49 protein-coding genes (1 of these 49 only partly in view) are annotated in these 57671 nt (G+C 33.4%); 23 read left to right on the top strand and 26 right to left on the bottom strand.

What is annotated here, in order from left to right; all coding sequences use genetic code 11:
• Positions 1–112: 112 nt before the first annotated feature.
• The 4 genes from uxaC to OA93_RS19880 all read right to left on the bottom strand — a co-directional run bounded on the left by uxaC (position 113) and on the right by OA93_RS19880 (position 4692).
• Positions 113–1519 (bottom strand): glucuronate isomerase, encoded by a 1407-nt coding sequence (gene uxaC, locus OA93_RS19865; RefSeq protein ID WP_039115650.1) that lies wholly within the window; start codon positions 1517–1519, stop codon positions 113–115.
• A 21-nt stretch (positions 1520–1540) separates the two neighbouring features.
• Positions 1541–2323, bottom strand: a complete 783-nt coding sequence (locus OA93_RS19870) for a gluconate 5-dehydrogenase (RefSeq protein ID WP_039115651.1) — start codon at positions 2321–2323, stop codon at positions 1541–1543.
• A 6-nt stretch (positions 2324–2329) separates the two neighbouring features.
• Positions 2330–3166, bottom strand: coding sequence for a 5-dehydro-4-deoxy-D-glucuronate isomerase (kduI, locus tag OA93_RS19875; protein ID WP_039115652.1), 837 nt, complete (start codon positions 3164–3166; stop codon positions 2330–2332).
• Positions 3167–3246: 80 nt separating this feature from the next.
• The gene (locus tag OA93_RS19880) at positions 3247–4692 is read right to left on the bottom strand and encodes an MFS transporter (RefSeq protein WP_039115654.1); all 1446 of its coding nucleotides are present in this window, start codon (positions 4690–4692) and stop codon (positions 3247–3249) included.
• Positions 4693–5040: 348 nt separating this feature from the next.
• Here OA93_RS19880 and OA93_RS19885 point away from each other — a divergent pair, with 348 nt between their 5' ends.
• From OA93_RS19885 to OA93_RS19900, 4 genes are all read left to right on the top strand, one after another.
• On the top strand, positions 5041–5985 hold the full coding sequence (locus OA93_RS19885; RefSeq protein ID WP_039115656.1) for an alpha/beta hydrolase: 945 nt from the start codon (positions 5041–5043) through the stop codon (positions 5983–5985).
• A gap of 161 nt (positions 5986–6146) precedes the next feature.
• Positions 6147–6596: a YhcH/YjgK/YiaL family protein gene (locus OA93_RS19890; RefSeq protein ID WP_039115658.1), complete on the top strand. Its 450-nt coding sequence runs from the start codon at positions 6147–6149 to the stop codon at positions 6594–6596.
• 106 nt (positions 6597–6702) lie between these two features.
• Positions 6703–7515: an SDR family oxidoreductase gene (locus OA93_RS19895; protein ID WP_039115660.1), complete on the top strand. Its 813-nt coding sequence runs from the start codon at positions 6703–6705 to the stop codon at positions 7513–7515.
• 176 nt (positions 7516–7691) lie between these two features.
• On the top strand, positions 7692–8252 hold the full coding sequence (locus OA93_RS19900) for a DUF2911 domain-containing protein (protein ID WP_039115661.1): 561 nt from the start codon (positions 7692–7694) through the stop codon (positions 8250–8252).
• 175 nt (positions 8253–8427) lie between these two features.
• On the opposite strand, the gene OA93_RS19905 is transcribed toward OA93_RS19900, so the two are convergent.
• From OA93_RS19905 to OA93_RS19955, 11 genes are all read right to left on the bottom strand, one after another.
• Positions 8428–10095: a RagB/SusD family nutrient uptake outer membrane protein gene (locus OA93_RS19905; RefSeq protein ID WP_039115663.1), complete on the bottom strand. Its 1668-nt coding sequence runs from the start codon at positions 10093–10095 to the stop codon at positions 8428–8430.
• 91 nt (positions 10096–10186) lie between these two features.
• Complete coding sequence (locus tag OA93_RS19910) at positions 10187–13357, bottom strand: TonB-dependent receptor (protein ID WP_052259536.1); 3171 nt, start codon at positions 13355–13357, stop codon at positions 10187–10189.
• A 936-nt stretch (positions 13358–14293) separates the two neighbouring features.
• Positions 14294–15946, bottom strand: coding sequence for a sodium:solute symporter family protein (locus OA93_RS19915; RefSeq protein WP_039115665.1), 1653 nt, complete (start codon positions 15944–15946; stop codon positions 14294–14296).
• A gap of 485 nt (positions 15947–16431) precedes the next feature.
• Positions 16432–17091, bottom strand: a complete 660-nt coding sequence (locus OA93_RS19920; RefSeq protein WP_039115667.1) for a hypothetical protein — start codon at positions 17089–17091, stop codon at positions 16432–16434.
• Between the two features lie 20 nt (positions 17092–17111).
• Entirely contained in the window at positions 17112–18116 is a 1005-nt protein-coding gene (locus OA93_RS19925; protein ID WP_039115669.1) for a sugar kinase, read from the bottom strand.
• Between the two features lie 21 nt (positions 18117–18137).
• Positions 18138–19016 carry an SMP-30/gluconolactonase/LRE family protein gene (locus OA93_RS19930; RefSeq protein WP_039115671.1) on the bottom strand — a complete coding sequence of 293 codons (879 nt, stop codon included), beginning with the start codon at positions 19014–19016 and terminating at the stop codon, positions 18138–18140.
• Complete coding sequence (locus tag OA93_RS19935; protein WP_039115673.1) at positions 19017–19805, bottom strand: SDR family oxidoreductase; 789 nt, start codon at positions 19803–19805, stop codon at positions 19017–19019. It lies immediately after the preceding gene.
• Positions 19806–19823: 18 nt separating this feature from the next.
• Positions 19824–20990, bottom strand: coding sequence for a mandelate racemase/muconate lactonizing enzyme family protein (locus tag OA93_RS19940; protein WP_039115675.1), 1167 nt, complete (start codon positions 20988–20990; stop codon positions 19824–19826).
• Positions 20991–21068: 78 nt separating this feature from the next.
• Positions 21069–23987 carry a glycoside hydrolase family 2 TIM barrel-domain containing protein gene (locus OA93_RS19945; protein ID WP_039115677.1) on the bottom strand — a complete coding sequence of 973 codons (2919 nt, stop codon included), beginning with the start codon at positions 23985–23987 and terminating at the stop codon, positions 21069–21071.
• Between the two features lie 88 nt (positions 23988–24075).
• Entirely contained in the window at positions 24076–24768 is a 693-nt protein-coding gene (locus tag OA93_RS19950; RefSeq protein WP_039115680.1) for an RraA family protein, read from the bottom strand.
• Between the two features lie 48 nt (positions 24769–24816).
• Positions 24817–26427, bottom strand: coding sequence for a discoidin domain-containing protein (locus tag OA93_RS19955; RefSeq protein WP_082001854.1), 1611 nt, complete (start codon positions 26425–26427; stop codon positions 24817–24819).
• Between the two features lie 326 nt (positions 26428–26753).
• Between OA93_RS19955 and OA93_RS19960 the strand changes: the two genes are divergently transcribed.
• Positions 26754–27632, top strand: a complete 879-nt coding sequence (locus tag OA93_RS19960; protein ID WP_039115681.1) for an AraC family transcriptional regulator — start codon at positions 26754–26756, stop codon at positions 27630–27632.
• 458 nt (positions 27633–28090) lie between these two features.
• Here OA93_RS19960 and OA93_RS19970 read toward each other — a convergent pair whose 3' ends face one another.
• Positions 28091–28930: an AraC family transcriptional regulator gene (locus OA93_RS19970; RefSeq protein ID WP_039115685.1), complete on the bottom strand. Its 840-nt coding sequence runs from the start codon at positions 28928–28930 to the stop codon at positions 28091–28093.
• Between the two features lie 83 nt (positions 28931–29013).
• Between OA93_RS19970 and OA93_RS19975 the strand changes: the two genes are divergently transcribed.
• The 5 genes from OA93_RS19975 (at position 29014) to nadB (ending at position 34661) form a co-directional block, all read left to right on the top strand.
• Entirely contained in the window at positions 29014–30180 is a 1167-nt protein-coding gene (locus tag OA93_RS19975) for an MFS transporter (RefSeq protein ID WP_039115687.1), read from the top strand.
• The gene (locus tag OA93_RS19980; protein WP_039115690.1) at positions 30177–30932 is read left to right on the top strand and encodes a metallophosphoesterase family protein; all 756 of its coding nucleotides are present in this window, start codon (positions 30177–30179) and stop codon (positions 30930–30932) included. Before OA93_RS19975 ends, OA93_RS19980 begins: the two co-directional genes overlap by 4 nt.
• 185 nt (positions 30933–31117) lie before the next feature.
• A complete protein-coding gene (locus OA93_RS19985; protein WP_039115691.1) occupies positions 31118–31744 on the top strand; it encodes an MCP four helix bundle domain-containing protein in 627 nt (208 codons plus the stop codon).
• 442 nt (positions 31745–32186) lie between these two features.
• Entirely contained in the window at positions 32187–33119 is a 933-nt protein-coding gene (gene nadA / locus OA93_RS19990; protein ID WP_039115840.1) for a quinolinate synthase NadA, read from the top strand.
• Between the two features lie 18 nt (positions 33120–33137).
• Positions 33138–34661, top strand: a complete 1524-nt coding sequence (nadB, locus tag OA93_RS19995) for an L-aspartate oxidase (RefSeq protein WP_039115694.1) — start codon at positions 33138–33140, stop codon at positions 34659–34661.
• A 63-nt stretch (positions 34662–34724) separates the two neighbouring features.
• On the opposite strand, the gene OA93_RS20000 is transcribed toward nadB, so the two are convergent.
• From OA93_RS20000 to OA93_RS20020, 5 genes are all read right to left on the bottom strand, one after another.
• Positions 34725–35885 carry an NAD(P)/FAD-dependent oxidoreductase gene (locus OA93_RS20000; protein WP_039115697.1) on the bottom strand — a complete coding sequence of 387 codons (1161 nt, stop codon included), beginning with the start codon at positions 35883–35885 and terminating at the stop codon, positions 34725–34727.
• Between the two features lie 30 nt (positions 35886–35915).
• Positions 35916–36683, bottom strand: coding sequence for an AraC family transcriptional regulator (locus OA93_RS20005; RefSeq protein WP_240474772.1), 768 nt, complete (start codon positions 36681–36683; stop codon positions 35916–35918).
• Between the two features lie 251 nt (positions 36684–36934).
• Positions 36935–38215: an MFS transporter gene (locus tag OA93_RS20010; RefSeq protein ID WP_039115698.1), complete on the bottom strand. Its 1281-nt coding sequence runs from the start codon at positions 38213–38215 to the stop codon at positions 36935–36937.
• Positions 38216–38237: 22 nt separating this feature from the next.
• On the bottom strand, positions 38238–38465 hold the full coding sequence (locus OA93_RS20015; RefSeq protein WP_039115699.1) for a hypothetical protein: 228 nt from the start codon (positions 38463–38465) through the stop codon (positions 38238–38240).
• 9 nt (positions 38466–38474) lie between these two features.
• Positions 38475–39071, bottom strand: a complete 597-nt coding sequence (locus tag OA93_RS20020) for a TetR/AcrR family transcriptional regulator (RefSeq protein WP_039115701.1) — start codon at positions 39069–39071, stop codon at positions 38475–38477.
• A gap of 436 nt (positions 39072–39507) precedes the next feature.
• Here OA93_RS20020 and OA93_RS20025 point away from each other — a divergent pair, with 436 nt between their 5' ends.
• The 7 genes from OA93_RS20025 to OA93_RS20055 all read left to right on the top strand — a co-directional run bounded on the left by OA93_RS20025 (position 39508) and on the right by OA93_RS20055 (position 46141).
• A complete protein-coding gene (locus OA93_RS20025) occupies positions 39508–40239 on the top strand; it encodes a YggS family pyridoxal phosphate-dependent enzyme (RefSeq protein ID WP_039115703.1) in 732 nt (243 codons plus the stop codon).
• Positions 40240–40270: 31 nt separating this feature from the next.
• Positions 40271–40984: an ATP-binding protein gene (locus OA93_RS20030; RefSeq protein ID WP_039115704.1), complete on the top strand. Its 714-nt coding sequence runs from the start codon at positions 40271–40273 to the stop codon at positions 40982–40984.
• A gap of 381 nt (positions 40985–41365) precedes the next feature.
• Entirely contained in the window at positions 41366–41665 is a 300-nt protein-coding gene (locus tag OA93_RS20035; RefSeq protein ID WP_039115705.1) for a metalloregulator ArsR/SmtB family transcription factor, read from the top strand.
• Between the two features lie 12 nt (positions 41666–41677).
• Complete coding sequence (locus OA93_RS20040) at positions 41678–42784, top strand: NADH:flavin oxidoreductase (protein ID WP_039115706.1); 1107 nt, start codon at positions 41678–41680, stop codon at positions 42782–42784.
• Positions 42785–43496: 712 nt separating this feature from the next.
• Complete coding sequence (locus tag OA93_RS20045) at positions 43497–44234, top strand: DsbA family oxidoreductase (protein WP_052259538.1); 738 nt, start codon at positions 43497–43499, stop codon at positions 44232–44234.
• Between the two features lie 165 nt (positions 44235–44399).
• The gene (locus OA93_RS20050; protein WP_039115707.1) at positions 44400–45680 is read left to right on the top strand and encodes an acetyl-CoA C-acetyltransferase; all 1281 of its coding nucleotides are present in this window, start codon (positions 44400–44402) and stop codon (positions 45678–45680) included.
• A 5-nt stretch (positions 45681–45685) separates the two neighbouring features.
• The gene (locus OA93_RS20055) at positions 45686–46141 is read left to right on the top strand and encodes a DoxX family protein (RefSeq protein ID WP_039115708.1); all 456 of its coding nucleotides are present in this window, start codon (positions 45686–45688) and stop codon (positions 46139–46141) included.
• 1 nt (position 46142) lies between these two features.
• Here the strand turns inward: OA93_RS20055 and OA93_RS20060 are convergent, their stop codons facing one another.
• On the bottom strand, positions 46143–47057 hold the full coding sequence (locus OA93_RS20060; RefSeq protein WP_039115710.1) for an EamA family transporter: 915 nt from the start codon (positions 47055–47057) through the stop codon (positions 46143–46145).
• A gap of 105 nt (positions 47058–47162) precedes the next feature.
• On the opposite strand from OA93_RS20060, the gene OA93_RS20065 reads away from it, so the two are divergent.
• The 4 genes from OA93_RS20065 to OA93_RS20080 all read left to right on the top strand — a co-directional run bounded on the left by OA93_RS20065 (position 47163) and on the right by OA93_RS20080 (position 50602).
• Positions 47163–48584, top strand: coding sequence for a PLP-dependent aminotransferase family protein (locus OA93_RS20065; RefSeq protein WP_039115712.1), 1422 nt, complete (start codon positions 47163–47165; stop codon positions 48582–48584).
• 536 nt (positions 48585–49120) lie between these two features.
• A complete protein-coding gene (locus OA93_RS20070; RefSeq protein ID WP_039115714.1) occupies positions 49121–49702 on the top strand; it encodes a TetR family transcriptional regulator in 582 nt (193 codons plus the stop codon).
• Positions 49703–49755: 53 nt separating this feature from the next.
• A complete protein-coding gene (locus OA93_RS20075; RefSeq protein WP_039115715.1) occupies positions 49756–50241 on the top strand; it encodes an acyl-CoA thioesterase in 486 nt (161 codons plus the stop codon).
• Complete coding sequence (locus OA93_RS20080) at positions 50234–50602, top strand: nuclear transport factor 2 family protein (RefSeq protein ID WP_039115717.1); 369 nt, start codon at positions 50234–50236, stop codon at positions 50600–50602. Before OA93_RS20075 ends, OA93_RS20080 begins: the two co-directional genes overlap by 8 nt.
• Before the next feature lie 337 nt (positions 50603–50939).
• On the opposite strand, the gene OA93_RS20085 is transcribed toward OA93_RS20080, so the two are convergent.
• The gene (locus OA93_RS20085) at positions 50940–53198 is read right to left on the bottom strand and encodes an acyl-CoA dehydrogenase (RefSeq protein ID WP_039115718.1); all 2259 of its coding nucleotides are present in this window, start codon (positions 53196–53198) and stop codon (positions 50940–50942) included.
• Between the two features lie 194 nt (positions 53199–53392).
• On the opposite strand from OA93_RS20085, the gene OA93_RS20090 reads away from it, so the two are divergent.
• Positions 53393–54145: a porin family protein gene (locus OA93_RS20090; RefSeq protein ID WP_039115845.1), complete on the top strand. Its 753-nt coding sequence runs from the start codon at positions 53393–53395 to the stop codon at positions 54143–54145.
• 162 nt (positions 54146–54307) lie between these two features.
• On the opposite strand, the gene OA93_RS20095 is transcribed toward OA93_RS20090, so the two are convergent.
• Positions 54308–55096 carry an SDR family oxidoreductase gene (locus OA93_RS20095; RefSeq protein WP_039115720.1) on the bottom strand — a complete coding sequence of 263 codons (789 nt, stop codon included), beginning with the start codon at positions 55094–55096 and terminating at the stop codon, positions 54308–54310.
• A 61-nt stretch (positions 55097–55157) separates the two neighbouring features.
• Entirely contained in the window at positions 55158–55730 is a 573-nt protein-coding gene (locus tag OA93_RS20100) for a Crp/Fnr family transcriptional regulator (RefSeq protein WP_039115722.1), read from the bottom strand.
• A gap of 165 nt (positions 55731–55895) precedes the next feature.
• Here OA93_RS20100 and OA93_RS20105 point away from each other — a divergent pair, with 165 nt between their 5' ends.
• Positions 55896–56204: a hypothetical protein gene (locus OA93_RS20105; protein WP_039115724.1), complete on the top strand. Its 309-nt coding sequence runs from the start codon at positions 55896–55898 to the stop codon at positions 56202–56204.
• Between the two features lie 302 nt (positions 56205–56506).
• Here OA93_RS20105 and OA93_RS20110 read toward each other — a convergent pair whose 3' ends face one another.
• On the bottom strand, positions 56507–57671 hold the 3' portion of the coding sequence (locus OA93_RS20110; RefSeq protein ID WP_039115726.1) for a BamA/TamA family outer membrane protein. 95 nt of this gene lie beyond the right edge of the window; 1165 of the gene's 1260 nt are visible here — the last part of the coding sequence; its start codon lies beyond the right edge, outside the window; the stop codon is at positions 56507–56509.

Below are 57671 nucleotides of genomic sequence, written 5' to 3' on the forward strand. Positions count from 1 at the left end.
TAAAGCTTTGCGGTTAATTTTTTCACAATCCAATTCTTTTCATTCTTTTAAACTCAAACCCTTAATTTTTCTTAATCTCTTAATGGTTCAAATCTTTGCGGTTAATTAACCTTTAAAATTTAAAATATTCTTTTGCGTTATTATAAGATATATCCTGAACCATTTTTCCTATCCATTCCATGTCATTAGGAAGTTCTCCGCGTTTTATTTCGTCACCTAAAAGATTACAAAGAATACGTCGGAAATATTCATGTCTTGGGAACGATAAAAAGCTTCTGGAATCGGTTAGCATTCCCACAAAACAACTAATTAATCCCATGTTCGAAAGTGCGTTTAATTGTTTGGTCATTCCGTCTTTTTGATCCAAAAACCACCATCCTGATCCAAACTGAACTTTACCTCTAATACTACCGTCATTAAAATTTCCTATCATCGTTGCCATAACTTCATTATCGGCTGGATTCAGGTTGTAAATGATTGTTTTTGTCAATTTATCTTTGCTATCTAATGCATTTAAAAATGAAGATAGTTTTTGTGCTTGCGGATAATCCCCAATAGAATCCCAACCAGTATCTGGTCCTAAAATCCTGTGCATTCTCGCATTATTATTTCGCAATGCGCCTAAGTGAAATTGCTGTACCCAACCAAATTCATGATAGGTTTCAGACAAGAATAACAATACAGCACTTTGGAATTTTAAGGCTTCATCAGGCGTAATTGTTTGATTTTCTCTTTTCTTTTTGAAGATGGAATTAATCTCACTTTCAGTGAAGTTTTCAAAGTAAATCTGGTCTAATCCATGATCACTAAGTTTGCAACCATTTTTAGCAAAATATTCAATTCTGTTTTTTAAAGCGCTGCATAAATCAATATAAGAACTAATTGTAATCCCTGCAACTTCTCCCAGAGTATCAATGTATTGATTGTAACCATCATTAGAAATTAAGATGGCTTTATCTGGTCTAAAAGCCGTACTCATCTTAGTCCCAATTGGGTTCTTGGCTAGTTTTATATGGTATTCTAAATTATCAATTGGATCTTCGGTCGTACAAACCACTTCGGCATTTACTTTTTTAAGCAAATTTTGTGTGCTGTACGCTTCCGAATTTATTTTCTCTGAAGTTTCGATGTAGATACGCTCAGCCGATTTTTCATTCAATAAATCATAAATATCAAAATAACGAGCCAATTCTAAGTGTGTCCAATGATACAAAGGATTACGCATCGTGTACGGAACTGTTTTTGCCCAGTTTATGAACTTATCTTTATCAGAACCATTTCCTGTTATAAATTGCTCATTAATACCCAATGTACGCATAGCGCGCCATTTGTAGTGATCGCCATTTATCCAAACCTGAGTAGTATTTTCAAAGATTTTATCTTCAGCAATAAATTGCGGATTCAGGTGATTATGGTAATCTATTATCGGTTGATTTTTGGAGTAATTATGATATAATTCTTCCGCAAATTTATTTTCGAGTAAAAAATTATCGTTTATGAATGTCTGATTTGCGCTCATACTTTTTATATAATTGAGTGGTTATTCGTTTGATGGTTTACCGATTGTGGCAAGGATTCCACCATCAACATATATGATTTGACCGTTTACAAATCGGCTAGCTTCAGAAGCTAAAAAAACTGCTGTTCCGGCTAAATCTTCTGGATCTCCCCATCGTCCCGCAGGAGTACGACTTATAATAAATTCATTAAATGGATTTCCGTCTACGCGAATAGGTTCTGTTTGCGAAGTAGCAAAATAACCCGGCCCTATTCCGTTAACCTGAATATTATGTTTAGCCCATTCGGTAGCTAAGTTTTTGGTAAGCATTTTCAAACCTCCTTTTGCAGCAGCATAAGCAGAAACACTATTTCGACCTAACTCACTCATCATCGAGCAAATATTGATAATTTTACCTTCGTTGCGCTCAATCATTTTACGTCCCACTAATTGCGACATGATAAAAGCTCCAACTAAATCCACATCTATAACACGACGAAAATCTTCGATTGGCATACTCACCGCAGGTTCTCTCTTGATGATTCCTGCATTGTTTACCAAAATATGAATTGGTCCCTGATTCTTCTCAATTGCTTCTACTTGTTCGGCAGCAATTTTTTCGTCGGTAACATCAAAAATATATCCTGATGCTTTGTACCCTTTACTTTTGTAATATTCAAGCGCCTCTTCTAATTTGCTTGGTGTTGTACTACTAATTACTAACTCTGCTCCTGCTTGCGCTAAACCTTCAGCCATAGCCATACCCAGACCATGCGTACCTCCTGTTATTAAGGCTCTTTTATTACTTAAATCAAATAATTTCATGATTCTTTATTTTAGTTCGTTTGGTGCAACGATGTCCATATCTCCGTAATCTAAATTTTCTCCCGCCATTCCCCATATAAAAGAATAATTAGACGTTCCAGCTCCTGAATGAATAGACCATTCTGGAGATAAAACTGCCTGATGATTTTGCATGAAAATATGACGTGTATTTTGTGTTTCTCCAAGGAAATGACAAATGGTTTGTGGTACTTCTAGATCAAAATAGAAATATGCTTCCATCCTTCTATCATGCGTATGTGCTGGCATGGTATTCCAAACATTTCCAGGTAATAACTCTGTTAATCCCATTTGTAACTGGCAGGTTTGAACAATACTATTTACAATCAACTTATTTAAAACCCTGCGATTTGCAGTTTTTTCTTCTCCTAACTGAATTACTTCGGCATTTTCTTTACCTACTTTTTTATTTGGAAATTTGGCATGAGCCGGAGCTGAATTAATATAAAACAAAGCTTGCTCTCCATTGGCACTTGCAAACAAAACTTCTTTGCAACCCTGACCTACATATAAAGCTTCTTTTTTGTCTAATTCAAAAACTTCTCCATCGACAGTTACAGTTCCTTTTCCGCCAACATTTATAATTCCTAATTCTCTTCTGTCTAGAAAATTTTCAGATTTTAAATATGGAATCGTTTCTAATTTCAACACTTTTCCAACTGGCATAATTCCTCCTACAATGTATCTATCGTACATAGAATACGTAAGCTGAATTTGGTTTTCGATAAATAATTTCTCAATTAAAAACTGAGCTCTTAATTCGTCAGTACCATACTTTTTAAAATCTGTTGGATTTGTTGCGTATCTAAATTCAAAGTTTGTCATAATTTCTATTTAAAAATGTAATCGATTACAAAACTACACAATATATTCTAATTAGTTATAATCAAATCTCAATTTATTATTTATAAATCAGTGATAGGTGCATATTTTGGCACTAAAAGTTTCATTACCGACCAGCCTGTTAAGTAACAAACAGCACATATTGAAAAAATGATAAAATAACCCGCTTCAATTCCGTGAAAACCCATAAAAGACATATTGGTTTCTTTGCTATAATCAAACAACAAACCTGATCCTTTATTAATTAATGTTGATCCAACTCCTCCTGCCAATCCGCCAATACCTGTAATGGTTGCGATTGCTTTTTTAGGAAACATATCTCCTACTGTTGTAAATATATTAGCCGACCAAGATTGGTGAGCAGCACCAGAAATACCTATTATAATTACTGGCAACCAATAGCTTATATATCCTAATGGTTGTGCGATTAATGCTAATAAGGGAAAGAATGCAAAAATTAACATGGCTCTCATTCTGCCTTCGTATGGATTCATACCTTTCTTCTCGACAAAATAAGTCGGCAACCAACCACCAATAATAGAAAGTAATGTAATCATGTATAATACAAATAATGGTAAAGCTGCTTGGGTAGAATCCATTCCGTAAACTGAACTTAAATAAGCTGGTGTCCAGAATAAGAAAAACCACCAAACACCATCGGTCATGAACTTACCAAAAGCAAAAGCCCACGTTTGTTTGTATCTAAAACAATCTGCAAAAGTTACTTTGGTAGTGTTTTCGGGAACGTAACCTACAAGTTTACTATCGGCGATATCATCTTGCTGAATATATTCTAATTCAGCAGCAGATACCTTCGGATGTTTTTCTGGTTTATCATACATAAAAACCCAAAATCCCATCCAAACAAAACCTAGTGCACCTATAATAATAAATGCCATTTCCCAACCAAAAGATTTAGCTATAAAAGGAATAGATATTGGTGCTGCCAATGCGCCAACGGTAGCACCAGCATTAAATATACTTGTAGAGAATGCTCTGTCTTTTTTAGGAAAATATTCGGCTGTGGTTTTAATCGCTGCAGGAAAATTTCCTGCCTCTCCTATTGCCAAAATGAAACGGGCAAAAATAAACAGAGTAACACTCACATTTATTACCATTCCTGTATCGTTTATAGAACTGATTATTTCTTTAGAACCTTCAAATCCTACAAACCAATTACCTGTGATAATTCCAGAAGTTGCAATACCACAAAATGCATGTAAACAAGCACCTAAAGACCAAATTCCGATTGCCCAAAGAAATCCTTTTTTGGTATCTAACCAATCCACAAATCTTCCTGCAAACAATAAAGAAACAGCATAAAATATAGAAAATAAGGCAGTAATATTTCCATAATCATTGTTTGTCCAATGAAACTCAGGAGCGATATAATCACTCCATGTTAAAGAGAGCACTTGTCTGTCTAAATAATTGATGGTTGTGGCAAAAAATAACAATGCACATATACTCCAGCGATACTTTCCAGTGGATTTAGTGGTTTGGTTCATGGTTTTGGTTTATTATGGATAGTTAAAAAATTATTCTCTTTATTTATGCTTGTCAATTTCAAAATTAAGGCAGAAATAAATTTTAATGTAATCGATTGCACAAATATAGTTTTTAATACTAACTTAGCAAATAATTTAAATAATTTTTTAAAAAATCTATTTAAATAAACATATCACATAAAAAAACCAATACATAAGTAAGCATTAACCAATATATTTGTTAAATGGTCTTTTACCAAAAAAGATAGAATTAAAGGCCGAAAACTCAACCAAAATCTGCTAAATAAAAGCAAAATCAATAAAGAAAATATCGCATTGAAACGGCATAGTTTCGATAAAAAATACAAAATGAAAAAAAATAAGAATCTAAAAAATTGCCTAACAGTTATAATTCTAATTGTAACCTTAAAGATAGGTACTCCGATATACGCTCAGGATAAAGTTATTCCGCTTTGGGCAACTGCAATTCCAGACGCTATAAAGGCACCTAATTATCAAGAAAAAGAAGTTATAAAAGATGGAATAGTAACTGGTGTTAGTTTTGTTACAATACCTACATTGGCTATATATTTACCTCACGAAATCAAACCAAATGGAACATCGGTATTAATACTTCCGGGTGGTGGATATTCGCATTTGTCAATAGATAAAGAAGGTGTGAAAGTTGCTAAATGGCTTAACTCACTCGGGATTACAGCTTTTGTACTAAAATACAGACTACCAAGCGATTTAATTATGAAAGACAAAACAATTGGGCCGTTGCAAGATGCGCAAGAAGCAATGCGTTTTATCAGAAAAAATGCCAATCAATGGAATTTAGATTCTGATAAAATTGGTGTAATGGGGTTTTCTGCAGGAGGGCATTTGGCTTCGACTCTATCAACTCATTATAATGATATTGTGTATAAAACGGATAATACGGTTAGTGCCCGTCCAAGTTTTTCTCTTTTAATTTATCCTGTAATTTGCATGACCGATGTAGTGGCTCACAAAGGATCTCAGACTAATTTATTGGGCGTAAATCCTTCTCAGGAATTAATCGATAAATTCTCCAACGATAAGAAAGTTACTCCCGAAACACCTCATGCTTTTCTTGTTCACGCAACCGATGATACTGTTGTTCCGCCTGAAAATAGCATTAATTATTATCTGGCTCTTAAAAACAATAAAGTTTCTGCCGAATTACATTTATACGAAAAAGGCGGACACGGTTTTGGTTTAGGCGTAAAAGATACAAGCTTCTTCTGGACAAAAGATTGCGTGGAATGGTTAAAGACTAATGGGTATTTATGAAGGTATAGAAATAAGAAGTCACTATACAAAAACTAGTTTTTCAGTTTTATCTATAAAAATTAAAAAAAAGAAAAATACCTTTATTGACTTATAAGTTATGCCCAATAAGCGAGAAAAAATTACACAAAACAAGAATTAATTAAATAAAAAAAAATTAAACAATGATTATAGATTCATTAAATAACGCTGCAAAATATTATAGTTTACACCCTAACTTTAAAAAGGCTTTTAATTATGTAAACGAAAATGATATAAGTAAGCTTCCGGAGGGATCATTTGAAATAGCTAAAGGGGTAAAAGTAATAGTTATTCAAGGCGAAGGACTTTTAAAAGAGGAAAGTATCAAAGGATTTGAATGTCACGACAAAAATATCGACATACAAATTTCTATAAAAGGTCCTGAAACTTTTGCCTGGAAACCAAGAGAAAAATGCATTAGTCCGAATGGAGATTATAGCGATGAAAAAGATGTACGATTTTTTCATGACGCTCCAGATATGTTTTTTCAATTGCAAGAAAAACAGTTTGCTATCTTATTCCCAGAAGATGTTCATGCAGCAATGATTGGTGAAGGGATGCTAAAAAAAATCGTAATTAAGGTTGAAAAATAAAACATTCAGGCTGGACACAATATAAAGCAAAGAGAATTTGATTTGAAAAGAAACATGATAATCGATCATATCTCTTGATACAGAATAAAAATAGTACCTAATTTATATGGATTCAATATTTAATCTTAAAGGAAAAATTGCTTTAATAACGGGCGGTGCAGGCGTGTTGGGCAGTAACTTTGCTACTGTTTTGGCTAAGCAAGGCGTTATCACAGGAATCGTATCACAATCTATTGAAAAAGCGAATAAAATAGTAGATAGAATACAAAATAATGGCGGACAAGCTTTTGCTATACAAGCAAACGTATTAAAAAAGGAAGAACTCGAGAAAGCAAAAGATTACATCATAGCTCGATACGGGCGTTTGGATATTCTTATAAATGCAGCTGGCGGAAACATGCCCGGAGCAACCATAAGTCCAGACCAGGCAATATATGATATGAATGTTGATGATTTGCAAAAGGTAATAGATCTGAATATAATTGGGACAATGCTACCATCTCAGGTATTTTCTGAACTTTTTGCCAAGCAAAAGCAAGGTATCATCATTAATATTTCATCGGCATCGGCACAAAGACCACTAACAAGAGTTGTTGGATACTCGGCATCAAAAGCTGCAATTGATAATTTTACCCAATGGATGGCAGTAGAACTAGCTACTAAATATGGTGAAGGTATTCGTGTAAATGCAATATCTCCTGGCTTTTTTATTGGTGAACAAAACAAGGCTTTATTACTTAACCCTGATGGTAAATTAACACCAAGAGGCGAAAAGATTATCGAAAATACTCCTATGAGAAGATTTGGGACACCAGAAGATATAAATGGAGCTCTTTTATTTTTATGTAGTGACATGTCTAAGTTTGTAACGGGAACAATCCTTAAAGTAGATGGTGGTTTTGCTGCTACGAGTATTTAAAAAGAAATCATTTCAATAAAACGACTGACTTGATATCATCAATTCTAAAAAATATTCTCTGAAGAAACAGACATTAAGTTGCACTTAAAACATTGATATAAAAAAAGAAAAATGAATAATATGATTTCTCTTGGATATTCTCTTACTTTGTGTAAACTATTATAAATCATTAAACTATGAAAAAAATTAATTTACTAGCAATTATCTTATTGACCGCTTTTTCTGTTAATGCACAAGATGTTAAATTCGCACCATTGGATACAAGTCCGTTGGACATTTCCTATTACCCAAATAAAGCCGTTAAATCTAAAAAAACGGATAGCCCAACTGCTATTATTAAGGTTATTTATTCTAGACCTTCGGCAAAAGGGAGAGCTATTTTTGGACAATTAATTCCGTTTGGTGAAGTTTGGCGTGTTGGAGCTAACGAAAACACAGAAATAAAATTCTACAAACCAGTTACAATTGGTGGTAAAAACATTCCAGCTGGAACTTATAGTTTGTTTGCCATTCCTGAAAAAGACAAATGGACAATTATTATCAATAAAGAAATAGATCTTTGGGGAGCTTATGCCTATGACGAAACCAAAGATATTGCCAGAGTAACAGTTCCTGTTAAGGCGGTATCAACTCCTATTGAAGCTTTATCAATTACTTTTACTAATAATGGTTCCGTAGCAAATCTGGTAATTGGTTGGGATAAAACAACTGTTGAAGTTCCGATAACAATTAAATAATTTTTTACAATTAGAACTAAATATAAAAGAGATACTTAATTAAATTGAGTATCTCTTTTTTTATACTAAAACTGAAAATATTACTTTACAAAAAAGCACTGTCGGAGTATTTCGACAGTGCTTTAACCAAACCAATGTAATTAACGCTGCATCAGTTTAATACAGAATTAATATTTTAATACCCTTTTGCAGCCTGAGCAGCACTTAAATTTGGGTTTTTATCTACTGCCATTTGCGGATAAGGTAGCTTAGTGTATTTAGGTTGCCAAGCACGTTCTTGAACAATATTATTTGTTATGTCGTAGATACTTTTCATTACTTGATCTGCAATTTTCCAACGGCGAATATCATAAAATCGTTGTCCCTCTCCTGCTAACTCGATGCGTCTTTCGTTTCTTATCAACTCGCGCATTTTATCTTTTGTATTATATATCGTTTTATCTACCGCTGGCATACCTACACGGTCACGAATATCATTTATGGCATCATAAACAGAACTATCAGGACCGCTCAATTCATTTTTAGCTTCGGCATAAGTAAGTAAAACTTCGGCATAGCGCATAATCGGAAAATCTTGCGCACCATCAAACTCCGTAGCGAGATAAGCTGGATCTGTTAATTTTCTAAAATTATAACCCGTAACACTACTACCATCCCAATTGTATGTATATCCTACCGAAGCATTTCCCCAAGGAGAGGTAGGAAATAATATACTGGCATATAATCGTGTATCTCTATTTTTAAATTCTGTAAAGTAATCCTCATTAGGTTTACCATCATTATAATTTGATGCACGATCCTGAGATGAAGGCGCTACAAATGTATGTCCTGTTTTGTCCCAATAAGAATTTACTAACTCTATAGTTGGTGTAATTGAGCTCCATCCGCCTACATCTACTGGAGATAATAAGGTATTTAAACCACTACCCCATTCATAAGATGAATTGGTAATTGCTTGAGAAGTTAAAATAGTTTCCGAATTATCATCATTTATAGCCCAAAAGAGTTGGTTATAATTAGCTAGCCCTTTATAAAATTTCTGTTGATCTGTAGCAGTCGAAAAATCGACGAACATAGAAAAATCATCTTTCATTTTGGCAGCATCTCCTCCTCTAAATAATTCATAAACTCCTAAATTTTTAACCATTTGAGCACTTGTTACAGCATCTCCCCATTTATGATATTCTAATTCTACTTTGGCTTTTATAGCCCATGTAGCACCTTTTGTTATTCTTCCTTTTTCATTATTTATCCCTCCCGAATAATTCACTGGCAAATCTAGTTCGGCAGCTGATAATTCATTTAATATAAAAATAACAATGTCATTTTCGGGTGTTGGTACAATAGCGGTTTCCAATGGGTCAACATAATCGTTTGTAAGTAATGGTACATCTCCAAAATAACGTATTAAATCAAAATAAGCCATCGCTCGTAAAACTCTTGCTTCTGCAATGAAACGTTTTTTTAAGGTTCCATTCATTATAGTTTTGTCTACATTATCCAAAAAATAATTAAACCCACGAATACTTTTATATTTATTCGAATACGTATTACTGTTTAGTGAGGCAGACGTAATATTTCCTTCACTAATTGCTGTAGCATCACTTTCCCAAGGATATTGAGAATATGCATTATCTGCACCTCCATCATCATATACATTATTATAAGCGCTAGCCAAATAACCATAGCAACCATTTAACGCCAGACGAGCATCATTCTCGGAAGTCCAAAATGTACTTTTTGAATTTTTATCTTGTGGTACTCGTTCCAATGGTGGTTCTGTACATCCCGAAACGGTAGCTATAATAAGTGTTATTACTATTTTACTAAATATATTTTTCATCTATATCCTGTTTTTTTATGTCTTGAAATAATAACACGATTTAACATCGGTTAAAATCTGAATTATTTCTAAAGACTTTTTATTTTAATAATTAAAAAGAAGCGTTTATACCAAAAGAATATGTTTTCAATTGTGGATAAGAAGCTCGTTGTGAAGCTGTCTCTGGATCAAAATCTTTCATTCTTTTATCTCCTCTAATAGTAAATAGGTTATTCCCTGACAAATAAAATCTAAGTCCCTGCATCCCAACTTTTTCAAGTACTTCTTTAGGCAAATTATACCCAAAAGACATTGATTTAACTCTTAAATAGGAAGTATCAAATAACCAAAAAGATGATTTTTGGAGATTTTGAGTATTATCAGCCGAAAGTAACATTCTTGGGTAAGCAGCATTAGGATTTGGATTTTCAGTAGTCCAACGATCTAACGCATATTCTTTTACACCAGCACCATTAAAAAAAGCTTGTGAAGCTTCATATTCCAAATAAGCTTTAGATCCTTTTGCACCTTGAAAAATAATTCCAAAATCGAAGTTTTTATAATTTAGTGTCGAGTTAAGACCATACGTAAAATTCGGTGCCTCGTTTCCTAAAATTACACGATCATCACCATCAATTTTACCATCCCCATTTTGGTCTTTATACTTAATATCTCCAGCTTTAGTATTGGTAGTTTGTGTAGCATGAACTGCAACCTCATCTGCATTAGCAAATAGACCTTCTGCTTCTAACATATAGAATGAGCCTACTGGTGTCCCTACTCTATTAATGTAATAACTGTTTGGAGGCGTTTCGGAAACATCACCTAAATCTTTCACTTTATTCCAAATGCGGCTCATATTCCCTCCTATTGAATACGATAATCCGCCAAGACGGTTGTTATAAGAAAGTCCCAATTCTATCCCTTTATTAGTAACTTTTCCTAAATTAATTGGTGGAATTTCTTTTAATTTACCATCTTCTGAAACAACGCTTAATCCCGATTCGGTAGGAATATAAGGATTGGGCAATAAAATGCCATCTGTCAATTTATTATAAGCATCCAGTTGAATATTCAATTTATTATTCCATAAACCTATATCCAAACCTATATTGGTCATCGTTACTTTTTCCCATCCTAATGAAGGATTGTAAATTTGCCCCGGAGTAACACCATCTTGCTTCACACCATCCAAAATAATTTGTGTTCCTGAATTTAATACATCGTAATAATCATAATTACCTACGTTGCTTACACTCCCTAATTTTCCCCAAGAAGTACGTAGTTTTAGCTCTGAAATCCAATCAACCGATTTCATAAATTCTTCTTGCGAAATACGCCAGGCTCCAGATACGGAAGGAAATACTCCAAATCGATTTTCTACAGGAAATTTTGACGATCCATCATATCTAAGACTTGATTCTAACAAATATTTATTTTGATACGAATAATTAAAACGGCCAAAAAAGGATTGAAAAGCATTTTGAGTAGGAAGCCCTTTAGCCGTTGTATTAAGTGGGTCTGATGAACCTGCATCTATTGAACCTATATTATTGGTTACATATCCTTTTCTGGTTATTTCTAAATTCCTCGAAGAATTATCCTCATAAGACATTCCTCCTAAAATCTTAAAACTATGTCCTCCAATTTTTTTATCATAGCTTACTGTTAAGTCGGTTAAAAACACCCCGATTGTATTCCACTTTTCGGTATAAGAATTCTGAATAACTGCAGTTCCAGGGATTTCTTGTTTTGTATCGAAATTAATAAGTCCTGGTAATCTATTTACAAAAGAACTATTGAAATCATTATATAAACTATAAGATACTGAACCTGTAATATCCAACCCTTTAATTGGAGTATAAATTCCTTTTAAAACACTCGAAAATCTATCGGTATGATAATCTGATCTGCCACCTTCTTTGAAAATTCTGTACGGGTAATTAAGAGCAACTCTTCCTCCTGTAAAAGTTCCCCAAGTACCATCTGATTGTGTATCCACCGTTAATGGTATTAATCTATCGATTACGGTAAAATTGACATCTCCATTGTCATTCTTATATCCATCACGACTATAAGAGGTATTGGAGCTTATAGTAAATTTATCACTTACTTTAGACTCGATATTTGATCGAAATGAATACCTATTAATCTTTCTTCCGGGGAAAAGTGAGTTCTGCTCAAAGATAGATCCGCTTATGTAGTAACGCGTAGCACCACCACCAGAAACATTAATTTCGTGTTCCATAATTGGTGCCGACTTTTTAAGAAATAAACTATACCAATCGGTATTACCATAGTGATCCGGATCAGAATTGTTTTCTATTTTGTCTAACTCTACAGGGGTATAAAAAGCAGATTTCCCTGCATTTAATCGAGCTTCATTATACAATTGTGCGTATTGTAAAGCATTAACTCTTTTAGGTAGTTGCACAGCCGATTGGACACCAAAATAACTATTATAGTTAAACTGGGTTTTTCCCGCTTTCCCTTTTTTGGTTGTTACTAATATAACACCATAAGCTGCACGCGATCCATAAATAGCAGATGAGGAAGCATCTTTTAAAACCGAAATACTTTCGACATCATTAGAATTAATTCTGTTGAAATATCCTGCGGATGAAATGACTCCATCTATTACATATAGTGGCTCAGAAGCACCTAAATTTCCTTTACCTCGCAAACTAATTTTCCCCATATCATCCCCAATATCCCCAGAAGCAGAAGTAATGGTTAACCCTGGAACTGTACCTTGCAATGCATTTGTAAGTGAGGTTACTGGTCGATTGGTAATGTTTTTTGTATTTACAACACTAACAGCTCCCGATAAATTGACTTTCTTTTGCTTGCCATAACCAACTACAACAACTTCATCCAGCTTCTGCCCCACTTGTCTCATGATTATAGTAATTGAGCCTTTGGTAATCGTTACTTCTTGTTCCTCCATTCCAATATAGCTAATGACTAATTGTGTAACGTTTTCGGGTACATTAATAACAAAACTACCATCTGTATCAGACTGTGTTTTAATTTTTGTGCCTTTACCAATTATATTTGCTCCTGGTATAGGCATTCCGTTTTCATCGAGTATTTTTCCTTTAATTTCTTTTTCTGCTACTGATAAAAATGTTTTGGAAGAATGAACCTTTTTTGGTATTTCTACAGCCGAAACTTGTAATGCTATCGTAAACAATGAAATTGTTGTAAATTGGATAGTTCTCCTCGATAATTTACTAAGCCATATATTTCTTGGCTTGTTTTTGATTAATAATTTTGCACTCATTTGGTTTCTGGTTTTAATTGGTTTTATTTAGTTGATTGTGTTTGTTTTAACTCAATAATTCACATATCTATTTCCCTTTTTTAAGAAATTAAATTTTCTAACTACGCAAACGTTTTAGTATTACATTTTTTACGAATTTCTCACTTTTCACATGAATAAACCTTTACTTTTTTAATTGAAATAGAAACTATCTTACTCAAAAATGGGCTTTAAAATGTGGTTTATAGAATTATCTATATATTGACTTCTAAAAAGCCAACGAATAGTTTTTAATACTACTAAAAACTAAGATTGATGGAATGCGAATATGACTGGTTTTTATTGAGAGTAAATACTATAATTATTTACCTCATCTGAAAACTGAGAGCTTTTTAAGCACGCAGATTTTATCGATCTAGCAGATTTTTCATTGAAATTAAAGACTGTAATTGTTTACTAAATACTAAAACAGAAACTTTTTTAGCACATAGATTTAGTAGTTTTTTGTTTGAGGATGAATGCAATATTTATTTGCCTCAACCAAAAAACTGCGTGCTTTTTTAAACACGCAGTTTTATATATTTTTTATTGAGAGTAAATACTACATTATTTGCTAAATTCTAAAATGAGAAACTTTTTTAGCACATAGATTTAGTAGTTTTTTATTTGAGGATAAATACAATAATTATCTACCTCAACCAATAACTGAGTACTTTTTTAAGCACGTAGATTTGGCAGATTTTTTATTGAGAGTAAAGACTAATCATTTTTTCTTTAAGACTAACATAAATAATCCAAATAGGGAAAATAGTAATCCGCAACAAAGGTTTATTTTCATTTTATATTCGGGAAAACTTCCTGATATAAATGCATAGCCTATTAATAACACTCCGATAATTAGAAAGAAAACTCCAATTACAAAACGTAAATCATATAATTTATTCATAGTAGTTTTTATTAAAAGAAGATAATATTAAATATGAGTGTAACTAACAAAACAACTATTCCCATCCAAAGCGGATTTTTATACCAAATTTTGCTTTTGTCTGTTTGTTTTGGGGTAAGACTATACACTAATCCTACCAATTCTTCTTCAGGTTTAGGTTTAGTAAATAAGCTGACTACAATAGTAACGAAAACACACATCAAAAATGAAATCCACGCAATATTAAAGGCTTGGCTTGTACCTGAAAAATACTCATGAGTATTGGCAATCCAACCTCCTTTTCCTTCTGCTACAGTAAGACCATGCGTAATTGTGGCGGTAGCTGTACCAGCAAGTAATCCCCAGAATGCTCCATGTCCTGTGGTTTTTTTCCAAAACATTCCTAAAAAGAATGTAGCAAAAAGCGGTGCATTTACAAAGCTAAATACGAGTTGTAATAAATCCATTATGTTATTAAATCCTCTGGCAACATAGGCTGTCATAATCGAAATTAATATCCCTGCAACAGTCGCTATCTTACCTACATAATAATAATGTTTTTCGGAACCATTTTTCTTAATATGTGACTGATAAATATCAAATGTAAATACGGTATTAAATGCAGTAACATTTCCTGCCATTCCGCTCATAAAAGAAGCGATAAGTGCTGTAATCCCAACTCCTAAAATACCATTTGGATATAATTTTTGCAATAAAATAGGCAATACCATATTATAGTTAGTATCTCCATTAGCATTTATTGGGAGTTCGTATCCTGTGAATTTATTTTGCAAAGCAAGTATTATTATTCCGGGTAAAATAACAATTATAGGCATAAGTATTTTTGGTATCGCTGCAATAATTGGTGTTCTTTGTGCGTCGCTTAAATTCTTGCTGATCATGGCTCTTTGTACCACCAAGAAATCGGTACACCAATACCCAAATGCCAAAACAAATCCAAGTCCGAAAACCATACTAAAGGCATCCACTCCCATTGGATTATGGGAAGGGTCATCTAATCCTTTCCACATATGAAGCTTATAATCCTGAACATTGGCAACAATTCCTTCCCATCCTCCTACTTTATATAAACCAATAAAAACCAGAGGTGCGATTCCTAATACAATAAGAAAAAATTGCAATACTTCATTATAAACTGCACTGGTTAAACCTCCCATAAAGATATAAACAAATACTACGGCTGCAGCTACCCAAATTGACAAGTCGAAATTCCATCCTAAAATTACGTCCATTAACATGGCTAATGCATACAATGAAACTCCAGACGAAAAAACTGTCATTGCTGCAAAACTGAGAGCATTAAAAGTTCTTGTTTTTTCATCAAAGCGAAGTTTTAAATACTCTGGTACACTTCTGGCTTTGCTCCCATAATAAAATGGCATCATAAAAACACCTAGAAAAATCATAGCCAATGCTGCTCCCAACCAATAAAAATGAGCCGTATATAATCCGTACTTAGCTCCATTTGCAGCCATTCCTAATACTTCTTGTGCGCCAAGATTGGCAGAAATAAAAGCAAGACTGGTAATCCATAACGGGATATTACGATTACTCATTAAAAAATCATTCGCAGATTTTACTTGTCGCTTTAATAAAAAACCAATCCCAATTACAAAAACAAAATAAATAGTAATAATGAGATAATCAATAAATTCCAATTTCATAATAAATGTGCTTATAATAATTTTTAAAATACCTATGGTGAAAAAATTAAACCATTAAGACATTAATTTTCATTAAGGATAAAAGCTTAATTTTCTTTATCTCTTAATAGTAAAATAATATTTTATCTTAGAAGCTTTAAACCATTAAGACATTAAATTTCATTAAGAATAAAAGCTTAATTTTCTTTATCTCTTAATAGTAAAATAATATTTTATCTTAGAAGCTTTAAACCATTAAGACATTAAGTTTCATTAAGGATAAAGCTTAATTTTCTTCATCTCTTAATGGTAAAATAATATTTAATCTTAGAGTCTTTAAACCACTAAGACATTAACTTTCATTAAAAATAAAGCTTAATTTTCTTTATCCCTTAATTGTAAAATAATATTTAATCTTAAAGTCTTTAAACCATTAAGACATTAACTTTCATTAAGAATAAAGCTTAATTTTTCTTCATCTCTTAATGGTAAAATAATATTTAATCTTAATCTAAATCACTTATTAAATGAGCTAAATATTCACTCATCTCATCATATACTTTAAGCATTAACATCTCTTTTGGAAATAGCTTTCCTCCTAATCCTACCGATGAAACTCCTGCTTTATACCATTTTTCAATATCATATCTATCGGCTTCAACTCCTCCAGTTGCCATAAACAACATGTTGGGAAATACTGTTTTTAAAGCTTCGATATAGGAAGGTCCTCCCAATTGTTTTGCAGGAAATATTTTTACTAACGACAATCCCCAATTTTCGGCCAGACAAACCTCTGAAGGTGTTGCACAACCCGGAATCCATAATACTTTATCTTTTTTGCAAACGAGGTAGATTTCTTCTAAAATAACAGGAGATATCAAAAAATCGGCACCAGCTTCTATAAATAGTTTAGCTTGAATCTTATTTTTAATAGTACCTACACCTATTTTCATTTCGGATAATCTGGTATCTCTATATTGTTTTAATTCCTTAAAAACGATATAAGAATTCTCATTGCGATTAGTAAACTCAAATGTTTTTATACCATTTTCATAACAAATACGCATTACATTTTTACAAACTTCAACATCAACATGTGAAAATAAAGGAATGATTTTTTCTTGTAAAAGACATTCTTGAATTTGAAAAGCGTTACTAGTTGTCATATTATGATTTTATTCAAAAATTAACGAATAATTCTTCCGCTTCCTTTTTGCTTGATAATTAAGTCTACTTCTTCTTTCGAGGCAATATTCACATCTCCCAATATGCAATGTTTCATTACTCCACAAGCCGTTGCATATTCTATAACCTCTTGTAGTGACTGCTTCTCATTCAATCCGAATATTAATCCAGCCATAAAAGCATCACCTGTGCCTATGCGTTCGGCTATATCATCTATATTGTATACTGCCGAAGTAACAATTTTACCGTCATTCCATAAATATCCCACATATTCATTTGATGAAGCACTTTTTTGATACCGCATTGTCATAGCTATATATTTTACATTAGGTAATTTTTCTTTTAATAAGGAACAAGTACTTTCAACTAAATTATTTTCATCGGGAACAATATCAAAATACAACTTTGAAGCATCTACATCTGCCAAGATAACATCGCAATATTCCAGAAGTTTAGGCATTATCTCGCTACTGTGTTTTCCGTATTGCCATAATGTGGAACGAAAATTAAAATCGGCAGAAATCATTATTCCGTTTTCTTTGGCAACTACCAAAGCACTTAAGCAAACTTTTACCAAATTTTCATTTAATGCAGGTGTAATCCCGCTCCAATGAAACCAACTGGCTATTGCAAAAATTTCCTTCCAATTTATCTCACCGTCTTGTAGCATACTAAAAGCCGAATAGTCTCGATCATAGGTTACTCTTCCTGGACGGGCTCCTACACCACTTTCATAATAATAAACTCCTACACGACTCTTTTCTTTTTCTATCACAGTAGTAGGAACTCCATAACGATGCAATTGTGTAATGCCTAACTGAGCAATTGTGTTGGATGGCAAAGAAGTAATATAACGTACATTTTTACCAAATAAAGACAATGAAACGGCAATATTTGCCTCGGAACCTGCCCAATGCATTTCGAGATTTTCTGCTTGCATTATTTTTTTATTTCCGGGGGGAGTTAATCTTAATAAATACTCTCCAAATAAAACTATTTCCCTCATACTAATTCCTTTATATCTTATTTAGGATTTAAATCGATTCATTTCCATTCCCTTAATTCCAACATCTACTAAAAATAATGCACCACTATTAGGAAATTGTTTTAATTGTTCTTCGCTTAATCCCACACTTGCTGTAGTAATTAATAATTGTTTCATGTCCTTTCCTCCAAATGCGCAAGAGGTAACATGGGGAGCATCAAGTTCCACTTTCCCGACTAATTCACCAGAAAATGGATTGTATCTATTTACACATCCTCCTCCCCACATAGCTACCCATAACATTCCGTCATCATCTATAGTCATTCCATCTGGCATACTACCATTTTGAGAAACCTCAACCACTATATTTTCATTAGAAATAGTGCCATTGATTACATCAAAATCATAGCTTTTTATATTATAATCCAATGTGTCTATGTAATACATTATTTTATTATCCTTACTCCAGCAAATACCATTGGACACTTTTCGATTGGCAATCTTTTTTTTAAGATGCTTCCCATCATAAAAATATAAAGCTCCTGCTGCTCCCTTTGCTTGTTTATTCATTGTTCCAATCCAGAGTCTGCCAGCAGCATCACATTTTCCGTCATTGGATCGATTGGTAGGTATATCTGATTCCAATTTTATTAGTTCATTCAATTCTTCTGAATCAAAATCAAATATTGCGATAGAACTTTCTAGCCCTACAATAAGCCAACCGTCTTCTGCAGGCACAACTGTTCCTACTTTTTCTCTAAGATGCCGTTCTTCAACAGTTTTATAAATAGGATCAAGAATACCAACTTTCTGACCTTCGATATCTACATACAAAAACTTATCCCACAAGGAACTCCAAATCGCTCCTTCACCAAGTAGTAATCTTACATTATTCAATGCTGTTGCTTTCCATGTTTTCATCTAATTGTCTTGCATTAACGCGCTTCGCCCTCCATCTATTAAATAGGTTACTCCACTGGCAAAAGAGGCATATCCGCTTGCTAGAAATACACACCAAGCTCCAATTTCTTCTGGACTGCCTAATTTTTTTACAGGATGCAAATCAATGGTTCTTTGTTTCTCTTTATTAGCATCTGCAAAAGAGTCAAACCATTTTTGATTGCCGGGTGTATCAATAAATCCCGGGGCGATACCCACCGTTCTGATTGTTGGTCCCCATTCTATTGCTAAACTGCGTACTAAAGCTGTAAGTGCTGTTTTGGCAATATTATACGGGAAACACCCAGGAATACTGGAAAATGCATGATTAGAGGTCATAATAATGATAACTCCATCATTCTGTTCTAACCAAGGCTTGCATAATTTTGCCAATCGCCAATGTGAAGCAAGATTTAATTCATGGTTTTTTATCCAGGATTCTTCAGTACAATTTTCGGCTCCTTCAAATATATTTATACCTGCATTAGTAATTAAGACATCTATTCGACCAAACTTAGTAATAGTCTGTTGTACTAAATTTTCCAAATTAGCAACAACAGTTACATCTGCTTGTGTGTATAAAGCTGTTTGCTTATGATTGTTTACCGAATCAATAAACTTTTTGGCTCCATCCGAAGTAGCTTCATGTGTACCACAACCAGAAACATGTGCTCCTGCCTGGGCAAAGACTGTTGCTATAGCAGCGCCTATCCCAGATGTTACTCCGGTAATTAGCGCTACTTTGTCTTTTAAATCTATTTGTAATGACATATAAAAAGTTTTTAATTACTACACATAAAATCCGGGTCTAGGCACTAGTATTCCAGGATGTTTTTCCATCTCTTCTTCTACTAAATCTACTCCAAGTCCTGGTCTGTCGCTTAATTGTAAATGGCCATTATGAATCATATCTTTTATAGGATGTGTAATCACGGTATCTCTCCAAGGTACATCATTAAACATAAACTCCTGACGGAAAAAATTAGGAACCGAAGCGCATACATGAGCAGATGCCAATGTAGATAATGGTCCGTTAGGATTATGTGGTGCCAATAAAACATTGTATGCCTCCATCATGGTAGCCATTCTTTTCATCTCTGATGGTCCGCCACAACGGGTAATATCTGGCATCATGATATCGCAAATGTTTTTTTCTAATACTGGACGAATTCCATATCTAGTATAATGTCTTTCTCCCACACATATAGATACATTGGATGGAATACGTTCTCTCATTGCTCTTAGTGTATCTGCACTTTCTGGACCTGCTGGTTCTTCATACCACGTTATATCCAACTCTGATAAACGCTGCGCCATTTTTACAGCGACACTATAATTGAGCATGGCGTGAGTCTCAATCATAATGTCAAAATCAGGACCTACAGCATCCCGAACTGCCTTACTAACATTAAATGCTAAGTCTTGTTGGGCTCTTGTAAGTGTAAGATTTGAAGATAAATCTTCTCCATACAAATAATTAGTATGCGCAAATGGATCAAACTTTAAACCTGTGAATCCTGCTTCTTTAACTTTTTTAGCCTGAGTTGCATAATCCTCAGCATTATGCCCGCCTCCTGTAAACCAATAATTTGCATACAGTAAAATATCTTTTCTAAAAGCGCCTCCTAATAATTCATAACATGGAGTTCCTAATACCTTTCCTTTTAAATCAAGTAATGCCATATCTATCCCGCTTATAGCGCATAAACTAGCGCCATAAGGACCAATCCAGTTAAGATCACGGTATAATTTTGTCCATATAAAATCGGTTTTCATAGGATCTAGCCCAATGATTCTTTCGCCTATATGCTTAGCTGCATTATAAACAATAGGACTCCCTGGCCAGTTTGTTGCTTCTCCTACTCCCGTATGTCCCGTATCTGTATAAATTTTTAATAGTGTCCAGTTATACTTAACCCCTTCTACCATCCATACTTTTACATCTATTATTTTCATTTTATTTTTTGTATTTAACCTCTTATTCCTATTTAATATTTTTATCCATTAAAATAACAAGGTGATTCTAACTCTATTTTATTTAATTTCAAGTGTCATTTTCCCTTTTAAGGTTTTACCCTTTGTCTTAATACGACCACTACTATGTGGTGTTCCATAAAAAGGTTCTGATCCTGTATTGCTATAATCTGCAATTAGCCATTGTATGTGTTCATCTTGTAACCAGCTTCTGGAAGCTTGTGTTCCATCAGACAAGACTTTTATACTATTGCCTGTTTTATCTTGTAATACTGCCGATTTAATATGCCTTTTTGTCGAACGAAAATCATTGCTTCCTAAATCATTAGTGTCATCTTTCCAATCTCCATTAGGTACAACTCCTACTTCTTCTACTCCGTTAACATGTTTTGCATTTAGCATTGTAGTACCTTCGTTTCTGGCAATATCATTTTCTGGATAAATAGTAAATTCTCCTTTTCGCTTCCAGCTTAACTGTTCAAATTGTTTTGGCAATTGTACCAACATTCCGTATTGATAAGGGCTCAAATCGACATCTCCATACTCGACTTCATAAGTTGTTTCTAATTTTCCATTATTTGTAAATAAATAAGATTGTTTTCCCTTAACATCGGTATAGGTTGTTTTCATATCTATTACAATTCCTTCCTTAGTTTGTTTCACGGTAAGATCTGTTGCAAACAAAGTATATAGAGGATAATTTTTTATTGGATAAATATTATTCTGATATGTTTCTCCTGCTACATTGGGTTTTCCTCCATCTTCACTATTCATAGGTATCAAACAAAAAACGGGACCCTGTGTCATTATCGTCTGGTTGTTCTTTTTTACATTGGTAATAACACCTGTTATTTTATTAATAAGGTAACTTATTTCGCCTTGGTTTACAGTTATAGCCGATTCGTTTTCTGAGAAAGAAAGCGGTACTTTTTTATCTTCTAATTCTGTAATAGTTCCATTTTCATATTTCTCTTCATTTACTATGAATCCGCTTGAATCCTTAAACGAAATGTAAAACCCTTGCTCATTTTTATCTACAGGAATTCTTAAAATGCCTTCTCCACGCGCAGGAATAGCCGAAGAAATTAATTTAGAAATACCATTTGTTTTCACTTCTATTTTCAACTCTTTAAATGATGTAAAATCATAACGATTCTCCATTTTCAATTCTACATATCCTTTTGAAAGTGTTGCCCAATTTACATTGGTAATTCGTACAGGAGAATAGGCTTTCTTTACGCCATAATATTCTGGTTTTGTTCTACGCCAAGCGTCAAGAGGTCCCCAAGGTCCATATCCTACTATTCTGCCATCGGGCATATGAAAAATATCATCGATACCGCTCCATATTGCTCCACCTAAATTCCCTTTATGTTTATAGATTGAATCATAAAATTGCACAAGAGGTTCGCTATAAGCACTTCTTACTCCGGGATCTGTTACTAATTCTCTGCGATTATAAGTAGATAAATGGGCATATTCTCCAAACAAAGTAGGGCGAGAAATGGTATCGGTTACTTTAGGACCATTAATACCTGGGTAATGAATATTGGCTACATCTGCTTTACTACCTGCATTATTAAAAGTTCCCCAACATTGATCATGAAAACTAGTTGGTCTTGATTTATCCATTTGTTTTACAACTGCATTAACTTTTACCCAAAGCGGACTCCATCTGGATTCATTACCTAATGACCAAATAATAATAGAAGGATGATTGCGTCCTGCCAGTATATTATCCATATTGGCACGAACCATATAAAGAAGAAATTTTTCATCGGTATAACTCCATAATTTCCATATTGGCGAAGCATGATGTTCTATCCAGTTCAAAGAAGATTCACTTTCGACAAATAATCCTAACTCATCTGCAGCATTCAAAAATTCTTCTGATGGCGGATAATGCGACGTACGGATATAATTACAATTGGCTTGCTTAAACAATTCAGCATCTTTTCTTTCTAATGTGGTCGAGATACTTCGTCCTGTTAATGGATGAATCGAATGACGGTTTACGCCACGTAACTTTATTGGCTTACCATTTACAAAGAATTCATTTCCTTTAATAACAATTTGACGAAAGCCTACATTTTGCTCATTAGTTTGTTGTTTAATACCATTTACAAGTACAACTGTTTTTAATTTATACAAATAAGGATGTTCTGAATCCCAATGACGTGGCGTTTTAATCGCCAAGACCGTTTTTATATCGTTGTCACTATTTGGGCCAATTTTATTTGAAAATGTCGAAGTCTTATTAGAAACAACTTTTCCAACTGCGTCTAATAATGTAAACTCGAGCTTAGCATTTGCTGGAACAGTTAAATTACTTGTAACTGTATTTTCTATAATTAATGAAGCGTCTTTATAGGATGCATCAAAAGTTGTATTAATGGTAACTGCCGAAATATGAAGTGGTGCTACTGCAAACAGGGTTACTTTTCTTAGTAATCCACCTACAGTATGACAAGCATATTGAGAGGTACAAGCCATGCGATCACTAATAGTTAAAGCCTGAACTTCGACTACCAGAATATCTTCTTTATAGCTTAGTTCATTAGTAATATCTACTTCAAAAGGAACAAAACTTCCTTCATGCTCTCCTACTGTTTTCCCATTTATTTTTACCAAAGCATGAGAACTTACTGCATCAAAGCGAATCTTAATTTGCTTGCCTTTCCAATCTGCTGGTATATTTAATCGTTTAGTGTACAAAGCTGTTTGTCCTTCGCTTACACTATATCCTTGCATTTCCCATTCTCCGGGAACTTGAATACCTTTTGTTTTTTGAGGTTGCTCTTTTATATCAAATCCCCAATTCCCATTTAAAGAAACATTGGCGACAGAAACCCCGTCAACAGCCGAAGCAAAAGGGGTTAATACTGGAACATCAAAATTTAAAATACTCTTTGTTTGCGCATTAGCCTGACTGATAAAAACAAAACAGCTTAGAAATGCTACAACTATACTTTTTTTCATTTTAAAAGAATTTAATATTATTACAAAACACTAATCAAGGCAAGAGAATAATCTCTAAAATAGTATCCTGACTTACTGCTTTTCACTTTTACATAATACCATAGGTATCAAAAGCTTCTTTTGTACTCATGCCTTCTTGTATTTTTTTCTGCACAATTTTTTCACCTCTTGCTTTATCGATAGAAAGACGAAATACTTCTTCCTCTACTTCTCTTGGTACTACACAAACTCCATCTATATCTCCAAGAATAATATCGCCTGAATTTATGCGGACTCCTTTTAATTCTATTGGCACCCTAAAATCAATTACTTTCCCTCGGGGTGCTTGATCCTGAGCATAGCGTCCATAAGAAAATGACGGAAAATTTAATTCTAATATTCCTTTGGTATCTCGCGAATACCCATCGACAACTGCTCCTGCAGCACCTAATATTTGTGCGCGAGTTGCCATTAATTCTCCCCATAAAGCATAAGATGGAGACGAACCTGTACATACATATACTTCATTTTTTTTTAGATCATCCAAAGCTTCTAGCATCAATCCAAAAGGTTTATTCAAAATAGGATTATTACTACTGGAATCAGAAACTACATCGGCTTCCAGTACTGTCATGGCACGGCCTATAACGAACATATCGTCATGCAGAGGCTGTATTTGTGGGGGAAGAAATTGATTAAATAAACCCATTTTATCCATAATATCGCCTACTACAGCGGTGTAAAGTTCCTTACGGACAATATCAAAAAGTTCATCGTCATTCTTCCAAAATATAGTTTCCATATCTGTTAATTTTAATTTATTTCTTGAATCAATTTATTATCGGAATGATTAATACATTCCTATTTCGGCAAGGGCTGCGAAATCCAAACCATCCCAAGCTGAGCTTGCAACGATTTTAAAATATCTGAAATTTTTTGGCGCAGAAAAGTCAAAATACTGTGAACCATTTACGTTAGCAAATGTATAAGTTCCTTCAAACGTAAAGTTTATGCCGTCAATGCTCGTAAAAAGTTCAACATTTTTTATTGCAGCAACTAACCCTCCTCTTTGTGTTATAGTAATTCCATGAGCAACATGAGCGGCTGTCATATCAATTACAAATTCGTGCGGATAAACTGCTACTGCACTAGACCATTTAGATTGCCAATAAGTAGCGGCATTCCCATCAATTAAATTAGTAATTGGTCCATTGGGCGCAGGTTCATCAGTCGCTTCTTCGGAACTAAAAGAAACAGCCTTCCAACCTTGTTTACTAATTTCGTCTCGGGTACTGAAGTTTAATACAGGTACACCATTCAAAAAAGTATAGGAATAAATAGTCTCTATTACATTGCCATTCTCTTGTACAAGCATCACTTTTAACTCATAAGGAATATTATCGTTTTTAAATTCCAAATCAACAATGGGCATTTCAATATAAAAACGATTCGAACTCATGGGCTTTGATGTCCATGCAATGGCATTATAATCCTTATTAACTCCCGTGCCCTCATTATTTACATTAGGGTCATTAAAAAATAAAACTTCTTTAACGGCTAATGAACTATTGTATTTTCCTGAAACAACAATCACTCCTTTACTAGTATCATAGCTTGCTTGAATTTCTAGAATGGAAGCAGTACTTGTTCCATAATATGTTTTTTTATCATTATTAAAAATCTGATTAACATTTAGTACGGCACAATCTGCTGGGGTTAAAAATGTCTTAGAAACACCCCAAGTACTATTACCTCCCCACATTAATGCCATCCCTAGTGTTGCTTCAGATGAGAATTTTTGACGGTTATGAGGTAAATTCAAACCATGTCCCAATTCATGTATCATACCACCAATCCATTTGGAAGCTGTTGAACCTAATGTTCCTCCAGCTCCTAAATATTTTATATCCTGCTCAGGATAGTCGAGTGCAAAACAAAATTTACCATACCCATAAAAAGGAACTCCTGCACCTTCGGCATTTCCCGTAGCAACATCAACTGTAGCTGGTAATATTACCAAATAATGATCTCCAGTAAATTCCGAAGGATGTCTCGTTTTGTAATCATTAATTTCTTGTTGCACGACATCGGCTCCTCCACTATAAGGATATGCCGCTTTTCCTTTACTTCCTTTTATAACAATAAGTTTAATTCTTTTTTTTGCATCATCTTTTAACAGCCCGAAAGTTTTGTTTCCGTACCCGTTGCGTTGCATTTCTGTACCAAAAAAATCTTGTGCCTGTAAGAGTATTTCACTTACTCGGCGATGGTAATCTACAGGTTCGGTTACATCATTAGGAATAAAATAAACGACGTTAAGATTATGCGCCTTGTCGCTGGTGTAATTAAATACTCCTTCCTGTAAAACTGGCATTATAGGACTAGAGTCGTCTTTGGAACAAGAAAAAAGGCCACTTATAAAAAATAGCGACAGTACAAGGGTAAAATTTTGCTTCATCATTTTAAGTTAATTTAGGGTCAATACTAGTAATCTACACACTCGTCTATTTAAAAAAACTTAGAATCTAACAACTCTCAATCTCTTTCATTATAAGATTGATGCTTTTTTCATCTGTAACAATCAATATAAATTCAATCTATTACACTTCACTTATTATTTAATTAATTACCGACTTAAATGCAATTCAAAACTACATCAATAACCTTTTTAACTATTTACACTAACTTAATTAATACTTAAACAATTTTAATCATTTTAACTTATTATAGAAATATTATATCTAATATTGTTTAAGTCAAGCTATATCAATTATTTAATAATTCCTTATGAAAGCAGTATTAATTGAATTACCTAATCAACATTCCTCATTAATTAGCATCAAAAAAGTTAAAGAACATGATTTTAATGCTACCCTACATTATCATGATTTTTGCGAATTAAGTTTTGTTAAAAGAAGCAGTGGAAAAAGAATTATTGGAGATAGTATAACAAACTTTAATGATGGAGATTTGGTTCTAATGAGTCCAAATTTACCTCATATGTGGTATGGAGATGTAGAGATGCATAATAATAGGGTAAATAAATCTGTTGAGGCTATTGTTACTTATTTTCCAATTAATTTCTTCGAAAAAATATGCTCCGATGATGAAGATTTATCAAAAAAAAGAGCCTTGTTTGAAAAAGCTAAAAGAGGCATGTGCTTTACTGGAAAAGCAAGAAAAAAAATGACCAAACATTTAGAAAAAATGCTCCATCTGGGTGGCCTGCCTCAAATAATTGAGTTCCTAAAAATCGTAAACATAATGCTTAACACAGATGAGTATGAACTCCTTGCCGGATTAGGCTATAACCATACTTATAATGAAAAAGATACAGAAAGAATGAATCAGGTTTATAAATATATCATGATGAATTTTACAAAACCTATTTCCCTGGAAACTATTGCTTCTGTGGCTCATATGACTCCTCCGGCATTTTGCAATTTTTTTAAAAAAAGGGCACAAAAGTCTTTTACGAGATTTTTAAATGAATTAAGAACAGGACATGCCTGCAAACTTTTACAAAACGAAAAATTATCAATATCAGACGTCTGTTATGAAAGTGGATACCAAAATTTTGTCAACTTTAATAAGTATTTTAAACAAATAATAGGTAAAACACCAAGTACCTATCGAAAAGAGTTTGTTACTATACGTAATTTCTAAGGAACTTGATTTTATACGCCAAAAGGATTCTAATTTATTAATTTTAACACATAGAAACATAGGTCTTGTACGCACAAAAAAGGCGTTTCACTTGTTTTTAAATACATATAGCTAGCTATGCGAAGGGAATGTATTTCTTTTTGTTCTCTTTTTTACACATAAAAGCTATGTTTCTATCTGTTAAATATTTTTTCACGACCCGAGCGAAGCGAATAGACGCAGTAATTGCATCCAACGGGTTAATTTTAATCGTAACCCACTGTTTCAACCGTGCGATAGAAATTGTAATAATGCATGTGCTCCAATGGTTAAAGCTACTTGGCAATGTTTATAATATGCTATTTTTACAAACTGAATACACTACTTTTTTTGGAATTCGGATTAAATGGAAATTTTTTAATTGAGAGTAAATACTCAACTATTTACTGGTACTAAAAACTGAGACTGAATACTGAATATTAAAGACGTCGAACTTCCTTAGGATTTAATCCTGTTTGTTTTTTTAGGAATTTATTAAAATGACTTACATCCGAAAATCCAAATTCATTACTTATTTCTTTCATTAAAGCATTGCTGTGTTTAAGGCGATTTTCTATTAATTTATATTTATAATCATCGATATATTTCTTTATAGAACCTCCTGTTTGTCGCTTAAACAAGCTACTTAAATGATTGGGTGCCATATTAAAAAAACCTGATAAAACCGTTAAGTTTAAATTAGTAGGCACACGAATTTCTTTATGGATGTAATTCATAATTCCGACCAATAAGCCTTCATTCAAAACCATATTAGTTCCTAATGATTCAAAAGCATTTTTCTTAATTACAGCAAATACACTTCGTATTAAATAAAGAAGCACCTCATTAGATCCGTTCTGGCTACCTCCATCCCACTCGCTCACAATCAATCGCATAAGGTGATTTATTTTATCTAACTCTTGAGGAGAATTAACCAGTTTGCCATCTGAGGTATTGCTTATACCAAGCAACTGATCCAGCACTTTATTCCATTCGTTTTTGGCAGTATCAGATGAAGTTCCGTCGAGATAGCGATTATTAAATTTTAATACACTAAACTCCGTTTCTTTATCGATTATAAAAAGATGATAATCAGATGGGCATAATAAGAATACGCAAGGTCCTTTATATGTGACTTCTCCTCCATTTAATTGATGCAAACCACTACCAGAATGAATAAAAACCAACTCAAAATGATTGTGATTATGCACAGGAAACGGCCAGGTTTCGGTCGTAAAATGCCGAATAAATAAAGGAGTATGTTGGATAAAACGTTCCAAATGATTGTTGTTTTTTTACAAAAATAGAGTTTAAAAGTACAATTTTTACTTTTAAGAGTACAATAGCTTTGCAAAAAAAGTTTATGACAAAAACCAGTTTCAAACCAGCGGTGATTCCGCTTATGGCAGTTTCAGCCGGAGTAATCGTAGCCAATATATATTACAACCAACCCATATTACAAACAATAGCTTTATCACTTAAAGTTACCGAAACCCAAATCGGGAAAATTTCCATGCTTTCGCAATTAGGATATGGACTTGGAATGTTCTTTTTACTTCCGCTTGGCGATAAAGTCAACCGTAAGAATCTTATACTTTTATTGTGCGGATTATTGGTACTTACTTTGTTTTTTATAACATTGACATCTTCATTAACAGCCTTATATATACTCAGTTTTTTTGTTGGACTTTTCTCTACTCCTGCTCAAATTATATTACCAATGGCAGCAACATTGGGCAAAGAAAACAGAGGTAAAAATGTGGGGGTAGTTTTCAGCGGAATTTTGGTAGGGATATTAGGAGCGCGGGTTATTAGTGGTTTCATAACCGAATTACTAGGTTGGCGCTATGTTTTTGGAATTTCGGGATTAATGGTTCTTTTGGTTACGCTTATGCTAAAGTTATACTTGCCCGAAGTACCTTCAAAATTCAAAGGCAGTTATTTCCATCTTATAAAATCAACATTGGCACTCATACCCAAATACCCTGTTTTACGCCAAACAGCACTTTTAGGATCATTTACATTTGGTGTGTTTTGTTCCTTCTGGACAACGCTTACATTCCATCTTAGCAGCGCGCCTTTAAACTACCATTCGGGCATAATAGGATTGTTTGGATTAATCGCCATTGGTGGTGCATTGGTCGCACCGTATTTTGGCAAAATAGCCGATAAGGGCAATGTACGACGCTCTTTATTAACTACAGTTTCTATGATTATAGGCAGCATTATCCTTATAAAAATCTTCCCATATTCTATTCCTGTGTTAATTCTTAGTGTTTTCTTCTTAGATATTGGTGTACAAGCAACCCAAATTACCAATTTTACACGTATATATAGTTTACACGAAGAAGCACATAGCAGACTGAATACCATATACATGACTACTTATTTTATAGGTGCCGCAGTAGGTACTTACTTCGGACTTTTAAGTTGGAAGTTAGGAAAATGGGATATGGCTACCTCGCAAATGCTTTTATGGAGTATTATTGCATTAATAATAGTAATTTTTTCAAACAAACGTAAAGCATGAAGAACATAGCAATAATTAGTGACATACACGGTAATTTACCAGCGCTAAAAGTCGTTCTCGAAGACATAAAACAAAGAAACATTGATCAAATATATTGCTTAGGCGATTTGGTCGATTTTGCTCCTTGGCATAATGAAGTAATCGAGCTAATTAATGCATTAGAAATTCCTTGCTTAATGGGAAATCATGATGAACGCATCGCATTTGACCATGAAGTAATCCCATTGCCAAAACATAATCCTGAGGAAAGAGCCGCTCGCCTTAACGGAATTAATTATACCAAACAAAGTATAAAACCAGAGAACAAAGCATTCTTAAAAACGCTTCCCGAAAGATTCTTACTCAATTTTACCATTTCTGGAAAAGAAACTAAAGTACTATTGGTTCACGGTAGTACCCGAAGCAATGATGAATACATTTATGAGAATCATGATCTTACAGATGTTCAATCGATGCTTACACAGGAAAAAGCCGATATCATCATTATGGGACATACTCACAAACCGTATGTTAGGTATATAGAAGCAACCACAGAATCTACAGCGGGGACACTAATAAATTCTGGTTCCGTAGGTCGGTCCAGAGAAGATAATCCATTGGCAACATATCTTATATTACATATTTCTGATAAAAATATAACTCCCGAAATTGTTAAGTTACAATACCCAATAAACGAAGTTATACATGCCATCAAAGCAAGTGAAATTCCTGATTTTTATGCCAAATTTCTAAAGAAAGACCTAATCGTTTAATTTGATAAAATAAAAAATTCTATAAAATATTATATCTCGTTAAGGCTTACTCTGTCTTTTTTAAGAGCACGGATTTCTATGTTTCTATCTGTTAAGGAATTACCTCCAGTGGATTATATATTTAGCCTAAAAATAGCAAGTTTGTTCCAAATAAATAATTATATTGCGATACAAATCAATACAATATGATGGGTTTAAAAAATAGTAGTAAGAAAACAAAAGCCGCTTTTATACTGGCAATTGTAATGTTAATTATAATCCTAAGTACTTTTAATACACTACGAAACGCTGAAACCACCAATGAGAATATTAATGCAATTTATAAAGATCGTTTAATCGTTTCTACCTATATTTTTCATTATGCCAATGAGTTGAACCTTGTTAAGGCAAACGCAGTTAAAAACAGTAATGAAGCTGATAAAAACGATGCTGTTATTACGTCTATTCAAAATATCAAAGCAATAAACTTATTGTATCATAAAACGGTTTTAACACCCAAAGAAAAAGAAGACTTTAATACTTTTATTGCTATTTGTAACAAAATAAACAAACAAGCTCAAGACAAACAATGGCATGAAGTCGAAAAATCGGCAGATGATGCCTTGGTTACTTTAGAATCACTTTCTAAAATTCAGGTTGATGAAGCTAAATTACAGTTAGAAAACGCCAATAAAGCATACAACCAATATAATGTATTGGCACAACTAGAAATTGCTTTATTAATAGTTCTTGGCGTTGCTATTATCTATTTATTGCTAACAAAAAGACACAAGCGAACTATAAAAATTCCCGAAGGCCCTAGCCTGAATTAATTAAAAAATCATATTTCTTAAATCATAAAGCCTGTTGAAGCAAATACTGCATCAACAGGCTTTTTCTATGTATTCTTTATTTCTACTTCACTCCTTCTAAATATTAAAACATAAAAAACGCATTTCATGATTAAAATCATGAAATAAGATTAACCTCAATAATATCTTTACAACGCTAAAACCATAATTAAATAATTATAATTCAAAAAGTTATAAAACATTTGTAGTAAAAATTATGGAATAGGTTCCTCCTAGGCCGAATACAAAATTAGAAATTGCAATAATATGCAATAGCCTTCATAAAAAGCAAGGCAATTATATATAGAACACGTTTTCGGTTTGGGAGTTTTTTTCAATTTAAAATTCTGTTTTCTAAAAAAGTAACTAATCTAATTTGGGTATTCTTAACATGAAATATAAGAGTATCTATAAAAATAAATACATGGATAAATTATTCTTAATTTCTGAAATAAACCGATTAAAACAAGAAAAAAACGCGATTATTCTCGCTCATTATTATCAAGAAAAAGACATACAAGACATTGCCGATTTTGTAGGCGACAGTCTTGAATTATCCAAAAAAGCTGCCACTACAAATGCAGATACAATTGTTTTTGCAGGAGTCTATTTTATGGCAGAAACTGCAAAAATTATCAATCCAAATAAAAAAGTGCTTTTACCTGACCTCAATGCAGGTTGTTCTCTTGCCGATGGATGCGACCCGGTTAACTTTAAAAAACTAAAAGAACTTTTCCCTAAACATGTTGTGGTAACCTACATCAATTCTTCGGCAGAGATAAAAGCATTAAGTGATTGGGTATGTACCTCATCTAATGCAAAAAAAATAATCGAAGCGATTCCTAAAGAACAAGAAATAATTTTTGCCCCAGACAAAAACCTAGGAATGTATCTAAAAAAGGAAACAAAACGTGATTTACTTCTTTGGGATGGTTCCTGCATTGTACATGAAGCTTTTTCATTAGATAAACTAATCGAAATTTACAATACAAACCCAACCGCCAAGATTGTTGCCCATCCCGAATCCGAAAGACATATACTGGAAACGGCGCACTATATTGGGTCAACATCTGGAATGCTTAATTTTATCAAAAATGATTCGGCTACAACATTTATCGTAGCAACCGAAGCAGGTATTCTGCATCAATTGGCAAAAAATGCTCCAAACAAAACGATTATTCCAGCTCCTTCTCACGAAGATAATACCTGCGCTTGTAGCGAATGTGCCTATATGAAGATAAATACACTAGAGAAGCTTTATTTATGTCTAAAGAATGAAAGCCCAGAAATTAGCATTAATGAAGAATTACGATTACAAGCTATAAAACCAATAAATAGAATGCTCAATTTCTCTTAATCACCAAAGCTTATCATCATGAAAAATACTGACATACTTATAATTGGTTCTGGAGTGGCAGGTTTATTTTTTGCAATAAAAATAGCGAAAAAACGTCCCGAATTATCGATTACGATCATGACCAAAGAAAAAGCTAAAAACTCCAATACACAATTAGCGCAAGGAGGAATTGCAGTTGTTACCGATAGTATCGAAGATAGTTTTGAGCAACACATTCAGGACACCTTAAAATCTGGAGGAGGTTCATGTGATGAGGAAATTGTAAAAATGGTAATACATCAGGCGCCAGAAAGATTAGGTGAACTTATTGATATTGGTGTTTCTTTTGATAAAAATAAATCTGGAATCTGGAATTTAGGTTTAGAAGGCGGACATTCTCAACATCGCATTTTACATCATAAAGATATATCTGGAGCAGAAATCGAAAAAAAACTAATTGATACCATAAATCAATTATCAAATATTACCGTATTAGAAAATCATTTGGTTATAGATATAAATACAAAAAACAATAAAGGAAATCCTTATGCTACAGGAGCTTTTTATTGTGACAAAGTCAATGACAGAATAAAATACATACAAGCTAAAACCATTGTTTTAAGCACTGGAGGATGTGGGCAAATTTTTAAAAACACTACAAATCCCGAAATTGCGACAGGTGATGGAATCGCAATTGCATCACGAGCCGGAGCCTTAATAAAGGATATGCAATACATACAGTTTCATCCAACGGCATTATACGAAGAAGATAAAAATCCGTTTTTTTTAATTTCTGAAGCTGTAAGAGGTTTTGGAGCGCATATCGTTAATGAAGATCAAAAACGTTTTATATTTAAAGATGATATTCGCGGAGAATTAGCTACAAGAGATATTGTTTCTCAAGCTATAAGCAAAGAAATAGAAACATCTGGAAAACCGTATGTTTATTTAGATTGCAGACATTTGGAATTAGAAGAATTCTATGCTCATTTTCCTTCCATCACAGATTACTTCAAGAAAATCGGATTAAATCCTAAAACAGACTTAATTCCTATTGTACCCGTTGCGCATTATCAATGTGGAGGAATAAATGTCGATAAGAACTCAGAAACAAATATAAAAAACTTGTACGCTATAGGCGAATGCTCCAGAACGGGATTACATGGGAAAAACAGATTAGCTTCAAATTCTTTATTAGAAGCTTTAGTTTTTGCACATCAAGCTTCAAAACATATTGATAGTATTATTGATGAAATAGCATTTTCTCCAAAAAAATCTATGATAGGCTTTAATGAACCTTTGGTTAAAACCAATTCTAATAATTTTATAAAGCTTAAAAAAGAACTTCAAACAATGATGACTCATTTTTACGCTAACAAAGATGCTGATTTTGAAAAAATAATAGACGAAATAGAATCGATGAAAATGAAAACTGTAGCATTGTTATTTAAAAAACAAAAACTAACAACACAACTCGTAGAATTTACAAATATGCTTACAGTTGCAAAAATTGTTATCGAGGATCATAAAGAACAAATTATTGAAAATATCTCGAGTTATTAAAACTCGAGATATTTTACTTGACATAGAATTAATAACTATCTGAAAATTATTAAGAATCACTAATTAATGCTCCACTTCATCAACACCATTAAACATATTTATCAGTTTGGTAATAGGATCGTCAGAATGCATCATTTCAGTAGAATCCAGAGTGATTTTTGTAATCTCCGAAGCTCTTTTGCACATTTGCTTTTCGTAAGCGGCAATTGCTGCCTGAACGTTTGGGAAGTTATCACCAGAAAGAACCTCAGCTAATTCAAAAGCATCTTGCATTGCCATATTTACACCTTCTCCTGCATAAGGCGGCATACGATGTGCTGCATCACCTAACATTGTGAGATTTGACAAAGCATCCCATTGCTGATCTAGTGGGAAATGATATTGTGGTCTGGGAATAATCGACATTTCATCACTTTCAAATAATTCCTGCCAAACTGGATCCCATGAACCAAATTCTTTTTTAAACCATTGGTAAACCTGGTCTTTATTTGAGAAATCAATACCGCTATCACGAACCCAAAATTCATCGACTTTACAACCTGTATAAAAAGATAGTGTTCCATCCCCTTTCATGCTTAAAATCAATGTTTTTTGGTCGCCAAAAGCAAATAATTTTCCACCATTTACAAGCTTAAACAATTTTGGAGCAATTTTTTCAGAATCATAAATGTTTCCTTCCACAATTGTAACACCCGAGTATATTGGCTTTATCGAGTTAATGTGAGGTCTTATTTTTGAGTTCGCTCCATCGGCTGCGATTACAATATCAGCTTCTGCTTTTGAACCATTTTTGAATGTTAATTCCCAACCCTTATTTTTTGGAGCCATCAAAAGAAACTGACTGCCCCAAACCACAGTATCGGGTTGTAAAGAATCTAGAAGTATATTTCGTAATGGGCCACGATCTATTTCTGGACGATTCTCTTCATAATCATCAGCAGAATGCGTGTCCATTGCAACATTTAGGTTTTTATCAAGAATACGCAATTTACCTGCTTCAGGACGATGATTGGCATAAAATGCATCTATTAATCCTGCTCTGCGAAGTGCTTCTAATCCTGATTCTTCATGAAGGTCAAGAGTTGCTCCCTGAACTCTAACATCCGAATTAAAATCTCTTTCATATACTTTTACTTCTGCGCCTTTAAGTTGCAAAAGTCTTGCTAATGTTAAACCTCCTGGTCCTCCACCTACAATTGCTATTTTTTTATTTTTAATTAACATAACTCAATTCTTTAATTTTATAAGACAAAATTATTTCTTCTTGAGTGTCGATAATTGTATAAATCGGTCGTTTATATTCTTGTTCAGTTCCTTAGGAGTTACGCCCGAGAATTTCTTGATGTTTTTTATAAAATGAGCCTGATCCGTAAAGTTTTGTTCAGGAAAAAGTTTGCCTTCTTTTATTTGTTGAAATGTAGCTCTAAACCGGAGAATGGTACAATATGCCTTTAATGATATTCCAAACCGTTGATTAAAGTATCGATTGATTTGTCGGCTGTTCCAATGAATTGTTTCGGCAATTTCGGCAATCGTAATCTCACCATTTGAATTATATATTAAATCAAATAATTTTCTTTTGCGTTCGTCAATTTCATGATTCAGAATACTCAAAAACTTTGACGAAAGTAAATCACAAAACCCTTCAAAATTTTCGAAATCCTGAATTGAAATCCCAAAATAATCCGAAGGTAAATTATAAGCAGTATCTACTAAAACAGGGAATTTATCTTTAAAAAGATATTCGATAGCCAATAGTTTAAAACTAACTGCAAACATTGCTGTCTTTGGCGCAAGCACAGCCCGAGAAGGCTCAGAATCGACTCCCAGAAGTGTAATATTATCTCTGTCTTCAAAAGAAAATATAAGATCTATTCTCCCATCTGGCAGAATCACAATTTGTTTTTCCTGATCAGAAACATTCGAAAGCATCCAAAAACTTTCAACATAGTTAGACAACGGGAAACCAGGTTTCATTTCCCGATAGTCTATATCTAGTATTTCTTGATTAGTTTTATTCAATTTTATTCACCATTAAGGGATTAAGAAAGATTAAGCTTTGTCCTTTTTTAGCCACAGATTAAAAGGATTAGAAAGATTTTTTTACCATTAAGAAATTAAGAAAAGTTAAGCTTTATCCTTAATGAAACTTAATGTCTTAATGGTAAAACTTTTTTAGTCAAACCATCTAAACTTTGTGACCTTTGCGTAAACCCTTGCGTACTTAGCGGTTAAATCTTAATCCCTTAATGGTTAAATCTTATCTCACAGACTTAAACACTTTCTGTTTCAATTACAACCTTCACTCCGGCATCTACAGCTTTACCTTTTGATTTAACCAATTGGTTTACTCTCCAAATAAAGAATATCGAACAAAGTGTTACTGCCGAAATTACATATCCCAGAATATCGTAATTCTCTAGCGGTGATGTCTTGCTCTCTTGGTGCACGATAAATCCAGCACAAACTGCTGCAATACCTCCTGCAATTTGTTGCATTGATGAAGTAATAGACATATATGCTCCACGATCTTTCATATCTGGAATTCCAGTATTAAGTGTTGTCGACGGAATCATACGACTCATGATACCCATAAACAAAATCATATTGATTACTACTACTTCCCATAAAGGAATTGGTCCCAGATTGGTATAAATTAATATCATAATGATCGATAGTATTGACCCTGCAGTAAACAACCAAAACTTACTAACTCTGTCACTTAATTTCCCCACAAGAGGCATGATAAAAAGTACTGAAAGACCTGTAAAGAAAAAGACCATTGGTAATTCTAATTGGCTAATATGAATGTTATTTACTAAGAAAGAACTTCCAAAAGGCTGCAACATAAATCCGCCTATAGATAAGAATGCAATTGCCGCAAAACCAACCTGATAGTTCTTATTACTTAAAGTATGCCATAAATGTAAAAATGGGCTTTTATCCGACTGTAATTTAAGGTGTTCGGTAACTGGTTTCATCTTGATTACAATTGTAACAAGTATAAGAATTCCTAGTCCTGCAATCATCAAGAAAGCCGAATGCCAACCCCAGTGATTTGCAAAATAAAGCCCTACCGGAATCCCTAAAATTTGGCTTGAAGCAAAAGCCATTTGGATAAATCCCATCACACGACCACGCTGATGAATCACAAATAAATCGGTCACAATTGCCAAAGAAACGGATCCAATTACACCACCAAAAAGACCTGTTACAATTCTGGCAGAAAGTAACAACGCATAGTTAGTTGCCAAAGCACAACAAACTGTACCAATAATAAATCCTGTGTAAAAGAAAACAAGCAGTTTTTTTCGATCAAACTTGTCGGCAAAACCAGCTGCAAGCAATCCTGAAGTACCTGCACTAAATGCATAAGCCGAAACTGTAAATCCAAAATTTGCGGTAGTCATATCTAGATTTTTCATTAGTATATCCCCAAGTGGAGAAAGAACCATAAAATCTAGTATAACCGTAAATTGTAAAAGTGCCAATAAGGCGATAATATATTTTTGATAAGAAGAAAAGGGTGGGATTTCTAATTTTGTTTTTTCCATTATAATATTTCTATTTTTTTGATTAATTTAATTCCTGGCATTCATGTCCAAGATCATTAATAATATTAATTATTGTTTTAACTGTAAGTGTTTCCGAAACAATGCGCAGCACATAATCAACATCATCGGTATCAACACTCCATTGCAGAATATCTGCGTGATTGTTCAGTGTTTTAGTCACCTCACAATCTGTACATAGTTGTTCTATGTTAGTTTTAAAAATATAGATTTTATCTAAATCTGTTTCCATAGTATTATTTTATGGTTTTAATGCTCTTATAGCAGCCCCAAAGGCTTCTTTCATCATGTCCTGAGTAAGCTTAAATGGCTTCCCTCCCATGCTTTTTCCTTCATTATGAAAATTCAACAAAGTATATAAAGGACCGTAAGCGATACTCCAAAAAACTTCAAATTGCATTGGCACTAGTTCCTTATTATGCAATGAATTTTCAATAAATTGTTTCATGATTATCCTAAAATCAGAGAATTTGGTTGTAGAGTTTAATATATCCTCAGCATGTGGGGATTGTTTAATTACTTCAAAGAATGCAACCTTCTTTGGATACTTAAATGTAAATGCAGCTCGGTTTTGCCATTGTATCCATAAACCTTCTTCAAATGGCATATCTGGCGAAAAATTCTCTATTGTGGATGTAAAGAATTCTATAGCAATTTCTGCCCCGATTTTTTTAATCAAATCATCTTTGTCTTTGTAATAAATATAGAGAGTCGCCACAGAAATATTACAAGCCTTCGCTAGCTTATTCATACTGAAGCCCTGAAAGCCATCCTGAACAATTAACTCTATCGCATTTGTAACAACTAACTTCTCTTTATCTATATCTCTTACTCTCATAATTTGGAAATTTTTAGCAAATATAAAACATTAAATGAATGAGCGTTCTTTTATTAATATTTTTTTTCAGTTGAAAAGTAAAATTAATACAAGTCTTTTACTGTAGATCTGCAATTAACCGCAAAGAACGCAAGGGGTTACGCAAAGGACGCAAGGATTTACAATCAGTGCCAAAAAGGGTTAACCATTAAGACATTAAGTTTCATTAAGTACTAAGCTTAATTTTTCTTTATTTCTTAAAGGTGAAAATTCCTTTAATCAATGTCAAAAAAGTTTAACCATTAAGGCATTAAGTTTCATTAAGGATTAAACTTAATTTTTCTTAATATCTTAATGGTAAAAAAAATAGTCGCTCAAAGCCTTCAAAAAAACTGGACCATAAGCAAAACTTAAAACTGGATTATCATCATCATCCACAACTACTTACCTTTGTATTATGAAAGATATGATAATTTCCAATTTAAAACAGGTTCACGAGCGCATCGAAAATGCCTGTAAACTATCTGGTAGAAATGTATCAGATGTTCAGTTATTATTAGCAACCAAAACCGTTCCCGCCGATAAAATACGCATAGCCATTGAAGCTGGTGAAACTCTTATTGGCGAGAACAAAATGCAAGAACTACGAGATAAAGATTCAGGATTACAAGGATTAGACATCAAACGTCATTTTATTGGTCACTTACAAACCAATAAAATAAAAGATGTTCTAAAATATGTAACTTGTATTCAGTCTTTGGACAGACATAGCTTGGCTGAAGAACTTCACAAGCAATTACAAAACCAAGGAAGAAATCTAGATGTTTTTATACAAGTAAACACCTCATACGAAGAAAGTAAATTTGGGCTTCCGCCAAAAGACGTTGTTTCTTTTATCAGAGAAATAAAAAAATACGACACCCTGAATATTAAAGGTTTAATGACCATTGGTTTATTAGATGTAGAAAAAGAGAAAATGCAGCCATCACTTAGTTTACTCAGACAAATAAGAGATGAGATTTATGCAGAAGAAATTGAAGGTATTACCGAATTAAAACTTTCTATGGGAATGTCTCAAGATCTTGAATTGGCTATAGCCGAAGGTTCTAATATAGTTAGAGTTGGAACATCTATCTTCGGAAATCGATTTTTAGGAAAAGAAATCTGGAATGAGAATATTGCAGAATAAGACTTAATTTTGCATCAAATAAATAATTAAGATGAATCTATACGAACTTACCGTAAACGATACCGAGAAAATTGCCTTGAATGATTTGCTTTTTAGCGAAGAAAACAAAACCGCTTTAGAACAAATAATAAAAGAACATCGCTATCTTGATGAATTAAAAAAATATAATCTTAAAGTAGATAATAAAATATTCCTGCACGGGCATACTGGTTGCGGAAAAACAACCACTGCCAAAGCAATTGCAACGGCTTTAAACAAAAATATTGTCATCATAAATCTGAGCACATTAATCAATGCGCGAATTGGAGAAACTTCCAAAAATATAAAAGCAATATTTGATAAAGCCATTCGTGAAAAGGCTGTTTTATTCCTAGATGAATTTGACCAAATAGGAAAAAGTCGTGAAAGCGATGATAAAGATGTGGGCGAAATGCGTCGTTTGGTAAACACAATTATTCAGTTGATTGATTATTTCCCAGATGATAGCTTGCTTATTTGTGCAACAAACCATTATAATATCATAGATACGGCTTTATTGAGAAGGTTTCAGATACGACTGAAATTTGAAATGCCAGACGAGAACGAATTGGATATATACTACGATAAACTATTAGCTTCTTTCCCATCGCATCTACAGGAAATTGAGCGTAAGTATAAAATTTCTTATGCCGAAGCAAAAGATTATATCAACACTACAATGAAAAAACAAATCATTGAAGAATTAGAACTACAGAAATTATTTTAAACATATAAGCGATATAAGTCAATATAAGCATGACCATCAACGTTAGACTTAACTGAACTTATATCTCTTATATGGTTATTTTTTTTGCAACAATCTCAAGTTTGAATAATGACTTATGCCGAAAACCAAAGATAGCATTAATATTTCTTCACAGAAAAAAACAAGATTATCTCCTGTTCAATTAAGAAAAATATAAATTTTCTTAAGAAAATTCATTACCACGTTGGCGTTTTAAAGCCTCTATAAAACTCCCAAAAAGCCTAGAATATCTCATTATAACACTGACTTACAATCAGTTTCCCTTACTCTTTCTTCTCTTAAATATTTGCTAAATATTTTATCTGATATTGGCATATCGGAAAAAGTCGATACATTTGCACCATGGAACATATCGAAATTTTTAAAGCATTATCTAATAAGTCCAGACTACAAATGTTGGAATGGCTAAAAGACCCCGAACTAAACTTTCCTGGTCAAGAACCTTATGGTTTTGAGCATGGCGTATGTGTGGGACAAATACAAGCCAAAGCTGGACTTACGCAATCGACTGTTTCCGAATATTTATCTATTCTTCAGCGCGCAGGATTTATAGAATCTACACGTGTTGGACAATGGACATACTACAAACGCAATCAAAAAACATTTGCAGAACTAAGTAAAATAATTGAATTTAATTTATAAAAAAACATTGATATGAGTACAAATAGTCTATTTACGCCTTTTAAACTAAAAACGCTAGATCTTAAAAATAGAATCGTAATGGCGCCTATGACGCGTTCATTTTCTCCTAACGGAATCCCTACAGATGATGTAGCAAACTATTACCAAAAAAGAGCCGAAGGTGAAGTAGGTTTAATTTTATCTGAAGGAACTGTTATAAACAGACCTTCATCATCTAATGATGCAAATGTTCCTCACTTTCATGGTGATGAAGCACTTGCAGGATGGAAAAAAGTAATTGATGGTGTTCATACTGTTGGCGGAAAAATGGGACCACAAATTTGGCACATGGGTATTATGGATAACCACCATTCAGGTTGGGTTCCTCCTGTTCCTTTTGAAGGGCCATCTGGATTAAACCGTCCAGGTTTTAGCAATGGTAACACCATGACTACAAAAGATATCGAAGATACAATTCTTGCTTATGGTCAAGCTGCCGCAGATGCAAAGAGATTAGGTTTTGACTGTGTCGAAATACACGGTGCTCATGATTACCTTATCGATCAATTTTTCTGGGATGCAACAAACCACAGAACCGATGCTTACGGTGGAAAAACTCTTGCAGAACGTACTCGTTTTGCTGTAGAAGTAATTAAAGAAGTTAGAAAACAAGTAGGTGAAGATTTTGCAATTATCATCAGACTTTCACAATTTAAACCTGCTGATTACACTTATAAATTGGCTAAAAACGCACTAGAAATGGAAGCTTGGCTTGCTCCTCTAGTTGATGCTGGTGTAGATATTTTACACTGTTCACAACGTCGTTTTTGGGAACCAGAATTTGAAGGTAGCGACCTAAACTTTGCTGGATGGGCAAAAAAAATAACAGGTATCCCAACAATTACTGTAGGTTCTGTAGGTCTTTCTAGTGATTTCTTTGGTGCATTTGCAGGCGAAAGTTCTCAACCAACATCTTTGGATGAATTAACAAGACGTATGGACAGAGGAGATTTTGACCTAGTAGCGGTTGGAAGACCATTACTTTCTGACCCAAATTGGGTTGCTAAAATTAAAGCAGGAAAAACCGAAGAACTAAAAGGCTTTAGCAAAGAAGCTCTAGGTCAATTGGTTATTGAATAATTTTTTTAAGGTTCTGAGAAACAAAGGTTCTAAGGCACTGAGAAACTGAGAATAAAACATTTATTTAACCATAGATTAAAGGATTTTTCACCATTAAGTTATTAAGAAAAATTAAGCTAAAACCTTAATGAAACTTAATGCCTTAATGGTTAAACTTTTTGCCACAGATTATAAAGATTAAATGGATTTTCTGTATTGTCTATATATGGAACGCGGATAACACGGATTTGCCAAAGCAAAGACGCGGATAAAAACAGATTTTACCATTAAGGAATAAAGAAAAATTAAGCTCAATCCTTAATGAAACTTAATGCCTTAATGGTAAAACTTTTTTGACACTGATAATAAATATTTTTCACCATTAAGAAATAAAGAAAAACTAAGCTTAATCCTTAATGAAACTTAATGCCTTAATGGTTAAACTTTTTTGACACTGATAATAAATATTTTTCACCATTAAGAAATAAAGAAAAATTAAGCTCAATCCTTAATGAAACTTAATACCTTAATGGTAAAACGTTTTTTGATACTGATAATAAATATTTTTCACCATTAAGAAATAAAGAAAAATTAAGTTTAATCCTTAATGAAACTTAATGCCTTAATGGTTAAACTTTTTTGACACTGATTGTAAATCTTTGCTCCCGACGCTTCGGGATTGCGTAAATCATTGCGCTCTTTGCGGTTAAACAAAATATTAAAATAAAACACAATGGAAATAATAGGAACACCTAAAATGAAAGTAGAAGTTTGGAGCGACATCATGTGTCCGTTTTGCTACATTGGAAAACGAAATTATGAAACGGCTCTTAACAAATTTACAGATAATAAAAACATCGAAATTGTTTGGAAAAGTTTTCAGCTTGACCCAAACATTCCAGAGCATTTTGATAAAAAAGAAAATGTTTACGAATATCTTGCTAACAGAAAAGGAATTAGCTACGAAGATTCAGTAAGAATGCACCAAGGAGTTGTTCAAACTGCAAAAAACGCAGGATTAGAATATAACTTTGATAATGCTGTTGTTGCAAACTCTTTCAACGCACACCGAATGATTCAACTGGCAAAAACAAAGAGACTTGGTGATCAAGCCGAAGAACGTTTGTTTTATGCTTATTTCACAGAAGGAAAAAACTTTGGAGATCCAAAAGTTTTAGAAGAATTAGGAAAAGATATTGGTTTAACTACCGAAGATGTAAAACTATCTTTAACAGATAATCAATATGCCGATAAAGTAAAAGGTGATGTTCAGGAAGCACAAGAACTTGGGATAAATGGAGTTCCGTTTTTTATCTTTAATCGTAAATATGCTATTAATGGCGCACAAGCTCCTGAAACATTTTTACAAACATTAGAAAAATCATTCACAGAATGGAGAAAAGATAATCCTGCTACAAAATTGGATATAATCGACGGTCAGTCTTGTACTCCCGATGGAAATTGTATGTAAAACCAATTTAGCTAAAAATCATATAAATAAGTCTTCAGTTTTAAATCAAAGCTGGAGACTTATTATTTTATAGATAAGTCAATGCATTTGAATCTAATTCATTAAATTTATTCTTCTAAAGTAAAACTTCAACTTTGATCTTTTCATTTAAATAAAATTCTAAATATGAATAATAGTGATAAAATAAGAAAAGTTGCCATTGTAGGATACAACAGAATTCCTTTTGCAAGAGCAAATACTGCTTACGCAAAAGTAGGAAATCAAGATATGATGATTGCTGCTCTTAACGGATTAATAGAGAAACACAAGCTACAAGGAAAACTACTTGGTGAAGTTGCTGGTGGTGCAGTTATCAAACATACATACGACAGTAATCTTATAAGAGAATGTGTAATGAAAACGGCTCTTGATCCTGCTACTCCTGCTTGCGATTTGCAACAAGCCTGCGATACAGGAATAGAAAGTGCCATTTATATAGCCAATAAAATAGCACTCGGGCAAATTGAATCTGGAATAGCTGGTGGAGTTGACTCTATAAGTGATATACCCATGGCGGTAAGCGAAAATTTGAGAAAGATATTGCTTGATGCGCGAAAAGAGAAATCATTGGGAGGCAAAATAAAACAGTTTTTTAAACTTCGTCCAAAAGATTTTACTCCTTTAGTTCCTAGAAACGAAGAATCTCAAACGGGACTTTCTATGGGCGGCCATACAGAAATTACAGCCAAATACTATAAAATTTCAAGAGAAGACCAAGACAATCTAGCGCTAGAAAGTCATTTGAATATGGCAAAGGCTTATGACGAAGGTTTTTTTGATGATATGATTACTCCTTTTCAAGGACTTAATAAAGACAATAATTTAAGAAGAGATAGTACTATAGAAAAACTAGCAAAGCTTCCTCCTGCATTTGATAAAGTAAATGGAACACTTACTGCTGGTAACTCTACTCCTCTTACCGATGGAGCGTCTTGCATACTTTTGGCAAGTGAAGAATGGGCGAAAGAACAAGGACTTCCTATCCTCGCCTATATTACTTTTGCTGAAGTTGCCGCCATAGAATATGTAAAAAACCAACAGAATCTTTTATTAGCTCCTTTGTTTGCAGCAAACAGAATGCTCGATAAAGCTGGATTAACGTTACAAGATTTTGATTATTATGAAATTCACGAAGCATTTGCAGCACAAGTTTTAGCATCATTAAAAATTTGGGAAAGCCCTGAACTCAGCAAAGAAATAGGATTAAAGAAATCTCTTGGTGCAATCGACAGAAATAAACTTAATGTAAAAGGAAGTAGTCTTGCTGCAGCACATCCTTTTGCCGCTACTGGCGGAAGAATAATTGGTGTAATGGCAAAACTACTTAACGAAAAAGGTTCTGGAAGAGGCTTTATATCTATTTGCGCAGCTGGCGGACAAGGAATAACAATGATTATTGAAAAATAAAACAAATGAAAAACACACAACAAATTGCTCAAATATTCTTAAGACTGGCTTTAGGAATTGGTTTTATATTACCTGTAATGGATCGTTTAGGAATGCTTGGCGCTCCGGGAGAACCAAATGTTGGTTGGGGAAATTGGGCTAATTTTGTAGATTATACCAACTCTTTAATGCCTTATCTCAATCATGATATTGCCAACGTAATGGGAATCATTGCAACGCTGGCAGAGGTTTTATTTGGTGTGCTACTAATTATTGGTTTTAAGACCAAATTATCTGCTTATGGTAGCTTTGCATTAACGTTATCTTTTGCTTTAAGCATGCTTATTTTTGCTGGATACAGAGCGCCATTTAATTATTCGGTATTTACAGCAAGTGCAGCTTCTTTGCTATTAGCTTCAATTCCTGTTTATAATTGGAGTATCGACAAATTACTATCTAAAATGAAATTAATCGTTTTATAAATTAACTGCACTTTGTCATTGGAATCTCTTTTTGTTTATTTTTAAAAAGATGATGTGAATTAAAAACAAGTACCGAGATAAAAATGATTCCGTATGATAAAATTTGCAACGGTCCGCTTTGCTCATGATATACAAAAGTCGCCAACCCAAAAGCAATCATAGGATTAATATTTAGTAACATTCCTACTGTAGATGAGTTAAGACCTGTAAGTGCAAATAAGTTTAGTAATAATGGGAAAATAGTGAAGCCCAAAGCAATTATTTCGATACATAGATAAAAGTTAAACTCCGTTGGAATTGGTCCACTATATGCAGGGAAAAATGGCAATAAAAACAATGCCGATAAAGTGATATGAAAAGTAAGCACAATAAATTTATCAAATCCAATATTTACTCTTTGGCTAACTAAATAACTCGCATAAGTCAGACCTATTACGATACTAAAAACCATATCCATTATATTAGCATACGATAAAAGCAAACAGCCTGTTACGCTTAATCCTACTGATATCCATTGCGTTTTAGAAAGTTTTTCATGCAAAATAAAATAAGCCAACAATGTGGTTAAGATTGGGCAAACTAAGTAAGCAAGTGATGTTGCCTTAACGCTCACATGATTCATTACATAAATAAATGTAAACCAGTTGGCTGTTAAAAATATACTTCCGCCAATATTTAATAAAATGGTTTTACGCTTTTTTGAGAGTGGCAATGCTTTAAAAGTTTCGATGGCATCTTTTACTCTTTTTCGTTTAAAAAGAAAGGTTATCAGCAACAATAATATACTACAACTAAAAACACGGTAGAACAAAATGTCTAAAGAAGCATAAGAATGTATTGGTTTTAATACCAGACTAAAAAAACCCCAGATTGTATATGCCGTAATGGCTGCCAAGTAATATTTTGTGCTTTTCATGGGAACTTTTATTTACATTTTGTAATACAGCAAATTTCTAGAAAATAAAATAGCAATACAGATACAGTTTTGTTAAATTGCAGCGCAACAGTTATCATTTTTAAAATGAAAAATACCAACTATTTATATTTACAATTTGCCGATCGTATTGAGAAACAGATAAAAGCAGGTCTTTTTAATGTTGGCGATAAACTTCCATCAATACGAGAGGTATGTGCCGAAACTGGATACAGCATGAGTACAGTAAGCAAGGCATATTACGAAATGGAAAGCCGTTCTCTTATAGAATCCAGACCACAATCTGGCTATTATGTAAGCAACATTTCGGCAAGAGTAATTGCTGAACCTACACCAAGTAGCCCGATAATAAGTTGTGCCAATATCGAACGGGAAGATTTAATAGACCTTGTTTATGGCAGTATGATGGATAAAAATGTAACTATGCTTTCTTTAGGATTTCCATCTAATGAGCTTCTTCCTATTACTAAATTAAATAAAGGAATGATTCAAGCCATGCGACAGTCGCCTAATAGTGGCACTTGCTATGATGAATTACAGGGAAATCTTAATCTAAGGAAAGAAATTGCCAGATGGTCATTTACCTGGGGAGGCACATTAACCGAAGATGATGTAATTACAACATCTGGTTGCATAGGAGCTATATCGCATTGTTTAATGACATTGACTAAACCTGGCGATACTATTATTACAGAAAGTCCTGTTTATTTTGGAATCTTACAACTAGCAAAATCATTGGGTTTATACATAATGGAATTGCCTACTAATATGACGACAGGAATAGAACTTGACGCTCTGAAAAAAGCACTTGCAACCAAAAAAATTACCCTTTGTTTATTAATGAGTAACTTTAGTAATCCATCAGGAAGCATGATGCCTGTGGAGCATAAAAAAGAAGTGGTTCGATTAATGGAGCATTATAATGTACCGCTTATTGAGGATGATATTTATGGTGATATGTATTTTGGAACTAGCAGACCAACCAATTGTAAAACTTATGACGAAAGCGGAATCGTACTTTGTTGCAACTCTGTATCTAAATCTCTTGCTCCTGGTTATCGTGTAGGATGGGTTTCGCCTGGAAAGTTTAAAAAAGAAATATTACGTACCAAGCTTTATCATACCGTATCTGCTACCACTATTACACACGAAGTAGTTGCTGATTTCCTCAAAAATGGAAGGTATGAAAATCATCTTCGAAAAATACGCCAAATTTTGCATCACAACAGTATTAATTACATCAATACCATTTTGGAATCTTTCCCAGCAGGAACCAAAGTGAGTCAGCCACAAGGAGGATTTTTTCTTTGGCTAGAATTAGATAAAAAAATCGATACTGCCGTGTTTTATCAAATAGCCATGAAACATAATATTAGCATTGCACCAGGAAGAATTTTTACTTTTCAGGATCAATTTTGTAACTGCATGCGATTAAGTTTTGGGTTACCGTGGAGTAATGAACTACGACAATCTATACAAACATTGGGTATGTTGGTTAGTAAAATTTAGATTAAAATATTAACCGTAAAATTTGCAAACTGTGGGAGAAGATTTAACCATTAAGACATTAAGTATCATTAAGAGTTAAGCTTAATTTTTCTTTATTTCTTAATGGTGAAAAACTGTAGCAAAAATTTAACCGCAAAGGTCACAAAGGTTTACGCAAAGGTCGCAAAGTTTAAATCTGTAGTAAAAAGTCTAACCATTAAGTCCGTAAAGATTTAAAAAATCCGTTTTTATCCGCGTCTTTGCTTTGGCAAATCTGTGTCATCCGTGTTCCATTATAGACGATGCAGGAAATCTATTTAATCTTTATAATCTGTGGGAAAACTCTAACCGCAAAGATTTTAAAAATCTTTTTTTATCCGCGCCTTTGCTTTAACAAATCAGTATCATCCGTGTTCCTTTGTAGGCAATAATTGCTAGTAAACAGCACCTAAAATAATATTTCTAAAACTTTTATTAAAAAAATTAATTCTCCACATACCGATTGGTATTTATTTATTATTTTTGTTCCGTAATTTATTCGAAAATCAATCAGCCCCATGAATACTTCGGAATTTATACTAGACAGAGTTGCTCCTATTTTTAACAAACAGGGATATATTGGTACGAGTTTATCAGATATTACTAATGCAACTGGACTGACAAAAGGAGCAATTTATTGTAATTTTGCAAATAAAGAAGATTTGGCTCTAAAGGCTTTCCAACTTAATGTAAGTGTAGCTATAATACCATTATTTAAACTAATTGCTACCACAGAAGGCAGTATTAATAAATTGTACACAATAACCAATTATCATCGTAGTTATTATGATCTGGTAAAAGACAGAGGTGGCTGCCCTATGCTAAGAGTTGGAATTGATACAAAATTTGTTAATCCGTTATTATTTAAAGCTGCCGAAAAACTATCTCAAAAGTTTATTTATGGATTAACTGATATTCTAAACGAAGGAATTGAGTCGAATGAAATCACTCCAAATATTGATGTAAAAAAATATGCTCAAATAATTTTATCTCTAATCGAGGGAAGTTCGCTTTTATCGTTTACCCATAATGACGAAACCTACATAAACAATGCAATGGATTGTATTGATAACATAATAATAGAAACTATTAAAAAGTAAAAAATTTTAACTCCCTATATACCAATTGGTATGCAGTGTAATTTTAAAAGAAAATGGAAAAAGTATTAAAGACAAAAAGAAAAATCAGATTTCAGGATTGTGACCCATTCAATCATTTAAACAACTCAAAATATCTAGAATATTTTATTAATGCCCGTGAAGACCAAATCGCTGAGCATTATGGATTAGATATCTTTAAACTCATGAAAACATCAGCTTTAAGTTGGGTGGTTGCATCTAACCAAATAAGCTACATGAGACCAGCATTTACAATGGAAACTGTTGTTATAGATTCGCAATTAATTCAATATACTGATAACGTATTATTGGTAGAAATGAAAATGTGGAACGAAGACGAAACGGAACTAAAAGCTGTTCTTTGGATTAAATTTATTCATTACAGTTTTCAAACAAAAAAAGTAGCAAATCATGCTGATGATTTAATGCGTTTATTCCAAGCAGTTGTAGTTCCTGTTGAACAAACTGTTTTTGAAAATCGTTATATGGAAATAATAAAGAAGTTGAAAGAACATGCCTAAATTAGAAACTGTAGAGCAATTTATCTCGATGGTAGAAGCCAACGAGCATGATAAAGCGATCGAAAGATTTTATACCGAAGATGCATCTATGCAAGAAAACCAAGCGGAACCTCGTGTTGGTAGAGATTTTCTTGTTGCCAATGAGAAAAATGTACTTTTGAGAGTAAAATCATTAGTTTCTAAATGTATTCGTCCTGTTTTTATCAATGGTGATTTTGTAGTCATTCAATGGTATTTCAAATTTGAGTGGAAAGATGGAACTTCTACGGAAATCGAAGAAATGACGCATCAAAACTGGGAAGGAGAACTCATAAAGAAAGAACAGTTTTTTTATGATCCAAAACAATTCATCCCTGTTTAACAGTTTTACTAAACATAAATTTTGATACGATTTATTTAAACCATTAAGAGATTAAGAAAAGTTAAGTTCTTAATCTCTTAATGGTTTGTTTTTTTCTTACCGTTCAACACAAACTTGTCATTTCGAAATAGCATCAGATTATGCGCCCTTCGACTCCGCTCAGGGTGACAAAATTGTGTTAGTTTCTTGCGGAGACCCTTCGTTCCTCAGGGTGACAAGATTGTCTAATTCCTTGCGTTGACCCTTCGACTCCGCTCAAGGTGACAAAATTGTGGTTAATCTGTGTGCAATTATACACAGCTATATAAATTAATAATCAACAACTGATCATTAATAATTACCCCAATATTGGCGCAGCAAGACAACTTTCGGGAATATCAAATGCATTTACTAAAGCAACAGCATCAGGTCTTATATCCCAACAAAGCTGGTTAACCATTTTACGGATTGCTTTTGTTTTTACCGCTTCCATATATCCATCTTCAAGATACCAACCTTTATTTTTTTCGATTTGAGCTAGTGCATACAAATGGCATAATTTCGATAGAATCTCTTTAACATTTGTATCTTTAACTGTTTCAATAGCAATTTGAAACTGCTCCAAAACGATTCGTTCCAAATATGCCTGAGCGACATCTATCATTTGATGTTGCACCACATTAAACGCATCATAAGGCTCGAGTCCGCTGTCGATAAGTTTTTTTATTCGCTTTGCAGCAGATGCTAAAGTCGTTTTTTCTCTATGCTGAAAAGCTAATAAATGAAATTCATTGTCAAGCAAATGAGCATCTTCTATTTTTCTGGTGGCAATTGGATTTTTTTCAGAAATAGCCGTTTTTGCATTTTCAAAAACATAATTTACGATTCCCAGTGCTCCCATTTCGCCAAATGATTTTCTGAATTCAGATAAGCGATTTTTTGCTACCAATTGCATTAATACCGTATTATCACCTTCAAAAGTGGTGTAAATTTCTGTATCATTTTTTAAGGCATCGATTCTATTTTCAGATAAATATCCTTTTCCTCCACAAGCTTCACGACATTCTTGCAAAATATCTCTTGTGCTCCAAGTTGAGTATGATTTCATTCCTGCTGCAAGTGCTTCAATTTCCTGCATTTCGGATTCTTTCTTATTCAGGAATCGATTCGTAAGGTATTGCAAAGCAAAATGTACTGCATAGGTTTTTGCCAGTTGCGGAATCAAACGGCGTTGATGCATACGATAATTTAAAATCGGAACTTCCGAACCTCCTTCTGGTCCAAACTGTCGGCGTTGATCACTATATCTAATTGTTATTGCCAGTCCAGATTTGGCTGCAGCCAATGCCGAACGCGGAATTCCGATACGTCCGCCAACTAATGTTCCAAGCATGGTAAAAAAACGACGGTTATCACTCGGAATCGGGCTTTCGAATTCGCCTTTCTCATTTACCGAAGCAAATCTATCCAGCATATTCTCTTTTGGGATAACCACATTATCAAAACTTATTGTTCCGTTATCCACCCCATTCAATCCCATTTTATGTCCACAATCTCCAATTGTAACACCTTTTATATTTGTACCGTTTGTGTCTCTTAAAGGCACTACAAATGCGTTTACACCATAATCAACTTCATTGATGATTAGTTTTGCAAATACAGTTGCCATTTGTCCGTGTACAGCTGCATTACCAATATATTCTTTTTGTGCGTTTTTGTTCGGCGTATGAATTGTAAATGTTTGATCGTCGTGATTGTAAGTAGCTGTAGTTTCAAGCCCTTTTACATTCGAACCATGATGTGTTTCGGTCATGGCAAAACAACCGGGTAATTTAAGCGAACCTATATCTTTTAAATATTTACTATAATGTTTTTCTGTTCCCAATGATTGTAAGCTCATTCCCCAAAGCCCGAATTGTACACCAAATTTTATTACCAAGCTTAAATCGTGATAACTCAGGGTTTCCATAATAGCAAAATAATCAGCTATATTTTCTCCTCCGCCATATTGCTTTGGATAAGCCATATTACCAAAATTTTCTTTGGCAAGGATTTTACACCATTCATATACTTTTGCACGATACACATTAATATCTGTAGAAGTTTCATAAGCAAATTCAGGTTTACTAATAACCGTTTTTACTCTTTTTATAATTGCCGCTTGTTCTCCATCCAGAATCTCTGTTAGTTTTGTAGAATCAAAACTGCTTTCTGTTTTATAATTTGAAGTCAGAGAAGTTGCTGTTTTTTTGAAAGTACCAATGGCTTCCTGTCCAAAAACTCCAAGATCATTTTCTAATTTTGTAAAAACAGGTTCTAGCTCTTTAAGATTTTTATCATCTCCCGAAAGGGCAACAACAATATCGTATATGGATTTAACAGACTGTTTATCCTGAATACTTTTCTCTATTTCTAGTTTCCAACTAGTAAGTTGTTCTCTTGATGGTGGTACCGAAATATCTATTTTAGAAAGCAATTCTTCTCTCTCTTCTTTGGTAAGCCAGTTTTGTGAGCGAATAAATTCTTGCAACGTAACGAACTCTTTTTGGGTTAAAAGATCATCCGACCAAACAAGGTAAAAAAGAGGTATAAAGGATTTGAGTCTTGAGTTTTCCATAGTAATCTTATTTTTTAACTTTTGTTAAATTAAAGAATTTTGTTAACTAAAGTACGTTAAGGATGTCATAATTAATTTTATTTAGTGATTTATATGAAATGTTAAAGAAATAATTCTGTGTGAGAAATAGTTTATTTTGTATCTTCGTTAATCAGGTGATGCTCAGTACTATTTTAAACTTCAACAAAGATTTTATGAAAAAAAGTATTCTATTGCTTATTACATTCTTTTTCGTATCTACCTCTTATTCTCAAGTTTTAATTTCTATGGTGTTTGGAGACAAACTAAACTCTCCTTTTCTTGAGTTTGGTCTGGAAGGTGGTGTTAATTTATCAACCATTTCTAATCAGGAAACCACTGGTTCGAACATCGGGTTTAACCTTGGTTTTTATTTTGATATCCATTTGAAAAAAAGTCTAAACTGGATGGTAAATACTGGAGTTATTGTAAAATCTCCAATGGGAGCTCATGGTATACCAGTGTATTCTTTAGAAAACGAAACCTTAGATAATACTTTTGAAGGTGGATATGTGGATAGAGAAATTCGTTATTTTAATGTCCCGATTTTAATTAAATATAAATTTGACAACAATATTTATGTCAAAGCTGGCCCTCAATTTGGGCTACTAAGTAAAGCTTTTGATAGATTTAGAAACAAAATTGACGGTGATAACGTAATCTACAAAAACGATATTAAAGATCAGGTACGTGTCATAGATGCTGGTGTCGCCCTTGGTTTAGGATATCGTATAACTGCAGGAAATGGTATAAATGTTGGGATGCAATATTATTATGGTTTGGTTCCTGTAATGAAAGGAGATGGACCTAACCAATACAATCGTTCTCTTTATTTAACAGCTGCATTTCCAATAGGAAAAGGTAAAGCTGCCAAAAGAGCCGCTGAGAAAAAAGCACTCGAAGAAAAAAATGGCATTCAATCTAAATGATTTTGGTGAAATACAAAATGTAATTAATTGTGTAAACTAAATTGTTCTTTATATTTTATAATATGAATAAAATCAAACACAAATTGCACCAATTATCACGAACTGATTCGTGAAAATTGGCACAATTTGCGGTGAAAAACAATTTGATATTAGCTTTAGAATTTATCCATTTACTTTAGCATTCATCATTTTGCTAACAATATTAATCACTGCTTTTCTAGGTAATAATCTTGGCAAAAATGATTGTAAATAGTTTGTAGTACCAACTATTTTAAAGCTTTTGTTTTTTAATAATGCCGAGATTCCTTGTTTGGCAACTGTTTCTGGAGTATCTGCAGCCATTCCTTTAGTATTTGCTTTTGCGACTGATTGAAATCCTGTAGTAGTATTCCCTGGGCAAAGTGCTGTAATCGTTACTCCTCTTTTAGAATATTCGCCATATAATGCCTCTGAGAAATCCAATACAAATGATTTACTTGCACAATATGTTGCAACATAAGGACATGGTTGTAGTGCCCCTGTTGAAGCCACATTTATGATTCCGCAATCCCCTTTTTTCAGCATATCTGGTAATACGAGATGGCATAATTTTACAAGAGCATTAATATTAATTTCAATCATTTCGTCATAATCTTCCATACTTTCGTCAAGAAAATTTACCCATTTACCAAATCCTGCATTATTTACCAATAAATCTACCGACAATCCAGCTTGTTTTATTTGATTATACAATTTCTGCGGAGTGTCTTTTTGCAAAAGATCACCAGTAAATACAGTCACTTGCACGTTATGTTCTTTTGAAATTTTATGAGCTAGAATTTGTAGTTTATCTTCTGATCTGGCTGTTATGATAAGATTTACTCCTTGCTTTGCTAATTCATAAGCAAATGCTTCGCCAATACCAGATGAAGCTCCGGTAATAAGTGCGGTTTTGTTTTTTAGTGTTTTCATTTCTTTAATTATTATCTGATACAAAATTCAGTAATAACCAAAGCAATCTACTTAACGTATGTTAGGAAATTATCTGTTTCCTAATTCGGCTTAAACTCTCTGGTTTAATTCCTATAAACGACGCTATATATTGTAGTGGAACATTTTGGATCATAGCAGGATTATCTTTTACTATTTTTAGATAACGCTGTTCTGCTGATAAAGCAACAATGTCATTGGTTCTTTGCTCATTATAAATTAAAGATTTTTCGTAAATGATTCTAGCAAAATCTGCCCACTTTTGGCTTTTATTGCATAATACATCAAAATCCTTTTTTGTAATTCGTAGTACTTCGCACGCAGTTATACATTCGATATTATCTACAGCAGGAGTTCCTGTTGCAAAACTATTAAAAGAAGTAATAAATCCCGAAGGACAATTAATATGTGTTGTAACTTGATTGCCATTCTGGTTATAAAAAACTCTAATAAAACCCGAGTTGATAAAATATAAATACCGAGCTACCTTACTCTCATTTTCTAAAATTTCTCCTTTACTACAACTTACTGGCTCAAAGAAATTTTCGACCAATATAACATCTGAATTATCGATAGCAATAATCTCTGCTACAAGCTCAAGTAGTTTTGTGTACATGAATTACATTGGTTTTATAAGTTCCTGCAAAGCTACAAACTCTTTCTGAGTTAAAAGATTATTAAAAGTGCAAAGGTTTTTTTTAAGGTGCAAAGGGACAAAGGTTACTTTTACTCTAAAAAAATAGAATATATTAGTATCTCTAAATAATTAAACCCTAAAATTATGAAAACAGATTTTTATACTAAATTCATATTAACCGTAATTGCAGTATGTCTGACTATCTTAACATTACAAAATGTAGACATTATACCTAAAGCATATGCTGTTGAGAAAAATGATAATCTTAATGTACTAGCTACAAAAAATTATGGTTTAGTTCCTGTAAATGCAAATGGTACTATTGATGTAAATATTAAATCCTGTGCTCCAAGTTTAAACGTTAATGTAAACAATAAGGTCGATGTAAATATTGATAAAGTTGGCGGTGGTTATGTTTCTAGTGGCGGTCCGATTCCTGTGAAGATAAAGTAGGTTTCTTTTAAGGTGCAGAGGTGCAAAGGTTCTGAGGTACTAAGGTTTCTCTCTTAAGGCACAAAGGTTCTGAGGTTCTGAGGTACTAAGGTTTCCAAAGCTAGCGCGAGCGCAAGCGAAATAGCAAGCCAATAACATGTGTTATAAACATTACCAACGGTTTCAACCGTTGGAGCGCAATATATTATCTCAATCCGTATCACACGGTTGAAACCGTGGGCTATAAGTTTCTGAGCAATTCTAAATTATCAATTGTTAACTATCAATTATCATTTGTTAATTATCAATTGTCAACTAATCAATTAAAAAGTTTCTCCTGCATTAAGATAGAATCCTTTTGAGCTTCGTCCCCAAGCATAATCGACTATGAGGTTTGTGCGGGTGGCTTTATCAATTAATATGCGTAAACCGATACCCACAGCTGGTTGTACGTATTGAAAAAGCTTTTCCTTGGTATCTGAATTACTCGCTGTAGTAAAATTTGTAAACACAGTACCACTAAACATTTGGTTGCAAGTAATAGGAAATCTAAACTCTGTAGATAAATATACTAAGTTAGATCCTCTAAATAATCCTTGTGTATACCCTTCTCCGCTCCTACTACGCTGATCCCATCCTATTGCGGGTAAATTTAGGTAAGGAACTTTTCCGCTGGTTACAAACTGCCCATATGCCCAAAATGCCAAGATATAACGTTCGTTTGTTTTACTTAGCGGAATAAATTGTCTGTATTCTGTATATAATACATTACTATTTCGCTGATTATTGAATAAATCCGGATTTATTCGATAATTAAAATTTGCAAATATTCCATGCGTTGCATTTACCTGATTATCTCTGGAATCATACACGAGATTTAGACTAAAACCATTTACAAAATATTCTAAATCATTAAATCCATTTTCCTGACTATAATTGTAATGATAGGTATATTGCCCGTTGGCAACATCGAGGTTGTAATCTTTTATCGAAGCATACCAATCAATATCGATTCCTGCACCTACATAAAAATTCTTTTTTACTTCCCAGGACATCGTCTGATGGAATTTAAAATAATTATAATCCATAGGCTGAGCCAACGCATCAATATCAAAATCTGCATCTTGATTATTACCCGGAATAATTGAGGTTCCTAATCCGTAATTTGGCTGAGAAAAAACATACAATCTATAATCTCCGTTTAGGTATATTTTATTGCCTTTTAATAAAACACTATTCTTTGCATTAATAAGTAATTGCTTTTTTGTAGTGTACGTTACTCCCAAATTTATAATCGAATACTTATCTTCAAGTTCTTTTCCTTTAAATGTATATTGGGCAACTCCCCCAAACATAAATCCTGTAGCTGGTTGCGAACCAATTACAGGAATAACGAGAAAAAAACTGTTTTTAGCAGGTTTTTGATCCTTTAGTGTATCTTTCTTTTTGAATAGGTCAAAGAATGTTTTAGGTTCGCAAGTTGCTTTT

It is taken from the genome of Flavobacterium sp. KMS, from assembly GCF_000813005.1.
Taxonomy (GTDB): domain Bacteria; phylum Bacteroidota; class Bacteroidia; order Flavobacteriales; family Flavobacteriaceae; genus Flavobacterium.

Bases quoted from the DNA above. Each gene is read 5' to 3' on its own strand.
- uxaC (WP_039115650.1), bottom strand. From the start codon at position 1,519: ATGAGCGCAAATCAGACATTCATAAACGATAATTTTTTACTCGAAAAT.
- OA93_RS19870 (WP_039115651.1), bottom strand. From the start codon at position 2,323: ATGAAATTATTTGATTTAAGTAATAAAAGAGCCTTAATAACAGGAGGT.
- kduI (WP_039115652.1), bottom strand. From the start codon at position 3,166: ATGACAAACTTTGAATTTAGATACGCAACAAATCCAACAGATTTTAAA.
- OA93_RS19880 (WP_039115654.1), bottom strand. From the start codon at position 4,692: ATGAACCAAACCACTAAATCCACTGGAAAGTATCGCTGGAGTATATGT.
- OA93_RS19885 (WP_039115656.1), top strand. From the start codon at position 5,041: ATGAAAAAAAATAAGAATCTAAAAAATTGCCTAACAGTTATAATTCTA.
- OA93_RS19890 (WP_039115658.1), top strand. From the start codon at position 6,147: ATGATTATAGATTCATTAAATAACGCTGCAAAATATTATAGTTTACAC.
- OA93_RS19895 (WP_039115660.1), top strand. From the start codon at position 6,703: ATGGATTCAATATTTAATCTTAAAGGAAAAATTGCTTTAATAACGGGC.
- OA93_RS19900 (WP_039115661.1), top strand. From the start codon at position 7,692: ATGAAAAAAATTAATTTACTAGCAATTATCTTATTGACCGCTTTTTCT.
- OA93_RS19905 (WP_039115663.1), bottom strand. From the start codon at position 10,095: ATGAAAAATATATTTAGTAAAATAGTAATAACACTTATTATAGCTACC.
- OA93_RS19910 (WP_052259536.1), bottom strand. From the start codon at position 13,357: ATGAGTGCAAAATTATTAATCAAAAACAAGCCAAGAAATATATGGCTT.
- OA93_RS19915 (WP_039115665.1), bottom strand. From the start codon at position 15,946: ATGAAATTGGAATTTATTGATTATCTCATTATTACTATTTATTTTGTT.
- OA93_RS19920 (WP_039115667.1), bottom strand. From the start codon at position 17,091: ATGACAACTAGTAACGCTTTTCAAATTCAAGAATGTCTTTTACAAGAA.
- OA93_RS19925 (WP_039115669.1), bottom strand. From the start codon at position 18,116: ATGAGGGAAATAGTTTTATTTGGAGAGTATTTATTAAGATTAACTCCC.
- OA93_RS19930 (WP_039115671.1), bottom strand. From the start codon at position 19,016: ATGAAAACATGGAAAGCAACAGCATTGAATAATGTAAGATTACTACTT.
- OA93_RS19935 (WP_039115673.1), bottom strand. From the start codon at position 19,805: ATGTCATTACAAATAGATTTAAAAGACAAAGTAGCGCTAATTACCGGA.
- OA93_RS19940 (WP_039115675.1), bottom strand. From the start codon at position 20,990: ATGAAAATAATAGATGTAAAAGTATGGATGGTAGAAGGGGTTAAGTAT.
- OA93_RS19945 (WP_039115677.1), bottom strand. From the start codon at position 23,987: ATGAAAAAAAGTATAGTTGTAGCATTTCTAAGCTGTTTTGTTTTTATC.
- OA93_RS19950 (WP_039115680.1), bottom strand. From the start codon at position 24,768: ATGGAAACTATATTTTGGAAGAATGACGATGAACTTTTTGATATTGTC.
- OA93_RS19955 (WP_082001854.1), bottom strand. From the start codon at position 26,427: ATGATGAAGCAAAATTTTACCCTTGTACTGTCGCTATTTTTTATAAGT.
- OA93_RS19960 (WP_039115681.1), top strand. From the start codon at position 26,754: ATGAAAGCAGTATTAATTGAATTACCTAATCAACATTCCTCATTAATT.
- OA93_RS19975 (WP_039115687.1), top strand. From the start codon at position 29,014: ATGACAAAAACCAGTTTCAAACCAGCGGTGATTCCGCTTATGGCAGTT.
- OA93_RS19980 (WP_039115690.1), top strand. From the start codon at position 30,177: ATGAAGAACATAGCAATAATTAGTGACATACACGGTAATTTACCAGCG.
- OA93_RS19985 (WP_039115691.1), top strand. From the start codon at position 31,118: ATGATGGGTTTAAAAAATAGTAGTAAGAAAACAAAAGCCGCTTTTATA.
- nadA (WP_039115840.1), top strand. From the start codon at position 32,187: ATGGATAAATTATTCTTAATTTCTGAAATAAACCGATTAAAACAAGAA.
- nadB (WP_039115694.1), top strand. From the start codon at position 33,138: ATGAAAAATACTGACATACTTATAATTGGTTCTGGAGTGGCAGGTTTA.
- OA93_RS20000 (WP_039115697.1), bottom strand. From the start codon at position 35,885: ATGTTAATTAAAAATAAAAAAATAGCAATTGTAGGTGGAGGACCAGGA.
- OA93_RS20010 (WP_039115698.1), bottom strand. From the start codon at position 38,215: ATGGAAAAAACAAAATTAGAAATCCCACCCTTTTCTTCTTATCAAAAA.
- OA93_RS20015 (WP_039115699.1), bottom strand. From the start codon at position 38,465: ATGGAAACAGATTTAGATAAAATCTATATTTTTAAAACTAACATAGAA.
- OA93_RS20020 (WP_039115701.1), bottom strand. From the start codon at position 39,071: ATGAGAGTAAGAGATATAGATAAAGAGAAGTTAGTTGTTACAAATGCG.
- OA93_RS20025 (WP_039115703.1), top strand. From the start codon at position 39,508: ATGAAAGATATGATAATTTCCAATTTAAAACAGGTTCACGAGCGCATC.
- OA93_RS20030 (WP_039115704.1), top strand. From the start codon at position 40,271: ATGAATCTATACGAACTTACCGTAAACGATACCGAGAAAATTGCCTTG.
- OA93_RS20035 (WP_039115705.1), top strand. From the start codon at position 41,366: ATGGAACATATCGAAATTTTTAAAGCATTATCTAATAAGTCCAGACTA.
- OA93_RS20040 (WP_039115706.1), top strand. From the start codon at position 41,678: ATGAGTACAAATAGTCTATTTACGCCTTTTAAACTAAAAACGCTAGAT.
- OA93_RS20045 (WP_052259538.1), top strand. From the start codon at position 43,497: ATGGAAATAATAGGAACACCTAAAATGAAAGTAGAAGTTTGGAGCGAC.
- OA93_RS20050 (WP_039115707.1), top strand. From the start codon at position 44,400: ATGAATAATAGTGATAAAATAAGAAAAGTTGCCATTGTAGGATACAAC.
- OA93_RS20055 (WP_039115708.1), top strand. From the start codon at position 45,686: ATGAAAAACACACAACAAATTGCTCAAATATTCTTAAGACTGGCTTTA.
- OA93_RS20060 (WP_039115710.1), bottom strand. From the start codon at position 47,057: ATGAAAAGCACAAAATATTACTTGGCAGCCATTACGGCATATACAATC.
- OA93_RS20065 (WP_039115712.1), top strand. From the start codon at position 47,163: ATGAAAAATACCAACTATTTATATTTACAATTTGCCGATCGTATTGAG.
- OA93_RS20070 (WP_039115714.1), top strand. From the start codon at position 49,121: ATGAATACTTCGGAATTTATACTAGACAGAGTTGCTCCTATTTTTAAC.
- OA93_RS20075 (WP_039115715.1), top strand. From the start codon at position 49,756: ATGGAAAAAGTATTAAAGACAAAAAGAAAAATCAGATTTCAGGATTGT.
- OA93_RS20080 (WP_039115717.1), top strand. From the start codon at position 50,234: ATGCCTAAATTAGAAACTGTAGAGCAATTTATCTCGATGGTAGAAGCC.
- OA93_RS20085 (WP_039115718.1), bottom strand. From the start codon at position 53,198: ATGGAAAACTCAAGACTCAAATCCTTTATACCTCTTTTTTACCTTGTT.
- OA93_RS20090 (WP_039115845.1), top strand. From the start codon at position 53,393: ATGAAAAAAAGTATTCTATTGCTTATTACATTCTTTTTCGTATCTACC.
- OA93_RS20095 (WP_039115720.1), bottom strand. From the start codon at position 55,096: ATGAAAACACTAAAAAACAAAACCGCACTTATTACCGGAGCTTCATCT.
- OA93_RS20100 (WP_039115722.1), bottom strand. From the start codon at position 55,730: ATGTACACAAAACTACTTGAGCTTGTAGCAGAGATTATTGCTATCGAT.
- OA93_RS20105 (WP_039115724.1), top strand. From the start codon at position 55,896: ATGAAAACAGATTTTTATACTAAATTCATATTAACCGTAATTGCAGTA.